The sequence below is a fragment of the Geomonas paludis genome, from assembly GCF_014193585.1.
In the GTDB taxonomy this organism is placed as follows: domain Bacteria; phylum Desulfobacterota; class Desulfuromonadia; order Geobacterales; family Geobacteraceae; genus Geomonas; species Geomonas paludis.
This window is the reverse complement of record NZ_BLXY01000005.1, coordinates 1-57,671: the sequence shown is the minus strand read 5'-3', so window position 1 is coordinate 57,671 and position 57,671 is coordinate 1. Positions and strand designations below refer to the sequence as shown.

Here is a 57,671-nt window from a genome sequence, read left to right as displayed (position 1 = left end):
CGGAGTGAAGCCCTTGGCTGCCAGGGCCGCGGCCAACGCCTTCAGCCCCGAGGCGAACTCGTCGCCGCGCCGGGCCAGGAAGGCGGCGCTCACCGTGCCTGCGTCGATATGGCAGCCGTTGCAGAGCGTGAAGTTCCCAGCGGCGGCCGAGAGGGTGTGCGAGCTGGCCGGCAGGTGGCAGGCGACGCAGGGGCCGGCGCCGGTGCCGCCGATGGCCACATGGTTCACCGCGGCGTTGCCGTAGGAGAGGCCGGGATAGTGGTAACCGGTGGCGCCGTAGAGTTGCCCGCCGGCGGAGAGGTAGTGGGCGTCGACGAAGGGGAGGTTGCGCCAGAAGGCGCTCGAGTAGTTCTTTTGCGCCGTTACCTGGGCAAGCGCCTGGACGGTGGCGCCCGACTTGCGGCCGACGTGGCATCCCAGGCAGATATTGGAGCGGCCGGCATCGGGATAGGCTGTGCTGACCTTCACCCTTCCGGTGGCCGCTCCGGAGTAGCTGTAGTAGCCGGTGCGCGGGGAGACGGCTCGCGGGGCGGCGAAGTCACCGCTTTGGTGACAGGCGTTGCAGGCCAGCGGCTCGCTGTAGCGGTCGGCCGTGGTGGCCAGCGGGGCGATGCTTGTGTAGAGGGCAAACCTGAGGTAGCCGGAGGCGCTGTGGCAGCGTTGGCAGTCGGTCGCCACCCCGGCGCTCTCCTTGGCCGCGGCCCCCGCGGTACCGGCGCTCTTCCAGTTGAAGTAGGCCGAGTTCTTCCATGGGGCAGCGTTGCCGTTGCCGTGTCCCGACGCGGCCCAATCGGTGCGGAACTGCAGCAGTGCCTTGTCCGCGCTCCCCCTGGGGTTGCCGCTTACATGGCAGTCGGCGCAGGCGGTGACCGGGGTGACGTAGGCCGCGGCATAGGAGGGATTGGCGTAGGAGGTGTAGCCGTTGAAATGCGCCGGGGTTACCGCCGCATCAGGAGCAGGGTTGTGTCCGGCGGGGTTGTGGCAGGTCAGGCAGTCGCCTGCGGAAAGGCTGCTTCTCACCTGGTAATGGGTGGAGTTGGCCGCGCCGTGGCAGGAGAAGCAGGCGCTCAAGGCCGCGGAGAAGGTGGTCGCCGGGTTGTGGTTCCGGTAGCTGCCGTGGCACCCCGAGCAGGTCATGCCGATGCTGCGGTGTGTGCTGCCTGGCTGGTGGCAGCTGCCGTTGAGGCAGAAGCTGCCGGCGCCGGAGCGGTAGGCAAAGCTGTTTGCATCAACGGTCGACGAGTTGACCGGTGTCGGCATGGCGCCATCGGTGTGGCAGGTGATGCAGGAGACCCCGGCGGACTCGTGGCGCGACGAGGACCAGCCCGGGAATACGTACGGGGTGGGGAAAACCCCGGTGATGCCGTGGCACCCCATGCAACGCAGGCGCATGTCGTTCACCAGGGAGTCGACCACGGTGACCTGGGTGGTGGCCGCGGCAACGGCAACGCCGGAGACGAACTGGGTGAGCCGGAACTGGTAGGTGCCCGCCGCCGGCGCTACAAAGCTCGGGGTAAGCGTGCCCGCACCGGTCAGGGACACTGTGGCGCCGGAGACCTGGCTCCATGATGGGGTGCCGCCACCGACCAGGGTTCCGGAAAGCTGCACGACAGCGTTCTTCTGGGCCAGTTGGTCGACACCCGCGTTCACGCTGTAGGAGGCGTAGTTGGCGGTCACGGTACGGGGCGTGATGACGTTGCTGGCGGTAATCTTGACCGACCGCGAGTAGGGGAGGGTGACCGGGACACCGCTGAGGTCGGTGACACTCCCCCCGGTCACCGAGGTGAGAAAGCACCCGGCGGCGTTGGGGCTGCTCGTGAAAACTACGCTTCCGCCGTAGCTCACCCTGGCGCTGGCGGGGGTGATGCTTCCCGGCCCGGATACCACGGCGGTCACGGTCACTTGCTGCGCGGTGAACCCTGCCACCAGCGCCTGGGTGGTGCCGCTCTTCTGGAAGGTGGTGACGTAGTGCGAGGTGTAGTTCCCGACGGGGACGGCGGTCCCGTTCCTGGTGAGCGAGGAGATCTTGTAGCCGGTGTTGGCGGTGACGGTCACCGGAACCGGGGCCGAGGTAGTGAAATTGTGGTACGCGGTGATGCCGGCGGTAGTTTGCGGGACCTTGTCCCTTACCTGGAGCACCCCCCCGGCGCTGGCGAGCTTGGTTTGCAACTGCCAGGTGGTGGCACTCCAGCATAACACTGCGACGGAGACAGGCAGCAAAGCGGCAAGCAACAGCAGTGACTTCTTGGCCATACGAACCCTCCCTTTCCGAGATTGCCCGTAACACCTCCTTCATTACAGTCCAGTGCAAATTGCTACGGGTAATTAATAAAGGGACGAAACAGGTTGTCAAGAAGGCTGGTCTGCTGAAAATATTATATTTTTCAAAGGTATAGGGATGTATGGCTGGTGATATCGCGGCTGATGAAAGAGGCGGGCGGGGAGAAGTGGCGCCGTGCGACGCTGCCGCGGGTGCGGCGCGACGGACCGGGGCGCACGAAAAGGGGGCGGAGAACAATCTCCGCCCCCGGGGCATTTTGCTTTGATAAATCGGTTATTTCGCGGCGGGGCCGCTGGAGAAGATGATTTTGTCGAAGGTGCGATTCAGGGTCTTGCTGGAGAAGTTGGTCATGACGTTGCCCGGGTTGAGGGCTACCTCTTCACCGACTTTCACCTCCATGGTCGGAACGGCAACCCAGGTCTTCACGGCGTCCTTCTCGACGCAGATGTAGGTATAACCGCCGGCATTGGCGGTCTCGGTCACCTTGCCGGTGATGGGAGCCGCTGCGGCTGCCGCGGCTGCCGCAGCCGCCTTTTCCATGGCTTTGTCCATCTCGGCTGCATCGATCTTCGGATGGCCGGAGGGGAGCGGTGAGTTGTTGGCGTCAGCGGCCGTGGCCGTGGCGGCGGCAGGCTCAGCCGCGGCGGGCTTCGCCTGCGGCGACGCCGGCGCCTTTGCGCTCTTCTTGGTCACCTCGACACCGCCGGCAAAATAGATGGACCTGAAAGTGCGGTTCAGTGTCTTGCTGCTGAACTCACCCATGGGGGTGCCCGGGGCGAGCTCGACCTCGTCGCCTACCGCGATCTCGGTCCTCGGCACTGCCGCCCAGGACGCTTTCCCGTCTTTTTCGATGCGCAGGTAGATGTAGTTGCTGGCGGTGATGGTCTCGATTACCGTGCCGGCCAGGATGGCTTCTTCAGCCTCAGCAGGGCCGTTGTCGGCAACTGCCGCAGTGCTTGCTGCTGCACCGGCTGCAGGTTTTGCCGGCGCGTTCAGCTGCGAGGGAAGCCCCCCGGAGAAGACGATGTTGTCAAAGGTGCGGCCCAGGGACTTGCTGGTGAAGTTGGGCATGACGGCGCCGGGCAGCAGTTCCAGTTGCTGACCAACGACGACCTTCATCACAGGTGCGGCAACCCAGGTGTTCTGGCCGTCCTTCAGCAGGTTGACGTAGGTGTATCCCCCGCCGTCGAAGGTCTCGACTACCTTTCCGGAGAGAAGTGTCATCCCCTGGGTCGGGGAAGGGGCGGGCTTGGCAGCCTGGCCCGGAAGAAGGGAGCAACCCGCGCAGGCTGCCAGTATGGTCAGTGCCGTTGCGGTGGTAAGCGTCTTCATCTTTTTCATTTACAACTCCTCGTGTCCGGCTCTCCAGCCGGATATCTTGACGTGCCGCCTCGCGCCGGTCGTCGTGGTGCGTCTTACTGCGTGATGACAAGGGTGAGCGTGACCACCGCGCGGCGGTTTTTCTGCCGGCCCTCGTTGGTCTTGTTGCTCGCCCGGGGCTTGCTGAAGCCATACCCCTTGATGCTGACCTTGGCCGGATCCACGCCGTACTTGAGCAGCTCGTTCTTCACGTTCTGCGCCCTTTGTTGCGACAGTTCGATGTTGGACCGGCTGTCGCCCACGTTGTCCGTGTGCCCTTCGATGAGCGCAGTCGACTCGGTGTTGGTCTTCATCAAGGCGGCAAACGCCGCCAGCTGGGCCTGGTAGACCGGACGTATCGCCGGGCTGCTGAACAGGAACTCGATGGTCAGGGTCCTGATCGAACGCTGCGGCTGGCGCGCCGGTTCCTGTTGCTGCGGTGCCGGCTGGGGCGCCACCGGTGCCGGCGGCGGTTGCACGGCCGCAGGCGGCTGTACCGGAGCCGGAGCCGGTGCCGGTGCCGGTGCCGCAGCAACCTCAGGCGCTTTGGGCTTGGGCGGCGCCGGTGCGGGGACCGGTGCAGCCTTCGGCGGTGCCGCTGCCTTGGGCATCTCCTTGAGCGTGGACTTGCGTGCCTTGGCCGGGACCTTGGGCTGGGCCTGGGACGCCGTGCCGGGCTGGAACTGGGGCGGCAGGGTGTTGAGGCCCAAGGCCGCTGCCCCCGTTGCTCCCAGAAGCTGGAGGATGTCCGGCGGCGGCGCAGCGACAACCGGTGCCTGCGCTACTGTGGGCGCGGGTGCCGGTTCTTCCTCGGAGATGGTCGGTATCGCGGCCTGCGGCTTGGGCGGCGCCGGGGGAGGTCCCTTCTTCTTGCGCTCCTTGCCGAAGTAGTAGGTCAGGCCGGTGGTCAGCTCGAAGTCGCTGTTGGTGTTGACGTTGCTGTACACCATGAGCTGGCGCAGGTCTGCCCGGATGGCGAGGTAGTCGTCGAAGTAGTACTTGATCCCGATGCCGAAGTCGAGGAACGGGCTGTTGTCCTTGACCCCTTCGCGGTCGACGAAGATGCCACCGGCGCCAAGCGCCAGGAAGGGAACCCACTTGCTCCTGGGGTCGAACGAGTAGATGGCATCGGTGCGGAACAGGTAGGCGCTTGCCTTCTTGTCCTGGTTTTTGGCGGTGGTGCTGAGGTAGTTGAAGGTGGCCTCGACGCCGATGCTGTCGACGACGCCCTTGCCGATGTGGTCGTAGCTCAGTCTCAGGCCATACGTCGGCGCGGGATCCAGTGATTGGGAGGAGGAAAAGTAATAGCCGCCCACGACAGGGGAAAGGCCGATGGAGGTTATCGGCTTCACTGTCTTTGGTACTGTAGTCACTGCATGTCCGGGGGATGAAAATAACAGGGACAGGCTGAGAACGGTCATCAGGCGGCAAAAGAATTGGGGCAACTTCCCACTCCCATACAAGACGTGTGATTGTCGCATCTTATACCAAGTAAACGCTTACTTCAACCACTAATCCTGCAGTCGCAACAGCAATTCAAACTGTTTACGCCACCTGCTTCCATCATGGTGTCTAGCGCTGCCTGTTCGTTGCCAGCGTAGGCCACCCCTCTGTTCAATCCTTGACCGCCGCCTGTCCCCCGTCCCGCGGGCCTTTCCTGATCAGTCTCAAAATAGCGCCTGTTCAGATGTTCAACACTTGCACAGCTGGTTTTTGAAAAGGGAGTTCAATCTCTTCGGGCGTGCAAGAAATTAACCGTTATATTCCCGTGTGTTGCCGCTTTTTTTTAGCTTTGTTCGCAAATGGTATCCCGCTTGTAATTGGTTAGGTAACGAACCGGGAGGTGGGCCATGAGAACCGAACAAAGCAAAAAAAGCGCGATGCAGAGGATGACCGGGTTGGCATGTGCGGCAGCGATGATCCTGGGCCTGGCCCAGGGTGCTGGTGCTTTCGGGACTGCTGGTTCCAGTTCGAACGGTGAGACCTGCGCCTATACGCTGCTGCTGCAGAACTCGGTGCAGGCACGCAGGGATTACCTGGTCAAGATCGACGAGGTGCGCGGCTCGACCTACGCTGCCGGCGGCGCGGTGGACGACATGTACGGCAACGTGGTTCCCGCTACCTATTCCGACGACCAGCCCACCGGCGGCCTCACCATCATCTTCAAGGCGCTGACCAAAGGGACGACCACGTCCAGGACCAGGACCACTACCAACACTACGGCTACCCTCGACCAGCTGTCGGCGAACTGCCTTAGCTGCCATGACGGTATCGGTGGTTCCCAGATCAACGTCGAACTCAGGGATCGTCCCCTGGACCGCAGGTCGATGGTGAATTCTTTCACCAGTGATCACCCGCTGGGGATGACCTATGACGCCTACGTCGCCGCCGGTCGCGGTTACAAGGACGTCGGCTCCAATACCAAGATGATCTTCGTCAACGGCAAGGTCGGCTGCCTTTCCTGCCACGACCCGCTGAACACCGAGAGGGGGCACCTGGTAATGAGCGACAACGGCAGCGCGCTCTGCAAGACCTGCCACGACAAGTAAGCAGCAAACGCTGTGACCGCATCCTCCCTTAGATCCCGAGCCGGTCCGTCCGGTTCGGGATTCGTTTTTCAGGTCAGATACGGATTGTGGGAAAGATCCCCGGATGTTACTGGTCGACAGGAGGCCGGCAAAAAATGATGCCGGGGGGAGGGGAGTTGTTGGGCCGGCTCAGACGTACTTCTCCACCAGTTCCTCTATGATCTCACCGATGGTGATCCTGCGGTAGGCGGACGCTATCTTCAGTTTGAGGTGCAAATCCTGCCGGATGTTGGCGGTCAGCCGCACGTCCCCTTCCGGCACGAGCCCGGAGACCGCCTTCACGGCTCCTTTGGGGAGGCGACCGCGCTTGCGCCCCTGCGCCGCGGGAGCATGCGCCTTAGGTGCAGGTGGAGCGGCGACGGCTTCCCGGGTCTGCTTGGGACGAGCCTTCGGCTCGGGTTTGGGTGCAGGTGCAGATGCAGATGCAGGCGCAGGCGGAGCTTGTGGCACGGGCGTTTCCACGATCCCCGCCAGTTCGAACAGCCCCATCTGGTTTTCCAAGTCCGACATGCCTCACCCCCGCTGAAAAATGCCAGCGCACTATAGCAACGACGCCTTCTGCGAGGCAACCCTAATTTTGATACAGCCGTTCTACGTTCTACGTTCTACGTTTGCAGCGTCTCCCTCTTCGGGGGCAGGCGGGAGCTTCGGTTTCAGGGATGGGTTGGCCGGGTCCGCGGCGAGCTCGCGGTAGGCGGTCTCGATCCGCTGCAGTATGGCGCCGATGCTGTAGTTGGCTGCCACGAAGGCGGCACCGCTTGCCCCCAGCCGCTCGGCCTGCTCCCGGTCGCGCAAAAGGGTGACTACGGCCCGGGCGAAATCATGCGCCGAGTCGGCGACGAGCAGGTCCACCCCCGGGGCGGCCTCGATCCCCTCGTTGCCGAAGGAGGTGGTGACCACCGGGGTGCCGGCAGCCAAGGCATCCAAGACCTTGACGATGATGCCGCCTCCGGTTAATATCGGCGCCACGAAAACGCTGGCGCTCTTGTAGAACTGGTCGGTGTCGTCCACGAACCCGGTAACGACGGTCGCCTTGTCCCGCTGCGCGAGTTCCAATAGCCGCGGCGGCGGCCCGAAGCCGGCGATGACGAACTCCGCCTCCGGGACCTCGCGACGCACCAGCGGCAGAACTTCGGCGTGGAACCACAGGGCGGCTTCGACGTTGGTGGGGCGGTACTTGTAGGAGGCCAGGAACAGCAGCCGCCCCGGCACCCGCGGGTAGCTGGTCGTGGTGAGATCCATCCCCGCCGGGATGGGGATGGTGGTCACCGGCAGGCCGGGGGCGAGATCGAGCAGGTAGCGCCGGTCGAAGTCGGACATGGTGAAGACACGGTCGAAGCGCGCCATGATGCTCAGTTCCAGCAAGCGCACCACCCGCCAGCGGGCCCACTGTGCCAGGCGCGCCGCACTCCGGCCGCGCAGGTAGGAGCGCCATGCGGGTTTGGTGATGACGTCATGGGCGTCCAGGACCATCGGCATCTTGCCGCGGCGGATCATGAGGGCGGTCTCGACCCATTCCACCTGGACCAGGTCGTAGTCCCCGTGCTGGATCAGCCGGTTGGCAAAGAGGCTGAAGGCAAGGTAGTTCGCTGCCAGGCGCAGCGAAGCGAGGAGGCCGCGCTTGGGGAGGCGGGGATAGCTGAAGGGGTGGATGCTGGCGCAGTAGGGGGCAAGTTCCGCCAAAAGCGGTTCCTCTCCCTGCTCGAACCGGGTGGCGAGGTGGACCTCGTGGTGCTGCGACAGGCGCCGCACCAGCTCGTTTACGTAGCGCCCCCCGGCATGGTAGGCCTTCTGCTGCGGCAGGAAAAGAGAGACGAACAGGATCTTCATGTGGCCGCGCTCGCACTTCAAAGGCGGTGCCAGGCGACCGCCGGGATAACGTTGAATGCGGCACAGGGTACCCCGATTGCGGCGGCGGGTAAAGACAAATCTCCTTGCCGTTTGGCGTCGGAGTTGTTGACACAACGGGCCGGCTCTTTAGAATTACCTAATCGGCCCAACACTCATTCCAGAACGCGGAGCGAACGATGAACCCAGATCTGGCTAGATTGACCCCGGGGCAGAAGTTGATGAAGCAGGCGATCCATGAGATCGACGACTATTTCGGCGAAGGAGTTGCCTTCAAGAACATCGACTTTCTAGGTGAGTACATGCAGACCCTCGCGATCCTGGAACTTAAGGAAACGCTCAGGAACAAGCTTTAGCCGGCGGTTGTGCTTGTGGCGGGCTACTCGATCTTCTTGGGGAGGGAGAACCAGAAGCAGGCCCCTGTGCCCACTCCACCTTCGGCCCAGACCCTGCCGCCATGCCTGAGCACGATGCGCTGCACGATGGCGAGCCCGACGCCGGTCCCCTCGAACTCCTCGTTGGCGTGCAGGCGCTGGAACAGTCCGAACAGCTTGTTGGCGTAGGCCTCGTCGAAACCGACCCCGTTATCCCTGACGTAAATCTCCTGCTCGTTTTCCCGCTCCACCGCGCCGATGGCTATCGTGGCCGTAGCACGGGACCGGGTGAACTTGACGGCGTTGCCGATCAGGTTGATCAGCACCTGGCGCAGCATGGCGGCGTCACCCAGCACCACCGGGAGCGGCCCGATATCCCATTGCACCTCCCTCCCTTGCAAGTCCCCCTGCAGATCGGCCTGGATCTCCCGCACTAAAAGCCCCAGGTCCACCCACCCCCTCATCATTTCGCTGCGCCCCATCCTGGAGAACGCCAGCAGGTCGTCGATGAGCAGCCCCATCTTCTTGGCCGCGCCGCCGATGACCTCGAGGTAGTGGCGGCTCTTTTCGTCCAGTCCCGTCCCCGCCTTCGCGTTGAGAAGGTCCACGAAGCCGATGATGTGCCGCAGCGGCGCACGCAGGTCGTGAGACACGGAATAGCTGAAAGATTCCAGTTCGCGGTTGGTCGCCGCCAGCTGCTCCAGTTGGGTCCTGAGGGCGAGGTTCAGTTCCATGATCTTCGCTTCCCCCTGCTTCTGCAGGGTGATGTCCCGGATCACGGCGAATACCCAGGTCGATTCCTGGGCCTCGATGGGGTTCAACATGATGTCCACGGGGATTTCGGAGCCGTTTTTGTGGCGCCCGTACAACTCCAGGCCAATACCCATTTTCCGGGCCCTGGGATCGCCGAAGTAGTTGCGCAGGTGCTGGCGGTGCCGTTTGTGGAAGCGCTTGGGGATGAGGATCTCGATGCGCTGCCCTACCAATTCCTCGCGCATGTAGCCGAAGATCACCTCGGCCTGCTGATTCACTTTCCGGATCACACCCCCGCCGTCCACTACCACGATGGCGTCGGGTGCTGTTTCGAAGAGACGCTCCAGCATGGTGCGGCTCTTCACCATCGCCTCCTCGGAGGCGCGCCGCTCGGTGTTGTCGTGCAGGATCAGCACGTACCCGGCACGGTCGCCGTCCGGATCGCGCAATTCGTTCAGCGCGATGGAGGCCCAGAAACGGCTGCCGTCCTTGCGCAGACGCCACCCCTGCAACTCGAGGCTCCCCATGGTGTCGGCGATGGAGAGCTCCCGCTGCGGTGCTCCGGAACGGATCTCCTCCTTGGGGTGCAGCACGGAGAAGTGCCTTCCAAGGATCTCGTGGGCGAGATAGCGGGTGATGCGCTCGGCGCCGGTGTTCCAGGACACGATCTCACCCTTGGCGTTGAGCAGGATCAGGGCGTAATCCTTCACCTGCTCCGCCATCAGGCGGAAGTAATGGTCCCGGGCCCGCTGAGCGGGGTCCTGAACGTCGTCGATGGTCTTGTCTTCGTCCCGTTTGTTGGCCATTGCCTGTGCCTATGCCTGTCGCTGCCGTTACCGTGCCTGTTGCGCAACGCCGGCTACCGCGCCGGAATGATGGTCTCGAAATTCTGCATCCAGTTGGTGCCGTCACCAAGGCCGTGGCTGCCGCCGTCGGTGCCGAAGTACTTGTAGGTAATGCGGAGCCGGTCTCCCGCAGCCAGTGGGGCCGGGATCTTGATGCTGAAGTCCGTGCTCTCGTCCAGCCCCAGCTCCGACGGCATGATGAAGGTCATCCCCTGCGCCCGCACCTTGCCCCGGTCATCCAACTGCGCCGCCCAGATCTCCAGGTTGCGCATCCGGAAGTAGCGCACGTTCTTCACCACCCCCTGGACGACGGTGTGCCCGCCGGCAGGAAGCACTTCATAGCCCATCAGGACGTCGAATTGCTTGTAGTGCTGCGGCAGAGCCGCCATCCGTTGCTGCTGCAGGTCGGGATAGGTCGTGCAGGCGCCGACGAGAAGGAAGAGTATTAGAAAGATGGGGTGCAGCAGTCTCATGGGACACCTCCTTGAACCAGCCCTTATTTTACGCCACTGGAGGGTAATGCACAACGCGGCAAGGAATTTGTACAGCAGGAGGGGAAGCCTGGTGAGGAGAAGCTGTTGGAGCAGCTGTCGAGGGAGGAGCAACTCTCAGGGGAGGCGCTGCCGCCCTGCGGCAGCGCCTGTTGCGGTTATCGGTCGTGACGGGGAGACGGGCCCCGGTCCCCGTGGCGCACGTCGCGCATGGCTTTGAACCTGGCGGCCTGCTCCGGTGTCAGCAGGGCGATGAACTGCCTGCTCTGCGCTGCTCGCTGCACCGCGAAGTCAGCCTGCAGTGCCGCCACTCGTGCCGACTGGGCGCGGATGGCGGCTTCGTCGGCGCTGCCGGAGCGTACCAGCGCCTGCAGTTCCTGCCGTTCGTGTCTCAGGGAAGCGAACAGCGGGGCATTCCTGGCGCGGCCTGCCTCGAAGATGGCCCGTGCCTCGCTCTTTTGCCGGTCCGAGAGCCCCAGCTCCTTGGCCATCTTCATGAACATGCCCCGGCGCCCGCCATGTTTTTGCTGCTCGACGCACCCCTTGCCCCCTTCCCCCTGCATGGGGCCGTAGCCGGCGAAGGCGTTGTGACTCCCCAAAACGGCTGACGCGGTGATGCAGGTGAACAGTGCCAGTTGTTTTAGCTGTGTTTTCATGTCAGTTCTCCTTGTTGATCAGGCTTAGTTGCGGCTCTTTCGGCTGTGGTATGAAGATACGGTACCTGCCGATTATGAAGGTAATGTGAAGGAAATGAGGAAATCGTAACCCTGTGCTCTCGAGAGGGTGGCGGATGCTCTGACCGGAATGGATATGACTGTGGAGGTGGGAATTTTACCAGAGCCGTTCTTGCCATCCCGGTCGGTATTGCTAAAATACACTAACAAAGATGGAACTACCCTGAACGGCCATGGAGGAGGGTGCTATGAAGATTCCGGTTGTGTTTGCTGATGAGAGACGCGGGCTGGTAAAGGCAGAGGAACTCCAGGAACTGATAGAGCAGGCAGCCATCGTATCCTTCTTGCGCAGCGACGGTGAGTGCGTGCAGGTCGGCGTCGACAGTGTGAGAGGGATGGGGGGGAGAACCTATCGCGGCCCCGAGCGCAGAGGTAACGTCCTGTTCTGCTGAGCCTGCCCCCGCATGGCAAGAGACAAGGCCGGCCTTCTTCGTTGAGCCGGCCTTTGCTTTTGGTCTCCCCAAATTTCGATATCCCGCCTGTTATACAAATAAGATCCTATTTACAATTTTGCAAAACACGAACGGGCCTTTTGCATTTGTGCGAAAGGGATCCGGCGGCACGGCAGCAGTGATCAACGTGCTGATATCACGCCGCATCAGGCAGGTCCGGCGGTTTTATCAGCGCAGCGACCTTTTGCTGTTGTGCGAAAAGGGGACGTCGGTCTTCGCGCAGGGTAGGTAGGCGGCGACCGTGCAAGTGTCTGTTTTTGCGGGGTTTGTAAAAATATACGAAATTGTAAAACATTGGTATGCGAGTTGCTATGGTCTGTGGCAAGAGCGGTCAATCCCAACATGGAGGTATAAAGGCATGACACAGACAACATCTAACAAGGGCTGGCAGGTAGTTTTCGCCGGAACCGGAATCAACCTGGCGCTCGGGGTGCTGTATGCCTGGAGTATCTTCAAGGGTGCCATCAAGGCGTCCATCGAGTCTCACGCCCCGGACGCCTTCCAGTGGGACAAGGCTTCCATCAACGACCCGTACGCCCTCTGCTGTCTCGCCTTCGCCTTCTCCATGATCCTGGCCGGCAAGTGCCAGGACAAGATCGGCCCGGCGCGTACCGCGCTGATCGGCGGCATCCTGGTGGGCGCCGGTTTCTGCCTCATGGGCTACTCCAACAGCTACGCCGCCTGGGTCACCGGCTTCGGCGTCCTGGCCGGCTCCGGCTTCGGCTTCGGCTACTCCGCCGCCACCCCGCCGGCGCTGAAATGGTTCTCCTCCAAGAAAACCGGCCTCATCGCCGGCATCGTGGTCGCCGGCTTCGGCCTGGCCCCGGTCTACATCGCGCCGCTCTCCAGCTACCTCCTGGGCGCCTACGGCATCCAGCAGTCCATGTACATCCTGGCGGCCGGCTTCGCGGTCATCGTCTGCGGCCTCTCCTTCGCACTGGTTAACCCGCCCAAGGGGTACGTCCCCGCCGAGCCAGCCCTGAAGGGCGACGAGAAAGCGGCCCCGGCCAAGAAGTCCGGCTACGACGCCACCGTGAGCGAGATGCTGAAATCCCCGAAATTCTACATGCTGTGGGCCACCTTCTTCATCGGCGCCGGCGCCGGCCTCATGGTGATCGGCTCGGTCGCAGGCCTGGCCAAGAAGAGCATGGGCCCCATGGCCTTCGTGGCTGTGGCCATCATGGCCATCGGCAACGCCTCCGGCCGCGTGGTAGCCGGCGTGCTCTCCGACAAGATCGGCCGTCGCGCCACCCTGACCATCATGCTCGGCTTCCAGGCCATCCTGATGTTCGCCGCCGTCCCGGTGGTCGGCTCCGGCTCCGCTGCCATGCTGGTACTGCTCGCCTCGCTGATCGGCTTCAACTACGGCTCCAACCTGACCCTGTTCCCCTCCTTCGCCAAGGACTACTGGGGCTTCAAGAACTACGGCCTCAACTACGGCGTGCTGTTCTCGGCCTGGGGCGTCGGCGGTCTGGTCATGGGGCGTGTCTCCGAGATGATGAACGCGCAGCCCGGCGGCCTGAACAAGTCCTTCATCCTGGCAGGTTCCTGCCTGGCCCTGGGCACCGTGATCACCTTCTTCCTGCGTGAGAAGAAGGCGGTCGAGGTCGAGGCCACCGAACTGGCTGGCGAGAAGGCAACCGTCAAGGTTTCCGCTTAAGTGGTCTTGCCGCGAGGTTAAAAAAAATGAAGGGCCATGCGATTCTGCATGGCCCTTTTTTTCGCGATGATGCTATTATGTCGCACCCGTAACAAACACTGCCCTCTCTGGAGATGATCGTGTCCGAAGAAGAGTCCGCCTTCGATACCAGTTACGTCACCATCATGCTGGTCGTCTTCCTGGTGGTGACAGGTCTTGCCATCGACATCGGGTACATGTACGTCAGCGAGGAGGACCTGCAGCACTCCGCGGAGACGGCGGCCCTGACCGCTGCCCAGAACATCAAGCAGCGCTACCTGCTGCAGGCGCAGACCGACCCGGCGCGGTTGCCCGACATCTCCCGTGATGTCGTCCAGGCCCAGGCGCGCGCCGCCGCGGTGGACCTGGTCACCGGCAAGCACGATGCCGCGGCCCTGGTCGGTCTTTTGAACAACAACGGCAACGCCTTGACCGGCGACAACGACATCACGGTCGGCTTCTGGAACATGAGCAGCCGCAGCTACACCCCCGGCGCCACCCCGGTGAACGCCATACAGATCAGGACCAGGCGCACCGCCGAGAGCAGTTCGGTGGGGCTTGGCACCCTGGGGACCTTCATCGCCAAGATCAGCGGCACCGAGGACTTCGGCTCTACGCCGGTTGCGACCGCCGCACTGGTGCCGGGGACCCGCTCCAACATAGCCATCTGCTCCGAGGCGTGCCAGCCCTCCTGCACCTTCCCCCAGATCTGCAGCGTGCCCGAGCGGCGCATGAGCCATGCCGCCTGGGACCCGAAATCCGGGGGCTCGCTCTCCGACCGCTACCTCTACACCTCGCTGCTGCATCCGGTGACCATCACCAACGCCATGTCCGACCTGGTCTGCCAGGAGATGCCGGTCCAGGAAGTCTGCGGCCTCCCCATCTTCGCTGCGGCCAGCAGCAGCGACACCGTTTTGCGCGACATCAAGGCGATGATGTACGATCCCCAGGTGGACCGCTCCAACAAGGAGTACGACAAGGACGGCAGACTGATCGGCTGGTGGGTGATCGTCCCGGCCACGGACTGCTCCGGGTTCCTCCCCGGCGAGAGCTACCAGCAGCATGTGGTGACCAGGTACTCCCTGGTGCGCATCAGCAGGATCTGCACCAGCGGCGCTGCCGGCTGCGGCAAGTCCGCCAGCCAGCCCGACCTGCCGGCCGCCTCCTGCACCCCGGGCGCCGACGGGCTCTACATCGACCGGATCAGCTGCGTGGGATGTGACAGCCAGGCGAGAAAACTCCTGCCGGGACTGCGCCCGGTGCTGGTGGACTAGCGGTGGCCACGCCGGATACGCGGGATACGCGGGATGCCGGAACCTGCCGGCAGGCGCCTCCGCCGGAGCTGCAACAGGCCATCGACGAGTTCAACCTGCGGGAGTGGTTTGCCTGCCACGAGACCCTCGAAGAACTCTGGGTGGGCGAGAAGGGGGAGCTGCGGGATTTCTACCAGGGGCTGTTGCAGGTCGCCGTGGCGCTTTACCACTGGCATAACGGCAACTTCAAGGGGGCCGAGGGGCTGTTGCAGCGGGGACCCGACCTGCTGAGACGGGTCCCCGACACCTGTCTCGGCGTGGACGTCGCGCGCCTGGTGGCGGAGGCGGGGGTGCTGCGCGAGGCGCTGCTCACCCTGGGAGAAGAGCGCATGGCCGAAGTGAACCAGGCCCTGATCCCGAAACTGCACCGGCCGCAAGCCTGAACCGGCAGCATCGCCGCAGAAACTGAAAAAGCCGCCCCCCGGACCGGGAGGCGGCTTTTTTATTGGGGCGCGGCAGGGGCTACTTGAGCAGGGTGACCTTGCCGTCGTCCAGGTCGTACTTGGCGGCGACGATCTTGATCTTGCCTTCCTTCACTTCCTTGGCCAGCATCTTGGACCTCTTGGGCAATTCGGCGGCAACGGCCTTGGCGTTCAACTCGACCGCACACTCCACGATCTCCTCCTTAGCCTTTCCTTTGCAGGTCGCCTTGGCTTTCTTGGCGGCAGGAGCGATCTCCTTCACGATGGCGCCGATGTTCCCTTCCGGCTTGCCCCCGGCGACGGTTGCGGTGACCGCTCCGCAGCGCTCGTGCCCGAGCACCATGATGAGCGGGCTCCCGAGGTGTTCGGCCGCGTACTCCACGCTCCCCAGGACCAGCGGGTCGGCGACGTTGCCGGCCACGCGCACCACGAAGACTTCGCCCAGGGCCTGGTCGAAGATGATCTCCGGGGGGACGCGGGAGTCGGAGCAGGAGAGGATGATGGCGTAGGGGTGCTGGCTCTTGGCCAGTTTGCCGCGGGCTGTGGCGTCGCACAGCGCCGTTGCCGACATCTTGCTCTCCACGTAGCGGCTGTTGCCGTCCACCAGTTTCTGAAGTGCCTGGTCAGCCGTGATCCCGCTCACCGCGCCGGAAGCGAAAGCGAGGCCGACGGTTGCGGTCACGGCTGCTGCCACTGCTGCGATGCTGCGTGCTACCTTGCTGCTCTTCATAGTCCTTCCTCCTTTGATGTGGTCCGGGTGGGCTCCCGAAGCTGGTCCAGCCCCTGGTTCGTGGGGCCATTGCAAAACATGAAATAAAGGGGCGGCCCATTTTACATGAAAACTCACATTACGCCAGTTTAATTTTGCGTCCCGTGAACAGGCGTGGGGAAGGGAAGGTTGACAACCGCCGGCGCTTCAGGCAGATTGGGCAGGCGTAGCGACACGGGAAAAGCGGGGTAAGCGATGTTTGTGTTGAAGCTGTTGGGTATCGGGGTGCTGGTCACGGCGGGGATCGCCATGATCGCCTTTTTGGAAGAAAAGCTGGTGAGCGGGCCGCGCAGGCGCCAGATCGCCGAAAGGGCGCGCCAGAAGCTGGCCGGCAGCGGTGCCAGGGAAGGGGAAGGGGAAAAGCAGTAGTTTCCCGTCACATCCCCTTGCCGAAGTAGATCCCGGCGGCGACGGCACAGAGCACCACCAGGGAGAACAGGGCGAAGTGCCAGTCGCGCTCCTTCACGAAGATCACGGCGGCCGCCGTGACGCGCAGGACCGGGGTGCCGAGCAGCACCAGGAGCCCGGCGGTGATCAGCTTGGGCGCGAGCACGGTCTGCCCCAGCACCATGAGCGCGATCCCGACGGCAAGAAGCGCCGCCGCCACCAGGGACCCTAACCGCAACAGCCTCGCCAGCACCAGCTCGATCGGGTGCTCGGCCTTTTCCTCCGGCTCGATTGCTACCACCACTTCACCCCCTTGTAGATCATCTCAATCGCCGTGTAGGCCAGGATCGGCATGAAGAACAGCCTGATCTTGCTGGCCGGCATGCGCATCATCAGGCGCGCCCCCAGGATGGCCCCGAGCAGCACCCCGAGCACCACCGGCCCCGCCACCAGCGGCTTCACGTCGCCGCGCGCGAAGTACACCACCGCCCCCGAGGCCGCGGTCACCCCGATCATGAAATTGGAGGTGGCGCTGGACGCCTTGAAAGGCATCCCCATCACCTGGTCCATGGCCGGCACCTTGAAGATCCCCGCCCCGATGCCCAACAGCCCGGCAGCCGCCCCCGAGAAGTACATGATGATCAGCCCCGGCAGCGTCCGGGTCACCTGGTACTCCACCCGGCGTCCCAGCGCCTTGTCGTAGTAGGAGCCGCCCAGCCTGAGCTTGCTGGAGATGGCGTCCGGGACCACCTCGGGCCTGGTGTGCTCTTTCCGGGTGCGGAACATGTTGTAGGCGGAATAGGCGAGCAGCAGGCCGAAGAGGACGAACAGGACGCGCTGGTTCACCAGGGCGGCCACCAGGGCTCCGGTCAGCGCCCCCAGCGAGGTCCCCATCTCGAGCCAGATCGCCACGCGGGTGTTGGTGAGACGGTCTCTCAGGAAGGCCACGGCGGCACCGGTCGAGGTGGCGATGATGCAGACCGTCGAGGCTGCCACCGCCGTGCGCATCGACATGCCGAAGCCAAGGGTGAGGGCGGGGACGATGATGATGCCGCCGCCAAGGCCAAGTATCGCCCCGACCACGCCGGCCGCGATTCCTATCGCGAAAATGGTTATGAAGGTAATGACCACGTACGTCCTCCGCCCCGGCGTCTGCCGGATCATTTTGACCGGGACAATCTACCTTTTCTTGACCCGCTTTACAAATAAATAAAGGGTCGCAAACCGGGTATCCCGGCGGCTTGCGCCCGCGGGTGCGCGGCTTCGCCGCGGGTCGTCGAAACGGCAGCGCGAGTTCCTGCCGCTGCACAACTATTAGGCTGCTCTGCCTTTTTCTGGGTCAGGCCCGCTTGGGGGCCTGAACGACCTTTTGGTGTAACCATGTGCACTCCTTGTAGTTTTTGCTGCATGGGGCAATGTGGCATAGCTTCTGCTAATGGGTGGTCAGGTGCCGAAGCACAACGAAGTGCACGGGACCGCAGGCAAGACAGGCAAAGGCGCCTCTCCACGATGGGTGAGAGGCGCCTTTTTTTATGCAATCCAGTGAAAGGGGGAGGTTCAGTCACAAAGGTTGGCAGTTTGGAAGAGATTACGCAGCACCAATATCAGAAGGAAATACATTACAAAGGAGTAAGGACATGAAAAGAACCATCAAAAGCCTCATCTTGGCAACGGCGCTGACCATCGTAACCAGCGGGATCGCAATGGCGACCCCCTCCACCCAGATCTGGATCCCCTCCACCGACGTCCAGGGCTTCAAGAGCCTGCACCTCGGCATCGACAATTACACCCGCACCTCCAACAACTCCAGCGTAGGCAACGTCTATGACCTCGGCGTCACCGCCGGCGTGCTCCCCTTCGAGAAGCTGCAGGCCGAGGTCGGTGTGGACTACATCACCAGCGGCTCGAACGGTTACGACAGCAGGCCGATCTACTTCAACGCCAAGATCGGTACCCCGGAAGGCTCCCTGTTCGAGCTCTCCCCGGCCCTGGCGGTCGGCGGCTACGGTTTCGGGACCAACGGCGACAAGAACAGCGCGTTCCGTACCGACCAGAACATCGTGTACGGCCTGGCCGCCAAGACCCTGCCGGTGATCGGCCGGCTTTCCGCGGGCTACTACTTCGGCAACGACAAGGTGATCGGGCCCAAGGATGACGGCGTGCTTCTCTCCTGGGACCGCACCATGAGCGAGATTTCCGACAAGCTGTGGCTGGCCGCCGATTACCAGGGTGGCAAGAACACCGTCGGCGCCTTCAGCTTCGGCGCTTCCTGGGCCTTCTCCAAGAACGTCTCGGTGATCTTCGGCTACGACATCTACAACGATCAGCAGCTGGCCGGCAAGAACACCTTCACCACCCAGGTCGACATCAACTTCCCCTAAAGTGGCGTAACAGCAGCGCGCACGGGACGGGGGAGGTGCCTCAGGCATCTCCCCCGTTCTCATTCATCAACTAGCGATGATCTTCCGCCACGATGCCCATCCCCCTCTCCCTCTGGGAGAGGGCTGGGGGGAGGGCTGGGGGGAGGGCGCTGCAATAGGCAATGATCCCGCTTCGTGGCACCTCCCTCACCCGCCCTTCGGGCACCCTCTCCCAGAGGGAGAGGGAAATAGCGGAGGATTGTCGCTAATCAGGTTCTCATTTGTCCCGGCCGGTTCACGACGAGCCGGAATTTTTTGGTCCATTCAAACTTTTTCGGAGAAAAGGGTTGACGGCACCGGAAAGGCTGTGGTACAAGTTGGGACTCAATGACGCGGGGTGGAGCAGTCTGGTAGCTCGTCGGGCTCATAACCCGAAGGTCACAGGTTCAAATCCTGTCCCCGCAACCAAAACGACAACAGCCAGTTAGCTTAGACAGCTAGCTGGCTTTTTTGTTATGCAGAATCAGATACTGATGCAGGTACCAGGAGCCCCCGCCAGGCCCGCGCCTGTGGCTTGCGCGTCCCGCGGCGCCCCGCTTGAGGACGCCGCCGAGGTGGAGCAAAAAAAAAACCCGCTTCCGGGCGAGGAAGCGGGGCGAAGTGGGCCACCTCCTGGCGGAGGTGGCCTTTTTTCATGCCGGGGCGTGGCCCGGGTCAGTCGTCGTAGCGCTCCTTGCGCTTGAGCCTCAACTCGCTCAGGGTCGCCTTGCGGTAGATGACGTTGCGGGTGACGGTGCTGCTGTTGCCGGCGGCGTCGGTGGCGGTCACGGTGATCACGTAGGTGCCGTTTTTCAGGAACCTGAGCTGCTGCTTGAAGACGCCGGTGCTGTCGACCCTGGGCTTGTAGGTGCGGCCGCTCATCTTCACCAGGACGGTGGCCTTGCCGACGGTGTCTGCCACGGTGCCGGTGAGGACGATGCTGCTCTTGCTGGTGGTGATGTCCTGCGCCGGATAGGTGACCGCCATGGTGAGGGCGCCGGTCGGGGTGTAGGTCACGGTGCGCTTGGCGCTGGTGACGTTGCCGGCCAGGTCGGCCGCGGTGATGGTGATGGTGTTGACGCCGGCCACCAGGTTCACGGTGGCAGTGAAGGTGTTGCCGCTGATGGAGGCCGAGGTCTGGTTACCGCTGTTGTCGGTCACGGTGACGGTGGAGCTCTCGTCGACGGTCCCGGTCACGGTGATGTAGGACTGGGCGGAGTCGCTGTTGTCGCCGGGGGCGGTGATGGCGAGCACTGGCGCGGTGGGGTCGAAGGTGATGGTGCGGACGTCGCTTTGGGCGTTGCCGGCCTGGTCCACGGCCACCACGGTGATCACGTTGGCGCCGGCCACCAGGGTGACGGCCGCGCTGAAGGAGCCGTCGGCGTTGACGGTGACGGGCTGGCCGTTGATGGTAAGGGACTGCAGCCCGCCGGCGTCGGTCGCGCTGCCGCTGATGTTGAGGGTCACCTTGTTGGTGTAGGAACCGTCGGCCAGGGTCGAGACGACCAGGGTCGGGTTGGTGGTGTCGGCGGCCGGGGCGGGGATGGTCACGGTGACCGATGCGCTCTTGCCGATCGATACGTTGCCCGCCGCGTCCTTGGCGAAGGCGTAGAAGGTGTTGCTCCCCTCGACGGCGTTCACCACTGCCGGGGGCGCCATGCTCCAGCCCATGGCGCCGGCGGAGGGCGCCGCGGAGCTGGTGCTGATCAGGTAGCCGGTGACGGCGACGTTGTCGGTGGCGGTAAAGGCGGAAACCGGCACGGTCAGGGTGGTGGCGGTAGCCGGCAGGGTGAAGCTCCCCACGACGGGCGCGGTGGTGTCGGGGAGGGTGACGGTCACGCTGGCGCTCTTCGCGGCGGAAACGTTGCCGGCGGCGTCTTTGGCCCAGGCGTAGAAGGTGTTAACCCCGGCGACGGCGGTGACGCTGGCCGGTGCGGTGGCGCTCCAACCCGCTGCGGAGGCGGCCGGCGCCGCGGAGCTGGTGCTGATCAGGTAGCCGGTGACGGCGACGTTGTCGGTGGCGGTAAAGGCGGAAACCGGCACGGTCAGGGTGGTGGCGGTAGCCGGCAGGGTGAAGGTCCCCACGACGGGCGCGGTGGTGTCGGGGAGGGTGACGGTCACGCTGGCGCTCTTCGCGGCGGAGACGTTCCCGGCGGCGTCTTTGGCCCAGGCGTAGAAGGTGTTAACCCCGGCGACGGCGGTGACGCTGGCCGGTGCGGTGGCGCTCCAACCTGCTGCGGAGGCGGCCGGTGCCGCGGAGCTGGTGCTGATCAGGTAGCCGGTGACGGCGACGTTGTCGGTGGCGGTGAAGGCGGAGACCGGCACGGTCAGGCTGGTCGCCGTGGCCGGCAGGGTGAAGGTGCCCACGACGGGCGCGGTGGTGTCGGCTGCGGGAGCCGCTGCCACGGTGAAGGAGTTGGTGTTGACCATCTCGTAGCCGTGGTTGGGGTTGTTGGCGTCGGGGACCCAGTTGCCGAATGCGGCGGAAGATGTGTCGTACTGGTTGCCGTACCACCCCACCTGCCAGGTGTAGGTTCCCGCCGTGGCCGGCGCCGGCGCGGTCAGGATGGCCGGAAGGGTGGTGGAGCTCCCCATGCCGCTGGCGGTGCCGCTGGAGATGGCGACCTGGGTGCCGCTTTGGTCGAGCAGCACGGCGCGGACCCAGCCGGTACGGTAGCCGCCGGCTATGGTGACGGACACGGTCTCACCGGGAGCGTAGGAGGTCTTGTTGGTGGTGCCGCTTACGTTGATGGTGTTCTTGGTGCTGGTGGCATGAGTGCCGTGGGCGTGGCAGCCGTTGCAGGTTGAGGTCGTGGTGTGGCAGTTCACGCACCCCATGGTGGTATAGTAGGACGACTGTGCCTGTGCCTCGTTGCGCCAGAGCTGAAAGGACAGCAGGGACAGTGCGAAGACGAACAACACCATTAATCTTCCTTGATTTTTTTGAGTCATGCTTTCTCCTTCGGTTGTAAGAAACCTTTTGTGTTTGTTTGAGATACTGCAGTTTTTCCTCATACAGCTTCGGGACATCCGGAGTGTCTATCTCCTCCTCTAGCATTGCCTGCCGCTACCTGGTGGCGTGGGTACAGGCTGTAACTCCGGAAGCATAAGGACTGCGACTGCGCTGGTACCGGTTTGGTTCGGGCACGAAAAAAGCCGGGCGCGAACATCGTGAAGATATTTCGGCGACCCGGCTGTCTCGGTGAGACCCTGTAGGCTTTCCGTCCCACCCTCGCGGGTGGTTTAGTATTATCGTGTATCGGTTGCTTGGGCTCCGCAGGGGGCTGCGGATATGTCCTGCGTGGACGTTATGACAAGGAAATTCCCTCCGAAAACGCGCGCAAAAAAAGCCGGGCGCGAGTATCGTGAGTGATATTTCGGCGACCCGGCTGTCTCGGTGAGACCCTTAGGCTTTCCGTCCCACCCTCGCGGGTGGTTTAGTATTATCGTGTACCACAAGTTTTATAGATGCTGAATCCGATATATCCCATCACGACAAAAATGGTCAACAAGAAAAAAACAGCAAGAATTAGCTACATGCAAAAATGGGGTTTCTGTCGCAGGGCGAGCGCAGTGTCAGCGGACCTCGTAGCAATGAGCAAAAAAAGGTGGGAAATGAGGGGCTGGCGAGCCGCAGTGCCATTGCCTTAACTTGTGGAATACAATAGCCGGTCGGCTAATGAGAATGGAAGATGTCTGCTGTGAAAGTCTTTTTCAATTTCACACTGTCACGGGTGCCGGTTGTAACAGTATATTTATGAAGTCGCTACGAAAAGGTTACGCCTACATTCTAAAAAAATAATTGCCGGCAGCGGGCTACAGCGGCAGGGAGGTCCTGCTCACCACGGTGCGCAGCGCGAAGGAGGACTGCACCCGCAGCACGCCGGGAAGCCCGGTCAGCTTGTTGTGCAGGCGCAGGTAGTCGTCGGTGTCCTTGACGATCACCCGCAAAAGGTAGTCGACGTCGCCGGACATGAGGTAGCACTCCATCACCTCGGGCACGGTCGTGATCGCCTCCTCGAAGCTCGACAGCTTCTCGCGCTGCTGCCCGTCCAGGGTGACCCGCACGAAGACGTTGCCCGGCTTGCCGATCGCCCCCTGGTCCACCAGCATCACGTAGCGGTCGATGATGCCGTTTTGCTCCAGAAGGCGCACCCGGCGCAGGCAGGCGGATTCGGAGAGGCCGACCAGCTCGGCGAGCTGCACGTTGGAGAGCCTGCCGTCCTTTTGCAGCTCGTTGAGAATGGCCCGATCAATCTTGTCTACGGCTCCTGGCGCAAGATCCTTCATCGCTTCTCCTCTTTCTTGAAATATCCTGCGAAAAAATATCCTCTTTGTCCGTGATTCGCAAGAAAAAACGGGCCCTTTTTTGGTATGCTAGCTACAGGTTTAGAAACTCCGGCCGCGGCACAGCCCTGGCGCCGACCAAAAAGGAAAGGAAACGAAGATGATCGTCGGAATTCTCAAGGAAATCAAGGTAGAGGAAAATCGCGTCAGTATGACCCCGGCGGGGGTGGAGGTCATGGTGGGACACGGGCACACCATGCTGGTGGAGGCCGGCGCCGGCGCCGGCAGCGGCTTCGCCGACGAGGCCTACCAGAAAGCCGGCGCCGAGATCGTGGCAACGCCCGCCGAAATCTACCGCCGCAGCGACATGGTCATTCACGTCAAGGAGCCCCAGCCCAGCGAGTACGACCTGATCCGCGAGGGGCAGATCGTCTTCACCTACTTCCACTTCGCCGCGGCCGAGGGGCTGACCCGCGCCTTCATCAAGAGCCGCGGGGTCGCGGTCGCCTACGAGACCATCACCGGCCCGGGCAACTCGCTGCCGCTGCTGACCCCGATGAGTGAGGTCGCCGGCCGCATGGCGGCCCAGCAGGCGGCCAAGTACGCGGAGCGGGCCCAGGGGGGGCGCGGCATCCTGCTGGGCGGGGTGCCGGGTGTGGCGCCTGCCACCGTGGTGGTCATCGGCGGCGGCGTGGTCGGCACCCACGCGGCGCAGATGGCCTGCGGCATGGGGGCCAAGGTCTACCTCCTGGACATGAGCCTGGAGCGCCTGCGCCACCTCTCCGAGGTGATGCCGAAGAACTGCTTCCCGGTGATGTCGTCTCCGGCCACCATCCGCGAGCTGGTCAAGGAGGCGGACGTGGTGATCGGGGCGGTGCTGGTGCACGGCGCCAAGGCCCCCAAGCTGGTCACCCGCGACATGCTGAAGACCATGAAACCGGGGGCGGTGCTGGTGGACGTGGCCATCGACCAGGGGGGCTGCTTCGAGACCTCGCGCCCGACCACGCACCGCGAGCCGACCTATCTGGAGCAAGGGGTGCTGCACTACTGCGTCGCCAACATGCCCGGCGCGGTGCCGCTCACCTCGACGGCGGCGCTCACCAACGCCACGCTTCCCTACGCGGTGGCGCTGGCGGACCGCGGCTGGCGCGACGTGGCGCGCAGCAACGCCGGCGTCAGGGAAGGGATCAACATCGCCTTGGGGCAGGTCACCTACCGCGGCGTCGCCGAGGCCTTCGGGCTCGAGTACACCCCGGTGGACGAGGTGCTCGGCTAAGCGGGGCACCTTGCCGGCAGTAACAAGAAGAGGCCAGCCGAATCACGGCTGGCCTCTTCTCGTTTGCGGATCACGATGCTAAAGGGGGGACTGGCTCCGCCAGGTGCCTGTCCCCTTGAGGCTTCGGCAAGCCGGCTGGGCGGAAAGGAGCGTTCCGCGAGAGGGACAGGCACCTGACGGAGCCTGTCCCTTCTGCTCCTTCTGCTGCCGCCGCTACGGCATCTTCAGGCGCAGCTTGCGCAGCACGCTTTCGTTCACCTGGAGCCTTGCCTTGCGCGGGTCCAGCACGGGGACCTTGTGGTAGACCCCGTTTCTCAGCAGGGAGAGGGCCAACTCCCCCGCCTGCACCCCGATGTCGTGGGGGTCGATGTCCAGCGAGGCGGCGGCGCCGTTCTTCAAGTACTGGCTGGTGAAGGTGACGGCAGGGATCCCTTCGGTCATGGAAAAAAGGAGCAGCGCCTCCATGTTCACCGTGGTGACCACGGTGCTGTCGGGGAGCAGCCACAACAGGTCCACCTCTCCCTTGAGTTTCTCCAGTTTTCCCTGCAGGTCGCGCGAGTTGCGCACCGGCTCCGTGTTCAGGGTGATCCCGTAATCTGCGGCATCGGCGCCGGCCCGTTTCACGTACGGGCCCGACAGCTTCGGGTCGTAAAGGACCCCGACCCGCTTCACGCCGAGTTGGCCGAAGAGTTCGAGGTAGCGCTCGGGGGGGGCGACCATGGTCACCCCGCCCACGTGGTCGGGCTGGGACTTTTGCGACAGCGCCAGGGCGAGCATGGAGACCACCGGCACCTCCCTGATCTTGCGGCAGGCGCTCAACGCCTTGTCCCCCAGGGCGACCACCAGCCTCGGGCGCTCCTCGCGGACCAGGCGCTGCACGTCCACCTCGGCGTAGTCGGAGAGCACCAGGGGCTGCTCGCCGGTTCTCGCCGCGGCGCGGAAGCCGCGCAGGGCCTCGGAGTAGATCGGGCTGCGGTTGGACTGCAGGATCAGGAGGTCCGAGGCGAGCGCCGGGGCGGCCGAGGCCAACACCAGGAGCAGTATGCACAGGGTGAGGGGGCGCATCAGAAGCGGAACCTCCCCCCGATTTCGAACCAGCGCGGCGCGGCCTGGTGGAAGTCGTACTGGTACAGCTTGGCGTCGAGGATGTTGCGCAGCGAGAAGAACAGTTCCGGCGAGTTCTCCCGGGACGGCGCCAGCTTCTGGTTCACGTGCAGGTCGAAAAAGGTCGCCACCGGGTGGGCGCCCGGGGTGTCGAGCTTCCAGTCGGCGTAGTTGCCGGTCAGCACGCAGGTGAGGCCGGCTGCGGTGTTGTCGTAGCTGAGCGATCCCTTGACGGCGTGGCGGGGGCCGCTTATGCTGCCGTCGAGTTCCGCCCCGGTGCTGCTTTTTCTGGCGTCGGTGAAGGTGTAGGCGCCGGTGAGCGCGAAGCCGTGCCAGGGGGAGGTGCGCAGTTCCAGGTCGACGCCGTGGCGGCGCTGGCGCTGCTTGCGGATCACCCCGGCCTGGTAGTCGTACTCCTGGACGTTCCAGACGTTGTTGTGAAACAGCATCCCCTTGAGCCACAGGTAGGGGACAGCGCCGCTCTCCATCCCCCATTGCACCGTGGTCACCTGCTGCAGTTCGTGCTGCACCTCGCCGTTGGTCGAGCCGAAGAAGCTGATCAGCGGCATGCTGTAGCCGCGCGCGGCATAGCCGCGCATCAGGGTGCTCTCGCCCAGACGCACTGTGGCACCCAGGGTGGCGCTGAACGGGTCGTCGAGCAGGTTCAGGTGGTCGACGCGCACGCCGGGGAGCAGCGACAGGCGCCCCAGGGTGAAGGTGCCGTTGGCGTAGGCGGAGTAACGGGTAAGGGTGAGGTCGGCGTCGCTGCCGGGGGCGTGCCGCACCAGTTCGCGCTGGGTCACCCCGATCCTCTCGAACTCGAGCCCGGTAGTCACCCCCTGCCGGGCGTCGCCCAGGTTGATGGCGGCCGTGTACCCCTGGTGCACTTCGCGCACGTGGGCATTGAAGAAAAGGAAGTCCCGGGACAGGAGACCGCGCTGGTCCGCCATCTCGCGCGTGCCGCCACGGCCGGTGAGGTCGAGGCTCGCGCGCTCGGCGAGCGGCACCTGCAGGGCGAGGGAGCCGTTCAGGTAGCGCACCATGCCGGTCTGGAAGAAGTCGTAGCGGGTCGAGCTCGCGGTGCCGGTGTCGTTGTAGCGGGCGTCGAGGCCCAGGGTGGCCCTGGCGCCGCCCGGGAAATCGTAGGTGATCTTGCCGAAGCCGTGGCTGAAATCGACGTCGTTGCCGGACCTGAGCCCGTCGGAGCGGATGGTCCCCCCGGTCAGGTAATAGCCGAACCCGTCGCTGGTGCCGCTTACTTCGCCTCTCAAGTCGCTGGTCGCCTTCTTGCCGATGGAGGCGGAGGCGAGGCCGGCGGCGCCGCGGTCGGCCACCGGCAACTTGGTGACGATGTTGATGACTCCCCCCAGCGCCGACCCCCAGGCCGCCGAGGCCGCACCCTTGATCACCTCGATGCGCTCGACCATCTGGACCGGGATCATGCCCACGTGGGCCAGGTTCTCCGCGGAGACGAAGTTCTGCGGCACCCCGTCGATCTGCACCAGGATGTGCCGGTTCGGCGAGCCGAGGATGTCGTAGAGCATGATGCCGCCGGGGGTCTGCAACAGGTCCAGTTGCACGCCCGGGACGGTCTGCAGCACGTCGGCCACGGTGTGGGCGTTCAGGCGGGCGATCTCTTCGGCGGTGACTGCGGTGACGTTTTCGGCGATGAGGGATGCGGGGCGGGGCAGGCGCGAGACGCCGCCAGGCTGATCCTCGGAGAGGCCCAGCGAGCGGGTCACCTCGTCCCCCTCCTCTCCCCTGGCGCATAGCGGCGTCAGCGGGATCAGGAGCATCAGCGAGGCGAGCAAAATTTTGCGGAGGAACTTACCTGTCAAATAACCTGCCCGATCGAAAAAAGAACATTGACAGCAGCATCTTTTTCTGGAAAAACTGACACAAAACTGGCCGTATACCTATCAGCTTAAGGGTTTGCTGTCAAAACAATTTCCATTAATAGAATCTAGAGCTGTTTTGTGGTCTGTTGTCCTCAGCTTTGTCGATGCCCGGACCACAAGCTATAGTTTTTTCGTTCCACATACAGTTTGTCATACAGCAAAGCGTCACTCGATCCGGATCACGCACATCTCGTGCAGGCAAGGTGGCCCCGGATCATGCGTCGAACACCACCTCCCCATCGCACCACTTCCCGCCGCGCGGGCAGGGGGCGCTGCCGGGTCCGCCCCGGGAAGGTCTTGCCATGAACAGGTTGTCGTTGCCCCAGCGTTTCTGCACCTTCCGTTCCAGCTTTCAGTTCAAGCTCTTCCTGCGTTTCACGCTCTTCTCCGCGGTGATCGCCGTGGTCTGCGGCACGCTGTTCGTGCTGCACCAGATCCGCCAGAACAAGAGCCACGCCGAGCAGATGCTGCAACTGCAGGCGCACGCCCTGGCCGACGCGGTGCGTCTTCCCCTGTACGCCGAGAGCATGGAACTGCTGGAGGGACACGCCGCCGACACCCTGCGCCTGCCGGAGATCCGCGGCGTGGAGATCGCGAACGCCCGCGGCAAGGTGCTGGTCCGGCTCACCTCCTCCCCGCACGGCGCGTCCGAGGAGTTGATCAGCCAGACCGCCGAGGTGCACGGCCATCCCCTGAGCCTGTCGCCGGAACAGGTCCTGGCCGGGGAGCAGGGGGCGCCCGGGGACCTGGTCGGGGAGGTGCGCCTGTACCGGGGCACCGACGACCTGTGGCGGGAGGGGCGCAGCCTGGCGGCCCTGAGCGTGGTGCTGGCCGCCGCCTGCTGGCTCTTCGTGAGCCTCTCCTGCTACGTGATCCTGAGACGCGTGACCGCTTCCTTCAATACCTTGATGCGCGGCATGGAAAAGGTTCATGGCGGCGACTACGTCTCGCGCATCGAGGTCGTCGCCGACGACGAGCCGGGGCGGGCTTCGGCGTCGCTGAACGAGTTGGCCGAGTCGCTTAGACTGCGCGAGCAGGAGAACCGCCGCCTGCACGCGGAGCTCATGGCGGCCATGGACTTCGAGATCGCCTCCAAGGAGCAGCTGGTTTCCATCAACCTGGACCTGGAAAAGGAGATCGAGCAGAGGACCCAGGCACGCCAGGAGCTGAAGAACCTGGTGCAGCAGCTCCCGCTGGGCATCGTCTGGTCCGACGAGCGCGGCGAGATCGAGTACCTCAACTCCTTCATGCTGGACACCTTCGGCTACAGCGCGGAGCAGGCGCCCGACCTGGAGGTGCTCTTCGCCCTGATCTGCCCGGACCGGGACTACCGCGAGGAGGTGCTCGAGCGGCGGCGCGCGGCCATCGCGGCGTGGGAGCAGGGGAACCTGGTCACCTTCTACGAGGTGCGCGCCCTGTGCCGGGACGGCTCCACGCGCCACCTCAACTGCAGCAACCAGCGCTCCGGCACCAGGATCGTCGACATCATGATCGACATGACCGAGCGCGAGCTTTTGCAGCAGCAGATCGTCCGCAACCAGAAACTGGAATCGATCGGGGTGCTGGCCGGCGGCATCGCCCACAACTTCAACAACGCCCTGACCGGCGTGCTGGGCTACATCTCCTTCGCCAAGAAGTTCCTCGACCCCGGCCACGGCTCCCACGAACTGCTGCTGCAGGCGGAAAAGGCCACCATGCGCGCCGCCGGCTTCGCCAACCAGCTCCTCTCCTTCGCCCGCGGCGGGGCGCCCCTGCGCAAGGGGGTGCCGGTGGCGGCGCTGGTCGAGGAGTCGGTGCAGTTCTCCACCAAGGGGAGCAACGTCCGCGCCAGCATCGAACTCCCCCCGGAGCTCCCGCCGGTGTACGTGGACGACGGGCAGATGCGCCAGGCCTTCAACTGCATCTGCATCAACGCGGTGCAGGCCATGCCGGAAGGGGGGACCCTCACCATAACCGGGAGAGCGGTTTCCAGCGAGCGGGAGCGGCTGCCGGCGCCGTTGTGCGGCTGTTACGTGGAACTTTGCTTCCGCGACGAGGGGTGCGGTATCCGCGACGAGCACAAGTCGAGCATCTTCACCCCCTACTTCACCACCAAGGCGCAGCTGGGGACGGGGCTTGGGCTTGCCACGGTGCACTCCATCGTCACCAGGCACGGCGGCGTGATCAGCTTCGACAGCCAGTGGGGGAGGGGGACCACCTTCACCCTGTACCTGCCGGTGTTCAGCGTCGAGCCGGTCGCGGCGCCGGTCATCGACGAGCGCCCGGAGCGGGAGGCGGTCCCCGGCAACGCGGTGCTGGTCATGGACGACGACGAGATGATCAGAGAGGTCGCCGAGGGGACCCTCTCCGAGCAGGGCTACCGCGTCACCGTCTGCGGCACCGGCCAGGAGGCGGTGGAGTTGTACCACCAGGCGCTCGACAGCGGCGCCCCCTTCCTGGCCGTGGTCCTCGACCTGACCGTCCCCGGGGGCATGGGGGGGAAGGAGGCGGCCCAGAAGATCCTGGCACGGGATCCCGCCGCCCGCCTGATCGTCTCCAGCGGCTACAGCGACGACGTGGTCATGCAGGACTTCCGTGCCTACGGCTTCTGCGCCGCCACGGTGAAGCCCTACGACCCGGACCAGCTGTGCCGGCTGCTGGACGGCTTGCGCTCCGCATAAAAAAGCAGCCAGGCCGGGAGAGAGTCGGCGCTGGCTGCACAATGTATAACAGGTATGGTGATAGGGGCTTTTCTCCCCTGCGCTGTCGTTACACCCTGGTGATCTTCGCCTTGCTCTTCAGCTCGTCCACGAAGCTCATCACCGCTTTTCTTACCTTCTCCGCCTTCAGGAACTCGACGATCTTCTGCTTCGCCTCCTCGTAACTTACCTTGCCCGCCTCGTGCTTTTCGGCCAGCTTGATGATATGGAAGCCGAACTGGCTCTCCACCACGGAACTGATTTCCCCCGGCTTCAGGTCGAAGACCGCCTTCTCGAAAGGGGCGACCATCTGGCCCCGGCCGAAGGTCCCCAGGTCGCCGCCCGCCGTTGCGCTGGGACAGCCCGATTCGGACTCGGCCACCGCCGCGAAGTCCTCGCCCTCCTTCACCCGAGTCAAAAGCGCCTCCGCCTTCTCCCTGGCCTTTTGCTTCTCCTCCGGCTTCATCTTTTCGTCCACCTTCACCAGGATGTGGCTCGCCCGGGCATTTTCCATGCGAATGAAGTACTTGTCCTGATTCTCCTGGTAGAAGCTCCGCGCCTCTGCATCACTCACTTCGACCTTGGAGGTGAAGCGTTGGTCAATGAAGGTGTTGATCACGATGCTCTTGCGTGCGTTCCTAACCATCTCTCCGAAGGTAAGTCCGCTCGCTTTTAGGGCATGCTCGAACGCGTCGGGACCCGGGTAGAGCGCCCTGGTCTCTGCCACCTTTTTTTCCACCTGCAGATCCAGGTCTTTGATTTCGATCTTGGCTGCCTCCTGGTAGAGGAGTTCGGCCACGGTGAGCTGGTCAAGGGCTGCCAAATTCGACCTCTGCATCGTTTCGGGTGAAATTTGCTCGAAGCTCCCTGCTTGTGAGAGGAGCAGTCGGCTAACGCGGTGTACCTCGGCCCGGCTGATGGCTACTCCATTGACCAACTGGACGGTGTCCTGTGCTTCAGTGGCAGCATGAGCAAGCTGCACCGATACGGGAGCGGCGCTTCCCTTCACGCCGGTGCAGGCAGCAAGGCAGAGCAGCACGGCCGTGGTTGAGACGATACCCTTTGTGGCTCTATTCATTTTACAGGCTCCTCCATTGGCGCCTCTCCCAGGCGTACGCTTTGAAACGTTTAGCAATTCCCGGGCCATGTTACTGCGGTGCTTAAATGCCTGAATGTAAACGGTTGGAGTGGCAGTGCCGTAAGTCCGGTGCGGGAAACACCGCAGCCCTGACAGCACGGGGAGTCAAGAGTGGGGCAAATGACCCACTCTGCTTTTGAAGTTGACTTTCGAGAGCCGATGCGTTACACGCGTATCGAAATATTGAAATAATTAAATGCAAGCTGAAGCCGCGATAGCGGTCGGGGGTGCGTGGGGGATTTAACCCAGCCACAGGCTGCTGCATGGAATCTCTCACGTCCTGTTGCACGATGGTTGATCAGGCGCCTTCAGAATTGTCGAGGAGAGGTTAGACCGTTTGAAGGTTGGGTATGGCTCTTGCTGTGCGATGCGGGTTCTCGTTACGCTTTCAATCGACCATAGGAGGAAATCTATGCAGTTCCCGAAGCTACGTACCATCGCCGCCGTTATATTCTTTGCCGTCTTGACGGGCTGCGCCAATGCGCCCAAGCTCTCGCAGGAGGTGCCAGTGATAGTCAACGGCGCCCCCATCACAAGAGCCGAGGTGGAACGGGCGGCGAAAGCCCTTATTGCCAAAAGCAATACAGCACAGCCCGTAACGCCGGAGATCATGAAGCAGGTCACCGAGACTGCCGTAAATCAACTGGTTGCTGCGGAACTGCTCTACCAAGCTGCAAGCAGGCTCGAGGTTAAGGACCTGGACCGCAAGGTTTCCGAAAGAATGGCACAGAGCAGGGCCCGTTATCCATCACAGGCCGCTTATGAGCAGGCACAGAAATCGGTGAACATGACCGAAAAGGAGATCAGGATCGCGGTGGGTAAGGACATTGTCATTGACTCGATGATCGAGGGCGTTTTCCTGCCCAAGGCGGTTGTCTCGGATGTGGAGATCCAAAACTTTTATCAGGACAACAAGGAAAGGTTGTTCCGTGGCGCCGGTTTTGAAGAGGTTAAGGGGCAGGTGGCGGAATTCCTCAAGCAGGCAAAGGTGAGAAAGGCGGTTGCTGATTTCGTTGAACAGTTACGGGGTAAGGCCAAGATAGAAAAGGTGTAGCTTCCCGGGATGTGGTTGTGGGAATCAGTAAGTCCTGGGATCCCACCCTGTCCCTGAGTTGTCGAACCACCAAAAGGGCAAGTCTATGATCAGGTATCTCGTTGTCGCGGCATTGGTGGCACTCCCTGCCACGGAACTCTTTGGAGCTGAAGGGTGTCTTACTTCCGGTTGCCACCCAAAAATCACCTCCGTTAAAAGCATGCACCAGCCTGTCGCCGATGGTGACTGCCTTTCCTGCCATCGACAGGAAAGAAAAGAGCACCCCGTTACGGGGGGGAAGAGCTTCGTGCTGAGCGCGAAAGGAGGCGCCCTTTGCGTGAGCTGCCACGAGCTGATGGGCAAGAAGAAGGTGGTGCACCCGCCGGTCAAGGAAGGGGAATGTCTGTCCTGCCATGCGCCTCACGGGAGTGCAAAGCCCAAGTTGCTTGCCGAGTCGGAGAGCCTAAGCGAGCTATGCTTCACCTGTCACGACCAAGCCGCCTTCCAAAAAAAGAACCTTCATGGACCCGTTGCGGAAGGGAGTTGCGATGCCTGCCATGATCCGCACGAAACGGACGCGAGAAAGCTGCTGAAGAAGGGTGAACGTGAGCTGTGCCTAGGCTGCCACCAAGACTTCGCGATCAAGATGGGGAAAGCCTCCGTGGTGCATCCTCCGGTCAGGAAGGAGCCATGCACCTCTTGCCACGATCCGCACGGCTCCGACTCCGCGAGCCTATTGAAGCGCCCGATGCCCGAGTTGTGCGTCAGTTGTCACAAAGAGGTCGGCAAAAAGATCAAGGGAGCCAAGGTGCCGCATAAGCCGGTTGTGCAGGGAAGACTCTGCAGCAACTGTCATTCAAGCCATTTCTCCAACGGCCCCGGGTTGCTGTCATTTCCTGACGAGAAAACCTCTTGTCTTTCCTGTCACGCAACCGAAGGTCTTGGCTCCCCCCCCCTTAGGAACATGCAGAAGGAACTGGCCGGCAAAACGAATTTGCATGGCCCGGTTCAGAAAGGGCGTTGCACTGGGTGTCACGACCCGCATGGCTCGGACTTCCCGCGCATCCTCGCAGCGAAATACTCGCTCGACTTCTATGTTCCCTTTCAGGGTGATAGCTACAACTTATGCTTTAAATGCCATGACAGGAAAATGGTTGGGTTCGCTGAAACAACCATTTATACCAAGTTTCGTGACGGCAGTAGAAACCTGCACTACCTCCACGTTAACAGCAGCAAGGGGCGCAGTTGCAGCGCCTGCCATGAACCGCACGCATCTACGGGCAAAATGCTTATCGGTGTGGAGGGGAGCAAGTTTGGCGACTGGCGGGTGCGCAGCCGCTTCAAGCAGACAACCAATGGCGGCAGCTGCGCCCCCGGGTGTCACAGGCGCTACAACTATGATCGCACCGCATTCAAAAAGGGTGCGGCGACATCATTTAAATAGTAAAGCTGCTACACTCCTCAGCTGATTTCCCGACCCTGCCTGCCCTGGCAGGGTTTTTTTTGTCTGGAAGAAGTTTGTGTGGGGGAAATGACCCACACGCGAGGTGTTGTTGGGGCAAGTCGCCCCCGCAGTATGGAGACCGCCGGCCGCGGTGCTTGAAGCGGGTGAGGTGAATTCTTATTGATACCAGTGATTTGGATCACATGTGAGGCACCCGCTAAGATTGGCACTGCATTTGCTGTAAGTGTCCCAAATGTTTTTGCAAGGGAGCAGGTGCCTTTGGGGGAAGTCCCTGTTTCCGAAAGATTGCAGTGTAGCTAAGAGAGCCGACACTCAATTACGAAATCTCACCAGGAGGAAGTACCCATGAAAAAGCAATTCGTTGCCGTTATCGCTCTTGCTGGCCTCGCAGCCGGCGCAACACTCGCACACGCTGCCAGCGGCTCCAAAGGTGGCGGTATCGTCGGCTCCAAGCACGACATGAACGTCTTCATCGCCGCCAACGGCGGAAAGGCTGACACTGAACTCCGCGTCTGCGCCTTCTGCCACACCCCGCACCATGCGAAGGATACGCAGTTGCAGCAAACTACTGTCATCACGGATCCGGCTACTGGTGTTGGGACTACCGTCAATTACACCACCTACCTGCCGCTTTGGAGCCGCGATGTACCGGCTGGTGGCTATAGCCAGTACAATACCTCCACCTTCGATCCGGGTGCCGATGGCAAGTTCTACGACCCTATGGCCGGTCCTTCCCGTCTCTGCATGACCTGCCACGACGGCAACATCGCGGTTGACTCCTACTACGGCCAGACCGGTGCCGCCACCAAGAAGGGTGACGACCAGATCAACATGTTCGCCAGCGGCAGCCACTTCGCCATCGCTGACAAGAACGGCTCCGGCCTTACCAACGACCATCCGGTAGGTTTCGTCTATGATGAGATGGTTTCCAACCCCACCTATGAACTGCGTGCTTCTTCCGAAGGCTTCATTGGCAACGCTACCAGGACCATCGACTCCGTTCTTACCTATGTCGATGGGGCACAAGGCAGGGTCATGACCTGCGCTTCCTGCCACGATGTGCACAACGGCCCGGCCGTAGGCAACACCGCACCGGCATCCGGCAACGGCTACTTCCTGTACGCTACTCAGGAAGGTTCCAAACTTTGCCTCTCCTGCCACGACAAGAACAGGTAAGTCATAGAGACATCCGTTTTACATGAGGGCCGTCACATTGGCGGCCCTTTTCCCTTTCCTTTTTCGTGATTTCTGGATATAAGGAAGTATTGATTTTGGGTGGATGGAACACCTGTACCAGGAGGGGAGGAACTATGAGGAAACGGAAGACTCATAGCCATGTAACGATAGCGGCGATGATGAAGCTGCTAGCAATGGTGATGCTTTGTGTGAGCCTGACAGCGTGTACCGGGCCTTCAAGCAAAAAGCACGTGTTCTGGCCCCCTGCCCCGAATTTGCCCCGCGTCCAATTCCTCAAAGCAATCAAAGACTCAAACGATGTGGTCGAGACCAAGAAACTCTCTCTGTTCGATATGGGTGAGAAGCCGGAGGAGTTCGTTGGTTTGGTGAAGCCGTACGGTATTGCCGTGAGAGATGGGAAGATCTACGTATGTGATTCGGTGGGCGGGCAAGTTGTCATCATAGACCTGCCCAACAAGAAAATGTACCGCCTGGCAGGCAACGTGAACGCTGGGCGCTTGAAAAAGCCGATCAACGTTGCCGTGGATGCCAAAGGGAATCTGTACGTTTCTGACATTTCGCGGCAGGAGGTGCTCCAGTATGGCCCTGATGGCACTTTCCTGCGCAGCTATGGCCGGGAACTGAACCTCACCCCTGTGGATGTGCGTGTGGAGGAAAACTTCCTCTATGTGCTGGACAAAAGCAGCAGCCTGGTGAAGGTCTTCGATATCACGAGCGGCGACTTGCTGAAGTCCATAGGGCAGAACTCGGACCCGAAGAACTCGCTGTCGCTGCCGACCAATATGGCGTCCGACGGCAAGGGCGCCATCTACATCTCCAACTTTGGCAACGCCCGAATCATCAAGCTGGATCGCGACGGCAACTTCCTCATGGGGCATGGCAAGATGGGGGTTGATTTCGGCACCTTCGGCCGCCCCCGGGGGATTGCGGTGGACGAACAGGGGCTTGTTTATGTGGTAGACGCGGCAGCGCAGCTCGTGCAGATTTTTGACGACAAGATGCGGCTTTTGATGTACTTCGGTGCGCCTGGAACTGCCGGGTCGTTGAACATACCGGCAGGCATCGCCGTCAGCAGCGAGAACTTGGATTACTTTCAAAGTCTCGCCGAGCCGGGTTTCAAGCTGGAAAAGGTGGTCTTCGTGGTGAGCCAGGTGGGCGAGCACCTCGTGAATATATACGGGTTGGGGAAAAAAGAAGGAGCCGATTACGACGCTGATGTCAAAAAGACGCTGCTGGAGATAGAGAAGAAGGCTATAGAGGTGGAAAAGAAGCGCAAGGTTGAGGAGGCGGAGAAGGAAAAAAACGAGAAGGGAGCAACTTCCGTCCCAGGTGCAGCCTCCTCGACGCCGCAGGAGCGCTAGGCTGCGAAGCCGATCGAGATGAGGTTTGATGTGCTTTTTCATTCTGGCGTGCGCAGAGCGCTGCCCTTTCTATTGACGCTCGTCCTTTGCGGCTGCGACCCGGTTACGAGGCACCAGGTCCTGGTGTCGGTGCTTGATGGCTATCCTACTCTTCCTCCTGTCGAGGACCTCTGCCGGGACAGCGCTGCGCAGGCGGTAGAGGCGGCCCTGAAAAAGCAGGAGGTGGTTGCGGCTGCGGCGGGGCAGGCCCCAGTACGTTCTACGCACCTGCCCTATCTGGAGAAGCGCTGCAATGATTGCCACAAGGCGGATAAATCGGCCTCCGATGCCGGCGACGAAGGCGGCCTGCTCAAATCGCCCGAGGAACTCTGTTTCATGTGCCACAAGGGGCTTCTGAACAAGCCCTTCCACCATGGCCCCGCCGCTGTGGGCGAATGCTTGGCCTGTCATCTTCCCCATGATTCTGAAAATGCGGCCCTGCTGGTTCTGGGCAAGGATGGCCTCTGCAAAAAGTGCCATACCGAAGCTAGGGCGGCTGCGCGCATGCACGCGCAGTTCAGCGATAAGAATATGCCCTGCATCAACTGCCACGATCCCCACTCGGGAGACACACGTTTCTTTTTGAAATAGCCCTGCCGGGCTTGCAGGAGTTTGATCGTTTCATGATGCTGATGACGTACGGCCCCAAGAACAGGCGGTATCAACTCCCATTGCCGTCGCCGTTGGCACGCTTTATCTGCTGTTCTCTCACTGTGATAGCTTGGGGCGCACAAGGCGAGGCTCAGGCCGCCCAGTTCAACCTGCTCGGGGTGTCAAGCCTCCGCCAGTATGCGGGTTTCGCCTACCACTACCAGGGTAGTATGAACAGCTACGAGTCCGGGAAGAGCACCTCTACCCAGCACGGCTTTGCCGAAACCTACTCTCTGGGCGCCGGCTACTACATCCTGCATCCAAGGATCATCTTCGGTGATGCCGAGGCCTCCTTGACCGCCGACCAGGAATTCAACAAACGCACCAGCCAGGCCCAGCACTGGACTCAAGACAATGGTGTCGCCTACAAGGTAAACGGCACGATACTGGACCGTAGCCCGGTTCCTCTCCACTTCAACCTGAACTCGTCCCTGCTGACCGTCAGCCCCCCCTTTGGCAGGACCTATACCGTTGATTCCAAACACGAGAACCTCTTCCTCATCATCAAGAACGACCTGCTCCCCGCGAATATTTCCCTCACCAACGGACACAGCAAGACTTCCGGCCTGGAAACGAACACTGAGACTTCCTCGTGCACCTTCCATGCGGGGGTGGAGCATCAGGGTGGGACGGTGAGCCAGACCGAGGCCTCCCTCGATTTGAGTTCGACCCGTCAGGATATTGAAAGTGGGACGTCGGAAGAGAACAGGGATGCCACCATCAGCATCCACAACGCGCTCACCTGGAAAAACGAAAGGGATCTGACCCGCAGGATCGACACCAGGTACACCTTCCGTGACAAAGGCGGACGGTTCGAAGGGATGCAGGAGGGACTCGGTTCGAACCTGGATTGGAAGATCGGCAAAGCTTTGGACGGCCGTTTAAGCTACAACCGGAACAGAAACGAGGATGTCAATGCCAAAAGCGATCTGCAGAGCATCTCGGGAACTCTGACGCAGAACTTTCTGCGGGCTATCGGGGTCAACTTGGCCGGAAACATCACCAAGGGTAGTTATAACGATGGCAAAGACGACTCGAAGTCGGCGAGCGCCGGGATAAGGTATACTAACCGCCTGCCAAGGGAAAGCAGTCTCACCGCGAACTACAACTGCAGTTACAATGTCATGGAGCGCATGAGGACGGATGTGGTGATCGACGTACGGGACAGCATCAGCCTGAGCGGGGTCTTTCCGCAGTTCCACACCATCCCCAGGGGAGACGTCGTAGCCGGGAGCGTGCGGCTCTACCTGGATGAGGCCCACACCGCCCCCTACACCGATTTCACCGTGCTCCCCTCTGGCACGCAGACCAGGGTGTTGCTAAACACAGATCCCGGGACCGGCCGACTCTACCTGAGTTACTCCTATAGTCAAAGTCCACAGGTGAAATACTCCACCCTGGCCCAAGGCGTTGGCAGCTACCTTTCTTTTTTGGGAAATCGCTATGCGCTAAATGCCAGCTACGCCTGGGCCGACCAGACCGTCCTTTCGGGAACCGACCTGAGCTCCACCATCGGGGACAGGACCTCCTTGAAGCTCGGAGCCGAGTGGAACTTCTACCCGCATTACGCTTCTCTCGGGTATTCTGACGAGCAGGCCCCGAAGAGCCGGGTGAAGGCCGTTGAGGCTAACTGGAACCATACGATGTCCGGACGCAGGGGCGCGACCTTGGTTACGCGGGTACAGGACCTCTATTCCCGGTCCTCATACAGCGGTGAGGCGGGGGGCACTTCCTGGGACAACACGCTGATGGTTTCATCCACCTATACGCGGTTGATGGTGCTCAATACCAAGGGGAAGCTTACCCTCAGCTATTACAACCTGCTCACCGAAGCTGCCCGAAGCAACAAACTGGGAGCCCAGTTCGCCCTGGAGGGGGGCTACGGCAAGACCACCTTTACCCTCGATAGTGCAGTCAACTACAGCTTCTCCACGAGCGGACGGTCACTCAATCAGTCGCTGGCGTTCAACATAAGGAGATCCTTCTGATGCGATGTTCCACGCCTGCCCACCGCGACTTAGTGTACATTTTTGCCGTTGTCATAGTAGCGGCGTTGTTGCTGCTTTCGGGGTGCAGTGTCGTGCCGAAAGGGCAGGTGCAGGCACTGGACAGCATCGTCTGGCCTCCCCCTCCTCAAGAGCCACGCGTGGCGTGGGTTCGCTCCATTTCCAGTTCAAGGGACGCAAACATCCAAAAAGGGGTACTGTCAAGGGTTCGTGACCTGTTGCTCGGCGAGGAGGTGGTGAAGATAGCTCGCCCCTACGGCGTCTACGCCGACAGCAAAAAACGGACCTTCATCGCCGATCCAGGCGCCAGGAGCGTGCACGTTATAGATCCCCTCGAGGGGCGCTACCTTGTGGTGGTGGGGGAGGGGGAGCAATCCTTCGCCTCTCCCATAGGGATCGCGCAGGATGCTGATGAGATGGTGTACGTTACCGACTCAGCAAAGGGGGCCATCTACCGTTTCGCGCTCGACGACCTAAAGGTCCAGCCTTTCGTGACCAAGGGGCTTTTGCGCCCGACCGGCATCGCTTACAGCCCGGGCCGGCGCCTCCTTTACGTAAGCGATACCTTGGCGGGGCAGGTCGTCGGTTTCGACCGTGCCGGTAAGGAGGTACTCCGTTTCGGGGCGTCCGGAGAGGCGGCCGGCAGTTTCAACCGCCCCACCGACTTGGCCGTGGGCACAGACGGGAGTATCGTGGTCACCGACTCCCTGAACGGACGCATGCAGATCTTTTCCAGCACCGGTGCCTATCTCAGAGGGTTCGGTGAGCGCGGCGACGTGTCCGGCACCTTCGCCAAGCCCAAGGGGGTTGCCATCGACAGCAAAGGCCATCTGCACGTGTGCGACACGCTTTTCGACACGGTGCAGGTATTCAACAAGAAAGGGGAGTTGCTGCTGAGCTATGGCACCAGGGGGAGCGGCAACGGCCAGCTCTGGATGCCTTCCGGTCTTTTCATCGATGCGAACGACACCATCTACGTGGCCGATACCTACAACAACAGAATCCAGGTCTTCCAACTGCTCCCCGACCATTCAGAAGAATAAGAAGCGGCTTTAGCATCGAGGAGAAAAGCGATGATTATAATCCCACGCGTAGCCTTGACGATGGCCGTTTCTTTCGCGATCGTCCAGCCGGCCCTGGCCACCGGGATACTGAACAGCAGCCACAACCTTTCCATCTCCGGACCGGGGCAGATACGTGCCACAACCGAAGAGAGGGTCTGTATTTTCTGTCATACCCCGCACCATGCCAATCCCTCGACACCTCTTTGGAGTCGCCCTACCAGCACGACGGTCTACGATCTGTACCAATCGACCACTCTGATAGCGAAGCCGGGCCAACCCAGCGGCTCGGCCCGGCTCTGCCTGAGTTGCCATGACGGCACCATCGCGCTTGGAGCCCTATACAGCACCGACCCCAACAGGAACACCATCGAAATGGCCGGTGGCATTGTAAAGCTTCCTGTGGAGCGGGCCTCCAACCTTGGTGGGAGCAGCGGCAAGAACCTCTCCAACGACCATCCCATCTCCTTTGCCTACACAGAAGAACTGGCGCGCCTAAACGGGCAACTTGCCCTGCCGGGGACCCTTCCGGCGAAGGTCAGGCTTGAGGACGGAACCATTCTTCAGTGCACCGCCTGCCATAATCCGCACACCAACCCCTACGGCAAATTCCTGGTCATGGACAACTCAAAAGGCGGGCTCTGCGTCACCTGCCACACCATATCCGGCTACAGCACGTCCTTGCATGGTAGCGCAACGGGCATGTCCGCCCGGTGCAACCTGTGCCACACGAGCCACAACGCCGGAGGGAGCATGCGCCTCATGATCCGTGCCGCGGAGGAGGATAACTGCTACAGCTGCCACTCCAGCTCGGGCGGAGCGCGGGATGTGAAAAGCGTGGCGACAAAGTTTTACAATCACCCCATGGCGGCCACCACCGGTATCCACGACCCTAAGGAAGACCCCCTCTCCGCTCAGAAGCATGTCGAGTGCCAGGACTGCCACAACCCCCACAAGGTGCTGGCTGCCCCTGCCGCCCCGCCTGTCTCTAGCGGCGCCCTCTACGGCGTCAAGGGCGTTTCCAGTGCCGGGGAACTGATGCCGGGTGACGCGGTGAACCAGTACGAGGTCTGCTACCGCTGCCATGCCGAGAACAATTTCTTCGGAACACAGAACGTGGTGCGGCAGATTCACGAACTGAACGTAAGGCTTGATTTTGACCAGCAAAATCCCTCTTACCATCCGGTGGTGTCAATTGGCAAGGGGAGCAGCGTGCCGAGCCTGCGCACCCAGTACAGCACCAGCAGCATGATTTACTGCACCGACTGCCACTCCAACAACGACAGCAGCCAGGCCAAGGGGCCACATGGCTCGAGTTTCATGCACATCCTCGCTGCCCGTTACGAGACCGACACCTACCCCCTCGACTACAGTGAGTCGAATTACGCACTATGCTTTCGCTGCCACGATCAACTCGTGCTCCTGGATCCCGCCAGGTCGGCGTTCCCCCAGCACCAGTGGCATGTGATCACCAAGAAGGTGCCCTGTTCGGTCTGCCATGACCCCCATGGGGTCCCCAAAATCCGCGGCGGCAACACGAACGCCAATGCCCACCTGATCAACTTCGACCTCCGTTTCGTCACCAGTGGTGCGGTTTACGACTCCGTCGGTAAAAGCTGCAGCGTCAGCTGCCACGCCAGCAACCCGCACCTGTATCAGTAGGTCCATTCAGCCCCACCCACCCGAGAGTGTCCGTGGGCGGGGCTGGGTAAAATACCCCAGCTATTCGGGATGGCCTGGGTGATTTACCCCGTAGTGGTTGGCTCCCCCACCCTGTATCGTCCTCTCCTTCTTCCAACCTCATGTTTAAATTAGCTCATAGAGCCGCGCCCATCGGGCTCTTTACTGAATTGGTGAATCCTAAATCCAGTGGGTGGCATGCTACGTGCTCTAGCAGTGGCAACGGCTCTCTTGCATAGCCTGCCTCATTGTCGTCTCACCTTCATAACCCACCCCCATGGGCGAAGGCACAGCGGCAAAAGAACTGTGAGAAGATCACTACTACAAAAGGAGATCACGGATGAGCAAGCGTTTCCAGAAAAAAGCTCCCCTCGTGGCAGCAGTGGCTGTCATCGGGGTGGCTGCCGGATCCGCATTCGCGGCAACGCACGACAATATCGTGCTGCGCGACCGGAACAAGGTAGCCATCAAGAGCACCGACACTAAGAATGCCTTCAGTATGCAGGGTACCTGCGGCTACTGCCACAACGGTACCGCTACCAATGATGCAGGCCAGGCCAATGGCAAGACGCTTCTTAGCTACAACGAGATCGAGCGCCACAACTACCACGCCTCGCTGGGCCAGAACGAGTTCAGGGGCTTCAACCCCTACAACCCGGATTCCACCGATGCATGGCGTGTCGGCGCCGCTGCCCCCGGCAAGAGCTGGGTACAGAGCCCCGGCCACGTAGGAAGTTGGTGACCGCCCTCCGCTCGCCAGTTGGCGAGAGTGTACCAGGACGGTGGCGCACCGACCTATGACGCAGCTGCAGCAAAATCGACTGACCCGGTTTACACCAGCTACACCCCGTTCTCCTTCGGCACCATCGGCACCGGCTTGGCCGCGACCGACACGAGCCTGCAGAACTTCATGAAAAAGGCTGACAACTCCGTTGCCGGCGAGATGCGCGACTGCGGTGAGTGCCACGTAGGCGGCGGCTTCATGCAGTACTACATCTCCTCCGCGGACGCCTCCAAGAAGTTCCAGTACAACCCGGACAACCGTACCGACTACCGCGACGCAACCTTCACCACCGTCAACGCCTTCAATACCTACATCGACATCTTCGGCCTGGACGGGCTGGGTTATGAGCCGACCGACCACAACGGCGTCGCCCGCACTGCGGCCCAGGAGCCGACTTACGACGCCAAGATCAACGACTTCGCCGAGACCGGCGTTCTCGAAATGGACTGCCTCTCCTGCCACCTCGACGGCTACGATTGGGCTGCTCGCCGCGACCAGGTGCGCAAAGGCAACTTCGACTCTTCCCGCGTCGCAGGCGCAGGGTTCGGCACCGCCGTTTCCGGTACCAACGTAACCTACGATCCGACCAAAGTCGTTGCCGTGACCGACGAAACAACCGGCGATGTGACCTACAAGCTCTCCGCCAACGCCGGCGCCAAGATCCTTGGCACCCCGACCTCCACCAACTGTGCCTCCTGTCACATGGCCGAGCACCAGGTCGACTGGAAAAAGCGTGGCGAGATGTGGAAGGAAGGCAACGACGTCCACTACGGCGTGGGCTGCATGGCCTGCCACGAGCGCAAGCCTGGCACCGCCGTGGGCAAGACGGGTCTCGTCACCGAAGTCGCCCTTGGCCAGTGCGACCCCGCCAAGGGTAACAAGTCGCCGTACGACGCCCTGTGGAACCCCCTTGACGGTGCGGCCTTCAAAACCTGCGAAGATTGCCATACCCCGGCAGCCACCCCGACCTGGAACACCTACGGCGCAGCCCAGGCCAACCAGGCTCACCAGAAAGCCGGCCTCACCGCAATCCTGCTCCAGGCAGCAGGTGAGAAGGGTGGCGTGGCCACCAAGAGCCACATCGACATGATCGACTGCACCGCCTGCCACACCAAGAACAAGGACGGCATCACCGGCGGCGCCTTCGTCGACGGCACCGGTACCGACCTCGAAGGTCGCGTGGCGCTGCACGATGAGAACCAGGTTTCCAAGAATATGAACAACGGCCTCGCGCTGCACTGGCTGGGCGGGAAGCTCTACTCCGCCAACCTGCTGACCTCCTTCTTCTGGCGCGACATGAACGACTTCGGCTACGATGCCAACCTGGACGGCCGCGCAGGCGGGATGGACGCCCTGCTCCCCTCACACGTTGCCAAGATCAACAAGATCAATGGTGTTGAGGCCCTCTCCGTGGACGGCATTGACGCCGCCGAGATCACGGCTCGCCAGACCATGCTGACCAACGGGCTCGAGGCTTTGACTGGAGTAGCATTCCCGCTGAAAGCCGATGGTGTAACGAAGAACTTCACCCCGCGTATTTCCATGCTGACCGTGCCGTTCAAGGCGACCCACAACGTCGCTCCGGCCGCAGAGGCCTGGGGCAAGACCTCCGTCGACCCGACCACCGGTGCGCTCACCTACGGCTGCAACCAGTGCCACGCCGACAACGGCGGGTTCTACAACGGTGCCTACCCGGTCAACGGCAACATCAGCTGGACCTTCGGCCCCAACCAGCTTGCCACCTTCACCAAGGTCAACGGTAAAATGGACCCGAGCGAAGGCCACCCGAACATCATGGACAAGCATGGCAAGCGTACTGTTGCCTTCCAGCTCTTCGACCCGGCCACCTCCACGAGCCTGACCGACATCGACCGTTCCGCTGTGATCTACGAGGCTACTTTCAAGGCCCCCGCAGCGGCCCTCACCACTTGGAGTGAGGCGGCGATCGTCGCCGGGGCGGTCCCGACTGGCTGCACCAACTCCAGCGCGGACGGCGGTGTCTCCACCAAAGGCCACATCCTGAAGATCGACGTTCAAAAGAACACGGGCACCGCTGAGGCTCCGGTATGGGTAGACCAGCCGAGCCGCACCTGGGCCGTCAACGGTGAGTACACTTCCATCGACGCGCTCATCGACGGCGTAGCTGGTGACGCGACTAAGCCTGGCATGGGCGTGTTCGCAAGCAACGCCAACAGCTTCGGCTTCACCATCACCAATGCTGGCGGCAAGCTCTCCATCAACCCGGCCTCCGGCTACCGCGTGAAGATCAACTCCCGTGACACCGACTTCGGACCGTTCGGCTTCGGCGGCAATGCCTTCGCCGCTACCAAGCAGGGCACCGTCATCAAGGGTAAGATCACCAACAACGAAGCCGCAGGCAGGGTTGAGTGGGTCGGCTACCTTAACCAGATCACCGCCACCGACTCCGGCATCGGTATCGACCCGGCAGCAAGCATCACCACCGTCATCGCAGACGTCGACCCGGTCGCACCGGGCACCCAGGTATTCACCACCGACAGCCTCGTCCTCAATGCAGCAGACGCGCAGGGCGGAAAAGGCTTCTCCACCTACACCTGGACCGCCGTAGGAGGCACCGCCACCCAGGATGCAACCGATCCGAAGAAGGCTACCGTCACCTTCACCGGCGCCGGCAGCAAGAGCGTAACCCTGGTCGTGAAGGACGAGGAAGGCAAGTCCACCTCCACCACCAAGTCCTTCGAAGCCGTCGTTCCGCAGCCCAGCGTAATTTCCTGGAACGACAACGCCGGCAACCTCGGCGGGACCCTCACCCTGACCGGCCTCCCGGCTAACACCCAGGTGAAGGTGATGTGGGGCGACGCGAAGTACAACATCTATCTGACCTCTGGCGCGACCACCATCAGCAAGACCCACACCTATCTGGCTGCGGGCACCAAGCTGATCCAGGTGTACGTGTACAACGGGACCGCTCAGGTTGGCTACTTCTACAAGAACATCACCGTAGATGGCGCGAACTAAGACCTGATCGCTGACTGCAATGCAATAAGCCCCGGGAGGACACCCCCGGGGCTTATTTTGTTGGTTTTGTTTGACAGCTGTAGCCTGCTACCGCCAGCTGTCCATGTCGACCAGGCCTACTCTGGCTGCGTACTTCACGAGTTCCATTTTGCTGTGGACGTCGAGTTTCTTCATAAGGTTGGTGCGATGGTTCTCGACGGTCTTTGGGCTCAACTTCATACTGTCTGCTATCTTCCGGGTACTGACCCCCTCGGCGACAAGTCTCAGCACCTGCTGCTCCCGCGGGGTAAGCAGAGCGTACCGTTCTTCCTGTATTGTTGGCACTTCCCTGGTCGGTGCCGCGGAAAGTTTGGCAACCAGGTCTTGTGAAACCTGGCCATCGACGAAAAATTCGCCGCGGCATAAGGCGTCGAATCCCTGAATCAGACGGGCGCTGGTTGTCTCCTTGACCACATATCCCTTTGCCCCCGCCTTAAAAGCTTCCGAGACATAATCGAACTTCGGGTACATGCTCAGCATGAGGACCTTGGCTTCCGGAATCACCTTTAGCATGGCCCGCACCACCTCTATGCCATTCATATCCGGTAGCGATACGTCCATCGTTACCAGGTCTGGTTTCAGTTCGGCTGCAAGGGTTAAGGCTTCCTTACCCGAACCAGCCTCTCCGACAGTGCGGTAGTTGGCGCTGCGCTCTACAAGGCTTTTCAGTCCTTCCCTGAAGAGGGGGTGGTCGTCGACGATCAGCACGCATTTTTTGTCCATGGGATCCCTCGTATATCTACTGACATGATTTCTGCTCGCCGCAGGTAATCTCCACAACGATACGCGTTCCCAGCCCCGGGCGTGAGGTCACGTCGAAACGGCCTCCCATCAGTTCCACCCGTTCCGCCATGCTTACCAGGCCCAAGCCGATCTTGCGCTGTTTGCCGCGGGCGGAGGGGAGCGTGTCGAACCCTTTTCCGTTATCCTCGATGCGCATTCGTATCATCGGATGTGAGGCCACCAGCGTTACGGATGCTCTTGTGGCCCCGGAGTGTTTTACCACGTTGTTGAGTGACTCCTGGAAAATACGGTACAGGTTGATCTCCGTATGGTGGTCCAGTTTTATCTTATTCATGCCGGAGCATTTGACGTCGATCTTGACGCCGTGGACGGCGGCCAACTGGGTGCAGTCGCTGTTGATCGCCCTGACCAACCCGTGGCGCTCAAGTGTAACCGGACGCAAACCGGAGCAGAGGTTGCGTACCGAGTCAATGGATGACTGCAGTATGCTGGAGAGGTAGCTTATCCGCGACTGTGTTTCCGGACTTTGGGCTGCGAGGTCGTCTGCCAGGGTGTCGACACCAATCTTAACCGCGTTCAGTCGTTGCCCGAGGTCGTCATGGAGTTCTCTCGATAGGTGCTTTTTCTCGTCCTCTTGGGCTGTCAGGAGCCGGTGAGACAGGGCCCGGATCTTTTCTTCTGCATCCTTTCTCACTGTTATGTCGCGGGCGACCGCCAGTTTGGTGGGGGCGTTGATCCCCGGCATCCGAACTGCCAGTTCGATTACCGAATACCAGCGCTGGGCCCGGTGATTGAAGAACTCTTTATATGAGGGGCGCCCGGTGCTGAACACTTCTTCGGACGAGCAGTCTGTGCAACGCTCGTCGAGTCCGCGGCAGACCTTGTAGCACGGGTCATCTTTGATGTCTCCGTTTACTCCCTCCATCATCTTTCTATTGGCATAGACGATGCGGTACTCGTCGGTCACGACATAGACCCGGTCCTCCATTGCATCCAGGAGCATGTGCAGGGTGGCCTGGGATGCGTGCATGGCCTGGCCGAGGAGCTTGCAGTCGGTATGATCCAGGAAAAGACCCAAAATGGCCGGTTTCCCGCCTACCTCGATGGGTCTGGCTTCCACCTCGATCCAGAAAGGGGTGCCGTCGGCCTTGCTGCACGGTTGACCCCAGGAGGTGGGCTGCATGCTGCCCGTCAGCACCTGCTCGTTCACAGAGCGGAACAGTTCGGCGCTGTAAGGGTCCGGGTAAACGGAACTGTACATGTCCTCCCCAATGAGACCGCCTATGGATTGGTACCCGAAGATTTCACCCAACCGGTCATTAAGGAAGATGGCACGGCCATCCTGAATGACGTAGATGCCATTCGAGAGGCTGCCGACTATGCTGGCGAAAAGATCATCATTTGGGAAGGAGGGCATAGGCATGAGGGATTTCTTGGCGTCCTGTATCACGTTGTGCTCCGTGATGGCGGAATGAGGTCGTAGGGGCCACTCATTAGACAACGTCTGCATTCAAAATGCAATATATTCTTTTACATGATTGAGCATAGAGGGTGGGGTATTTCGCCAGTGGAGGGGGAGATGACCCACACTCCAGGCTGCGGGTTTAAGGACAAACCTCAACTGCTGGGGTGCCTTTACCTGGTTTTTGGGTACTTCTCCTTAGGCGTCTGTTGCGTTGTTCGAGGAGTGTTCTGTTTTTCGCACGGTCAGTAATAAATTATAAATATCAGTTACCTACACCGTGGTCGTCTTGCTGGGGTATGGTTGTATTCAGAAAATCGAATAAAAATATACTTTGCAGTCCCAAAAAGAGCCTTATTGGTCTTGGTCTTGCTAAAAACGAGGCAGGCTCTCGTTGTACCCTGGTGACGTACCCCCATACGCACCAACAGCAGGACATGGCATAGGCGGCGTACTGCCGCCAGCGATGAAATCCCAACAAAGGAGACTGACTTCATGAAAAAACAGAAAGTCAAGGGCGGCTTGGCTGCAGCCAGTGCGGCTGCCAGCTTGGTCCTCGTGGCGGGCGTATCATTCGCCGCGCACCCACCGGTCACCCTCTACACGTTTGAGGAAATCGGCTATCAGATGAACAATGGGCAGAAAGTGCCGGTTCAGGTTGATGCCACCGGCAAGGGTATGCCGTACAGCCCGAAGCAGACCTGCGGTACCTCCGGGTGCCACACCAGCAAAAACGGCATAGACCTCAGCTACGACCACATTTCGGACCACTCTTTCCACTCGGCCCAGGGGCGCAACGAATTCCCCGATACCGCGAACGGCAAGTTTGACCCGACCAAGAACAAGCCCTGGACCCAAGCGACCGCAATGGTCGGCAAGTGGTGAAGCCCCTCTCTTCGCCAGGTGGCGAACTACATGAAGGACTCCAGCGGTAAATACGTCAGCTATGGCCCGTTTGCTTTTGGTGCTGATGGCAAGCCGACCTCTGAAACGGTCAGCAGCCTCGCCACGATGCTCATGGGTACCCCCAGCTTCAGCACCGTCCCGGGAGAAAACCCGCTGCTCACCAAGGTCGACTACTCTGCCTGGGACCTGTCCCAGACCTGCGGCTCCTGCCATCCGGGTGGCGGCTTCGTTGAGAAAGACCGTACCGGCAAGCGCTTCAGCATGATGAGCCCCTTCGTCGATGGCATCACGCCCTACACCATGACCATCTTTGAGCGCTATGACGCCATGACCGGCCTGCCCGCCCACACCGTGGAGCCGGCTCCCTGGTCCTACCCCATCTGGAACGGCACCACCCCTGTGACCGCTCCGGGCGGGTGGGGCCAGCCGATGGAAATGACTATGCCGGACGGCTCCAAGATGCCTGTGGTCGCTGGGCAGGTAATGATGCCTAACGTCAAGGAGATGGACTGCCTCATGTGTCACTTCGAGGGCTACAGCAACCTGATGTCCTCGGTGATGACCTACAGCGGTGCGCATAATGCGACCCCGTCCTTCGGCGCCGGTTTCATGAACATGTTCACCCAGGCCTACGACTTCGCTACCGGCCTGATCCAGAAGGACAAGGACACCGGTGTGGTGTCCCTCTCCAGCCTGGGCCTTTCCAAGCTGAAGTACGATCCCCCCAGCCAGAACTGCCGCAACTGCCACACCCCGTCGAACCTTAAGGATCTGCCGGACATGATGAGGGACTTCCTCTCTTCCGCTCCGATGATCTACACCGGCCAGTTCACCCAGTCCTTCACCGGATTGGCTATGCCGGCCTTCGACTTCAACGCGCCGATGACCATGGACGGGCAGACTGCCTTCACCTGGGACTGGAAAGGCCCTTATGCTGCATCTCCGACCCTGTACATGACCCAGGCGGGCATTGGCATCAATCAGCCCTCCAACCCGATGATTCCGGCAGGCTGGCCGGCTGCCATGGGCATGACCGAATTCAACAAGGCCACTGCCATGGCGACCCCGGGCTTCCTGGGTGGCGCCAACCCCGCGGGTTCCGGCCCGATCTACTACCAGGCCACCCTTGCCGACGGAATGCATCAGGACCAGAACGTGCTTAAGAAGAGTACCGTTCCGTTCCCGCGTGCAGAGTGGTTCAAGCGTGGCGATCTCTGGGCCGAAGGGTATGACGTACACATCACCCTCAACTGCTCCGGTTGCCACATGAATACCAACACCACCAAGGTGGATACCGTCGACGCGCAGGGTAAGGTTAACTTTGACGGCAAGAGCGCCTGCGACCCGGGTCGTGGTTATGACAGCGCCGGCGGCGTAGAGGCCAACCCGGCGAAAGTTGCCACCGTTAACAGCCAGAACACCGTCAAGACCTGTGACGGTTGCCACGTCACCGGCAAGAACCGCGACGGTCTCAGCATCGAAACCTTCGGGGCGCCGAACCCGACCATTGCCCACCAGAACGCAGGCCTGCTGGCCAACGTAACCAAGGCTGTCGGCCTCAACCCCGCCAACGGTGCTGAGCAGGACGTGACCGGTAACCACCTCGACGTGATGGACTGCACCGTCTGCCACCTGGCACGCGAGCAGATGGTAGTGCGTCTTCTCGACTGCACCTCCGGGAATCGCTATCCCAACATGCTTGGCTTCAAAAAGGAGCGCGGCATGATGGGGATGTTCTCTGACCCGATGGGCCAGGGAGCTCCGGTCGGCAACAACCTCGAGAAATGGTTCCCGCTGTACACCTGGCAGAAATACGGCAACGACTTCAAGACCACCTCGGCCGGTGTCAACCCGAACTGGCGCCGTAAGATCTACGCGGTCAACCTGATCACCGCTGCTATCTGGAACAACGTCGACGGCTCCGTCGACGCCAACGGCGACGGCGTCCCGGGACGTCAACCGAGTGTCCATGGCTCGATTGAGGTCACCCCGAGCACCAACTACGACCCGTGGCTGTCCCGCGACATGAAGGCTGGCATGAACTATGGCCCCTCCGGCTTTGCCCCGATCCCGGTCGGCTTCGGCTCTGGGAGCTTCCAGAGCGCCTACGCACCGAACGGCACCTTCACCGGCGCATTCAAGTATGTCGGCGTTTACGGCGGCAACGCAATGTTCTCCACCCCGGAAGAAATCACTGCCTACAAAGATTGGCGCAACTCCATCAAGGACAGCGTTGACGGCAAGTCCTGGAGCGGCACCCAGCTTGGGTTGGTTGCCGGCCCCTACAAGCTGACCCACGGCATCCGCCCGACCGCCAAGTTCGTCCTGGGCAAGAAAACCGAGGCCGGCTTCGGCTGTGCCGACTGCCATGCTCCGGCTGCCAGTGCCAAGGCACCGATTTTCGACGGCAGCATCAATATGGTTGGCACTGCAATCAGGGCAACCGCAGGCGGCAACTTCATGCAGTCTCCCGCCGAAATGATGGAAATTGTTGGTAACTCTGAGGATATCGAGACCGCCGCAGAGGTAGCCACCAAGGCTGGCGGCGCTGTAGAGGTTAAGTTCGAAGAACTCGGCGCATGGGAAAATGGCACCTTCACCGCTGGCGCCGCCACCACCCACAAGCGCGTCACCGAGCTTGATCGTGCCGAGGCACTGTACCCGAGCGCGTCGGGCGTCAACTTCATCGACGTGAAAGGTGTGGATCACGGCAGCCGGGATAACTTCAAGGCTTACCTGACCAGCATCAATGCAACCGATTCCGGCATCGGCATCGACCCGACCGCCAGCATCACCACCGTCATTGCTGACGTCGACCCGGTCGCACCGGGCACCCAGGTCTTCACCACCGACAGCCTCGCCCTCAATGCAGCAGACGCGCAGGGCGGCAAAGGCTTCTCCACCTACACCTGGAGCGCAGTAGGCGGCACCGTCGCCCAGGATGCAACCGATCCGAAGAAGGCGACCGTCACCTTCACCGGCGCTGGCAGCAAGAGCGTAACCCTGGTCGTGAAGGACGAGGAAGGGAAGTCCACCTCCACCACCAAGTCCTTCGAAGCCGTGGTTCCGCAGCCTAGCGTCATCTCCTGGAACGACGCCACCGGCAACCTCGGCGGGACCCTCACCCTGACCGGCCTTCCGGCCAACACCCAGGTGAAGGTGATGTGGGGCGATGCAAAGTACAACATCTACCTGACCTCCGGCGCTACCACCATCAGCAAGACCCACACCTACCTGGCTGCGGGCACCAAGCTGATTCAGGTGTATGTGTACAACGGGTCCGCCCAGGTGGGGTACTTCTACAAGAACATCACCGTGAACGGCAGCAACTAACAAAGCATGCTAGTTTGATGCCTATTAAAAATGCCCGGAGGGGAAACCCTCCGGGCTTTTTTAGGTGACATAGAAACACAATTGGGACGAGAGCGGACGAAACGATGAAGTCTTTACTTGCCGGCGTTCGCCTTCCGGCAGACGCCATCGAAGATGTTCTTCTCCAAGCCGACCGGGATTGGCAGCCATCCGGTCTTCTCCTGGTCCTTCATGGTTGCTGCTTCATTATCGTAGGTCATACCAGTGAGGATGCGCTTTTTCTGTCCAGCACAGTCATACTCCTCGTAGTAAACATGCGTTTTTTTTCCTTTGATCTTTTCAGGTGGGATGCTTTCCTTCACAGTTTTTGCCACATCAACGTTAAACTCTCTCTTCGTCCAAGTGCTTACCGTGCCGTCTTTGCCGATGGAGAAGGTCTTCGGATTGATGAAGTAATAAGTTGACTCATCATAAGTCCCGAGTTGCTGCCACTGCTGAGCCAAAGACGGTGTTGCGGACATGACTAGAAATGCGGCTAACAGGTAATGCTTCTTACTCATCTTCATCCTCCTCTGCAAGCTAGTAAAGATCATATTGTCTTGATGTAACACAAAAAACAGTATATAACAATTGCATTATTTTCATTTCTGATTCTATGTCTAACAGATTGATGCCAACCTCAGCTGGCGATATGCGTCGGCGAGGAACAAACAACTGGAGGAAACCCTAATGCATTATCACCGCTTAGCACCGAATTCACTGCTGGCTTTATGTCTCGTCGCAGCACTTTCCGGATGTGCGGGGATGAATACGAGTACTGAAAAGTCTGCCGCACCGACTGCTGCAGTCACCCCGACGCCGCCTGCAGGCGCCTCCGAGATTGCGCCGGTCGACAATGGGCGGGACGTCGTCGCCCGTGTAAACGGCAGCGCAATAACTCGCAACGAGCTCGAGCGTAGCAAGAAGATTCTTTTGGCCGGTGGCGTTCAGGTTGCCCCTTATATGCAAAAGGAGTTCGAGAAGCAGGCCCTCGACCAGCTTATCAGCGCAGAACTCTTGTACCAGGGAGGGAAGGGGCTGGAGGTAAAGGACCTTGATAAACAGGCAGATGCAAAGCTAGCGCAGATTAAATCTGGCTTTAAGGATCCGAAAGCGTTTGAAAAGGAGCTTGAGAACATCAAGATGACGGAGAGCATGCTGCGTGAATATTCGCGACGTGATCTGGTCATTGCCAATTTTGTAAGCACTAAGGTTGCCCCGGATGTTAAGGTGTCGGAAGAGGAAATCAAAAAATTCTATGATGACAATCCCGACAAGTTCCTGCAGCAGGAACAGGTTCGTGTTAGTCATATCCTGATCGGTGCTGACGCGAAGGCTACCCCTGAGGAGAAGAAAAAAGCACGTGAGAAAGCAGATGAACTGCAGAAAAAAATTGCTGCAGGCGCAGACTTTGCGGCGGCCGCCAAGGATAATTCTACCTGCCCGAGCAGCAACGCCGGTGGCGATCTGGGCTACTTTGGTAAAGGAAAGATGGTCCCCGCCTTTGAGCAGGCCGCCTTTGCCCTGCAGCCGGGCGAGGTAAGTGGCGTGGTGGAGACAGAGTACGGGTATCATATAATTAAACAGACTGATCGTATTAAGGCGGACAAAGTGTCCCTATCTGTCGCCAAGGAAAAGATTGAGGGTTACCTCAAAGCACAGAAGATTAACCAGGCTATGGCCCAGTACGTTGGTAAAGCCCGTCAGGATGCGAAGATTGATTTTCTCCTCAAGTAGCACTTACTTGGCAGGTTGAGGTTGAGAAATGTTCTCAGCCTCAACCCTCCGCCTGCCCCTTTGTTTTAGTTTCCCCCCTTCGTTACATATCGGCTTGTACATTTATAGGCAGTTCCTTCTGGAAAGGATTCTTGCTAATATCCGAAAAATTGGATATGCTGCCGTGCATGGAAAAACTCGCTATCCTGTTCCAATCCCTGGATGACCATACCCGGTTGCGCCTTTTGGCTTTGCTGCTTGAAGCCGGCGAGCTCTGCGTCTGCGACCTGGTGACCGTCCTGAGGCTGCCCCAATCCACGGTCTCCCGGCAGCTCGCCATCCTGAAGAACGCAGGCTGGCTGCAGGGGCGCCGGGTGGGGGCGTGGAACCACTACTCGGTGGCGACCGCGCTGGAACCGGTGCAGCAGTTCCTGGTCCCGGTCTTGCGCAACTTCCTGCTGACCACCGAGACCGCGCGGGAGGACCTGGGGCGGCTGCGGGACCGCCGCGATCCCGCCTGCTGTCCCGACCACGGTAAATCCAAAAAAACGGATATCGCGGGGCACGGCCCCGGGGAGGATGAACCATGAGCCAAGAGATCAGGATGCGCAGCTTCAAGAAGATCGAGGTGAAGCAGGCCTCTCCCTCCTCCTGCGCGCCGGAAGCCGGCGCGAACCCCGATGCGCCTCCCTGTTGAGGCCCTCCCACCTCCGCCGGCGGCGGAGAAATCACCGATAAAGTTCCCGGCTTTTTGCGCTGGGTTGCGGCGGGAAGCGGCCGGGCGCCCCAGATCGGCGGCACCCTGACCCTTGCCGACCACCTGGGCGCCTGCCTGGCGCGCTGGGGCATCAACAGGATGACCTTCATGGTCCCTCCCGGCCTCTACGCCATCGGCGCACCCGACAGCGAGGCGCCGGTCGTGGTGACGGCGAACTACAAGATGAGCTACGACATCGTGCGCCGGGCCCTTTGCGGCAGGAACGTGTGGCTCCTGGTCCTGGAGACCTACGGTATCAACGTCTGGTGCGCGGCGGGGAAGGGGACCTTCGGCACCGGCGAATTGGTGCGCCGCATCGAGAACACCGGCCTCGCCCAGGTGGTGAGCCACCGGCGCCTGATCCTCCCCATCCTGGGGGCAGCCGGGGTCTCGGCGCACCGGGTGAAACAAAGATGCGGCTTCGAGGTCGCCTACGCCACCGTGCGCGCGGCCGATCTTCCCGCCTACCTCGACCAGGGCGCGGCCACGCCCGCCATGCGCGAGCTGCGCTTCAACTGGTACGACCGCCTGGTGCTGGTCCCGGTGGAACTGGTGCTGGCCGCGAAGCCCGTGCTCCCGGTGACGGCGCTCGTCTACCTCGTGGCGCGTCTTTTCTGGAGTGCCGACGTCGCGGCCGCCGCGGCGCTTGCCCTTCTGGGCGCCGTCTTTACCGGCATCGCCGTCGGCCCGCTTTTGCTGCCGCTGCTCCCCGGGCGGAGCTTCGCGGTCAAGGGGGCCTTGGCGGGAGTGGTCTACTGCGCGCTCCTCTATGCGCTGGCCGGCGGGGCAGGGTGGGGTGTGGCGGCGACGCTGGGCTGTTTCCTGGCGCTGCCCGCCGTCTCCTCCTTCTACACCCTCAACTTCACCGGCTGCACCACCTACACGTCCAAGTCCGGGGTGAAGAAGGAGATGCGCCTGGGACTTCCCGTCATGGCGGCTGCCCTGGGCGCCGCGCTCTTCATCGTCGTAGCCGGACGTCTGTTGGTCTGAGGGGGAAGCTATGAAAGGATTCAGGTATCTGGAAGGGGTGGCCACGCTGGAGCTTGACACTGCGCGCTGCATCGGCTGCGGCAGGTGCGTCGAGGTCTGTCCGCACCAGGTCTTTCGCGTCGAGGGGAAAAAGGCCGTCGTCGTCGATCGCGACGCCTGCATGGAGTGCGGCGCCTGCGCGCTCAACTGCCCGCCAGCGGCCCTCAAGGTGGACGCCGGGGTAGGGTGCGCCAGCGGCATGATCCACGAGTGGCTCCGGGAGAAGAAGCTTCCCGGCTTCAGCGGCGGGGGGTGTTGCGGGTAGGACCTTGCCTGCTTGACTATCAAGGCCGTTCTGTTAAAACCTCCTAATGCGCGAAGGGGGCCGCCTAAAAGGAGGCAAAACATGGAAGAGAAGCAGATGGTCAAGATCAACTCCTGCAACGTTACGCAGTGCGCCTATAACAAGCACAACTCCTGCCACACGCTCGCCATCACGGTAGGCGGCCCCGGCGACCTCTGCCCCGAGTGCGATACCTACATGCAGGGCAGCCAGAGGGGGGGGATCATCGACGTCCAAGGCGGCATCGGCGCCTGCAAGGTGGAGAACTGCAGCTACAACCAGTCCCTGGAGTGCACGGCTCCCGCCGTCGACGTCGGCATGCACGAGTCGCATCCCGACTGCTTCACCTACAAGCCGAAATAGCCGTCGCCGTTCACCATTCCCCACCAACCGCAGCCCCCTTCGCAGCGCCGCAACTCTCTCCCGCCCCTGCCCCGGACGGGTGACATTTGCCGATCTTCGTGTATCTTTAACCCGTTTCCACCTTCTATTGGGAGGGAGTGCAGATGCCGAGCCAGGTGTACGTCGACCAGCAGGTCTGCATAGGGTGTGGGCTTTGCGTGAGCATCCTCCCCGACATGTTCCGGCTCAACGGCGACGGTGTCTCCGAGGTGCACGGACCGGGGGGCGCAGACAGGGAGAAGATCCAACAGGCCATAGACAGCTGCCCGGTCAACTGCATCGCGTGGCGCTGAGGCCGGGCGCCGGGGAGGGACCATGACATCCGGACTGAAAGACGAACGGCTGCAGGAGCTTGCCGAGAGCAACTACGTGATGCTGAAAGAGGTCTACTGCCTGTCGCAGCAGTTGAAGGGGCTGGTGGACCGGCTGCACCTGAGCTACCTGAAGCAGGGGATCGTCCAGGAGATGGACATGGTCATGGCGATCAAGCTGACCTCCGACCGTCTCTACGAGGGGTTGGAGCGCTACCTCCGTCCCGAGTGCGACCCCGACAGTGCCTACGACCCCGCCAAGCCCGAGACCGAATAAGAACCGAGAACCATTGGCCACGGAGAAAATCTGAGAACTTCTGAGAAAACCGGAAATCCTTCCATGTTTAACCACAAGCCTTTAACCCGTCTTCTGATTTTGACTTCTCAGATTTCCTCAGATTTTCTCCGTGGCCAATGGTTTTGATCTTAAAAAAGAAAGCCCGCCGTTGCCGGCGGGCTTCTTCGTTTCTTCACGCAGACGGTGCTAGAGTTCCTGCCTGTTGCCGAACTCGCTCCAGGCCAGGAAGGTTTTCGGCGTCTCCACGAAAGAGTAGATGTTGGTCACCTTTTGCAGGTGGCGCCGTTCTTCCTGAGCCAGCATGAGCAGACCTTTGCGCGTGGTCTCGTCCTCCTCCGCCGCCGCCAGTTCCTCGTAGAAGCGGATGTCCTGCTCCTCGTTGGCCACCGCGAAGCGGTACAGGTTCGGGTCGCGTCCCGTTTCCTCAAGGAGTTCTCTCTGGCTGAGCAGCGGTCTGAACCTGCAGACATTGCCGGTCAGTCCGTCAAGCTTGGCCCCAGCCATTCTCTTTCTGAGCCTTCTCAGTTTCCTTTGGTGTTCCTCTTCGGAAGCGGCAAGCATCGAGAAGAGTACCTTCATCTCGGGCTCCATCGCTTCGGCTTCCAGACCTTGATAGTATGCCTTGGTTTCTTCCTCTATCTTTATGGCGCAATCGAAAATGTTCATGGTGTTCCCCCTTGCTCTCAGACAAAGCGTGACAGGCACCTCTTGTGCCGATAATTAATTATAACAAAATGCCCGTTGCAAAAGATACTTCCGCATTCTCTCAAGCCTCAACGCAAAGCCGCAAAGCCGCGGAGGCGCAAAGAGAAACGGCAAGCCTTCACCCGTTCATGCCTTTGCAGCTGCTGTTGTATGCTGTCTTTGCGTCCTTGCGCCTTGTATGTTTACGATCAAGCAGCTAGATTTTCTGTTCCGGGACATGGCAGTTTGTTCGCGTCTTGGGTTCGAGCCCGTCGCAAAGCGTAAAACGCCATGTCCTCTTCTTCACAGCCCGAACGGTTGCCTGGGCCTGAGCCCGCATC

The 57,671-nt window shown here is 61.3% G+C and carries 49 protein-coding genes, 1 tRNA gene and 2 riboswitches (1 of these 52 running past the window's edge); of the genes, 30 read left to right on the top strand and 20 right to left on the bottom strand.

What is annotated here, in order from left to right:
• The 3 genes from H7687_RS13535 to H7687_RS13525 form a co-directional block, all read right to left on the bottom strand.
• Positions 1–2,253 carry the 5' portion of a cytochrome c3 family protein gene (locus tag H7687_RS13535; protein WP_183348232.1) on the bottom strand. Its footprint begins 1,953 nt before the window's first position, so the window shows 2,253 of its 4,206 coding nt (coding positions 1–2,253); it begins with the start codon at positions 2,251–2,253; its stop codon lies beyond the left edge, outside the window.
• Between the two features lie 301 nt (positions 2,254–2,554).
• Positions 2,555–3,622 carry a hypothetical protein gene (locus tag H7687_RS13530; protein ID WP_183348231.1) on the bottom strand — a complete coding sequence of 356 codons (1,068 nt, stop codon included), beginning with the start codon at positions 3,620–3,622 and terminating at the stop codon, positions 2,555–2,557.
• Between the two features lie 74 nt (positions 3,623–3,696).
• Positions 3,697–5,013: an OmpA family protein gene (locus tag H7687_RS13525; RefSeq protein ID WP_183348229.1), complete on the bottom strand. Its 1,317-nt coding sequence runs from the start codon at positions 5,011–5,013 to the stop codon at positions 3,697–3,699.
• A 477-nt stretch (positions 5,014–5,490) separates the two neighbouring features.
• On the opposite strand from H7687_RS13525, the gene H7687_RS13520 reads away from it, so the two are divergent.
• Positions 5,491–6,189, top strand: coding sequence for a cytochrome c3 family protein (locus H7687_RS13520; RefSeq protein WP_183348227.1), 699 nt, complete (start codon positions 5,491–5,493; stop codon positions 6,187–6,189).
• 168 nt (positions 6,190–6,357) lie between these two features.
• Here the strand turns inward: H7687_RS13520 and H7687_RS13515 are convergent, their stop codons facing one another.
• Together H7687_RS13515 and H7687_RS13510 are read right to left on the bottom strand one after the other, a co-directional pair.
• Entirely contained in the window at positions 6,358–6,738 is a 381-nt protein-coding gene (locus tag H7687_RS13515; protein ID WP_183348225.1) for a hypothetical protein, read from the bottom strand.
• Positions 6,739–6,819: 81 nt separating this feature from the next.
• Positions 6,820–8,058 carry a glycosyltransferase family 4 protein gene (locus tag H7687_RS13510; RefSeq protein WP_183348223.1) on the bottom strand — a complete coding sequence of 413 codons (1,239 nt, stop codon included), beginning with the start codon at positions 8,056–8,058 and terminating at the stop codon, positions 6,820–6,822.
• A 197-nt stretch (positions 8,059–8,255) separates the two neighbouring features.
• Here H7687_RS13510 and H7687_RS13505 point away from each other — a divergent pair, with 197 nt between their 5' ends.
• On the top strand, positions 8,256–8,432 hold the full coding sequence (locus H7687_RS13505) for a hypothetical protein (RefSeq protein WP_183348221.1): 177 nt from the start codon (positions 8,256–8,258) through the stop codon (positions 8,430–8,432).
• A 23-nt stretch (positions 8,433–8,455) separates the two neighbouring features.
• Here H7687_RS13505 and H7687_RS13500 read toward each other — a convergent pair whose 3' ends face one another.
• The 3 genes from H7687_RS13500 to H7687_RS13490 form a co-directional block, all read right to left on the bottom strand.
• Positions 8,456–10,009, bottom strand: coding sequence for a sensor histidine kinase (locus H7687_RS13500; RefSeq protein ID WP_183348219.1), 1,554 nt, complete (start codon positions 10,007–10,009; stop codon positions 8,456–8,458).
• Between the two features lie 53 nt (positions 10,010–10,062).
• The gene (locus H7687_RS13495) at positions 10,063–10,521 is read right to left on the bottom strand and encodes a hypothetical protein (RefSeq protein WP_183348217.1); all 459 of its coding nucleotides are present in this window, start codon (positions 10,519–10,521) and stop codon (positions 10,063–10,065) included.
• A gap of 176 nt (positions 10,522–10,697) precedes the next feature.
• Positions 10,698–11,195, bottom strand: coding sequence for a Spy/CpxP family protein refolding chaperone (locus H7687_RS13490; RefSeq protein WP_183348215.1), 498 nt, complete (start codon positions 11,193–11,195; stop codon positions 10,698–10,700).
• A 266-nt stretch (positions 11,196–11,461) separates the two neighbouring features.
• Here H7687_RS13490 and H7687_RS13485 point away from each other — a divergent pair, with 266 nt between their 5' ends.
• The 4 genes from H7687_RS13485 to H7687_RS13470 all read left to right on the top strand — a co-directional run bounded on the left by H7687_RS13485 (position 11,462) and on the right by H7687_RS13470 (position 15,099).
• On the top strand, positions 11,462–11,665 hold the full coding sequence (locus H7687_RS13485) for a GSU3473 family protein (protein ID WP_183348214.1): 204 nt from the start codon (positions 11,462–11,464) through the stop codon (positions 11,663–11,665).
• A 418-nt stretch (positions 11,666–12,083) separates the two neighbouring features.
• On the top strand, positions 12,084–13,385 hold the full coding sequence (locus H7687_RS13480) for an L-lactate MFS transporter (RefSeq protein ID WP_183348212.1): 1,302 nt from the start codon (positions 12,084–12,086) through the stop codon (positions 13,383–13,385).
• 113 nt (positions 13,386–13,498) lie between these two features.
• Positions 13,499–14,677: a pilus assembly protein TadG-related protein gene (locus H7687_RS13475; RefSeq protein ID WP_183348210.1), complete on the top strand. Its 1,179-nt coding sequence runs from the start codon at positions 13,499–13,501 to the stop codon at positions 14,675–14,677.
• Positions 14,678–14,679: 2 nt separating this feature from the next.
• Positions 14,680–15,099, top strand: a complete 420-nt coding sequence (locus H7687_RS13470) for a DUF309 domain-containing protein (RefSeq protein WP_183348208.1) — start codon at positions 14,680–14,682, stop codon at positions 15,097–15,099.
• Between the two features lie 79 nt (positions 15,100–15,178).
• Here the strand turns inward: H7687_RS13470 and H7687_RS13465 are convergent, their stop codons facing one another.
• A complete protein-coding gene (locus tag H7687_RS13465) occupies positions 15,179–15,868 on the bottom strand; it encodes a carbonic anhydrase (RefSeq protein WP_183348207.1) in 690 nt (229 codons plus the stop codon).
• A gap of 234 nt (positions 15,869–16,102) precedes the next feature.
• Here H7687_RS13465 and H7687_RS13460 point away from each other — a divergent pair, with 234 nt between their 5' ends.
• Positions 16,103–16,276, top strand: a complete 174-nt coding sequence (locus H7687_RS13460) for a hypothetical protein (RefSeq protein WP_183348205.1) — start codon at positions 16,103–16,105, stop codon at positions 16,274–16,276.
• Between the two features lie 7 nt (positions 16,277–16,283).
• On the opposite strand, the gene H7687_RS13455 is transcribed toward H7687_RS13460, so the two are convergent.
• Both H7687_RS13455 and H7687_RS13450 read right to left on the bottom strand, forming a co-directional pair.
• Positions 16,284–16,598, bottom strand: coding sequence for a DUF1634 domain-containing protein (locus H7687_RS13455; RefSeq protein ID WP_183348203.1), 315 nt, complete (start codon positions 16,596–16,598; stop codon positions 16,284–16,286).
• Positions 16,589–17,425, bottom strand: coding sequence for a sulfite exporter TauE/SafE family protein (locus H7687_RS13450; protein WP_183348201.1), 837 nt, complete (start codon positions 17,423–17,425; stop codon positions 16,589–16,591). Before H7687_RS13450 ends, H7687_RS13455 begins: the two co-directional genes overlap by 10 nt.
• 506 nt (positions 17,426–17,931) lie before the next feature.
• On the opposite strand from H7687_RS13450, the gene H7687_RS13445 reads away from it, so the two are divergent.
• Positions 17,932–18,675: a hypothetical protein gene (locus H7687_RS13445; protein ID WP_183348199.1), complete on the top strand. Its 744-nt coding sequence runs from the start codon at positions 17,932–17,934 to the stop codon at positions 18,673–18,675.
• Positions 18,676–19,045: 370 nt separating this feature from the next.
• Positions 19,046–19,122, top strand: a tRNA-Met gene (locus tag H7687_RS13440).
• A gap of 246 nt (positions 19,123–19,368) precedes the next feature.
• Here the strand turns inward: H7687_RS13440 and H7687_RS13435 are convergent.
• Both H7687_RS13435 and H7687_RS13430 read right to left on the bottom strand, forming a co-directional pair.
• Positions 19,369–21,618, bottom strand: coding sequence for an Ig-like domain-containing protein (locus H7687_RS13435; protein ID WP_246404873.1), 2,250 nt, complete (start codon positions 21,616–21,618; stop codon positions 19,369–19,371).
• Between the two features lie 256 nt (positions 21,619–21,874).
• A riboswitch (cyclic di-GMP riboswitch) is annotated at positions 21,875–21,951 on the bottom strand.
• Between the two features lie 118 nt (positions 21,952–22,069).
• A riboswitch (cyclic di-GMP riboswitch) is annotated at positions 22,070–22,145 on the bottom strand.
• Between the two features lie 364 nt (positions 22,146–22,509).
• Complete coding sequence (locus H7687_RS13430) at positions 22,510–22,983, bottom strand: Lrp/AsnC family transcriptional regulator (protein ID WP_183348195.1); 474 nt, start codon at positions 22,981–22,983, stop codon at positions 22,510–22,512.
• 157 nt (positions 22,984–23,140) lie between these two features.
• Here H7687_RS13430 and ald point away from each other — a divergent pair, with 157 nt between their 5' ends.
• Positions 23,141–24,256, top strand: a complete 1,116-nt coding sequence (gene ald / locus H7687_RS13425; RefSeq protein WP_183348193.1) for an alanine dehydrogenase — start codon at positions 23,141–23,143, stop codon at positions 24,254–24,256.
• A 213-nt stretch (positions 24,257–24,469) separates the two neighbouring features.
• Here the strand turns inward: ald and H7687_RS13420 are convergent, their stop codons facing one another.
• Both H7687_RS13420 and H7687_RS13415 read right to left on the bottom strand, forming a co-directional pair.
• A complete protein-coding gene (locus tag H7687_RS13420) occupies positions 24,470–25,321 on the bottom strand; it encodes an ABC transporter substrate-binding protein (protein WP_183348191.1) in 852 nt (283 codons plus the stop codon).
• Positions 25,321–27,198, bottom strand: a complete 1,878-nt coding sequence (locus tag H7687_RS13415; RefSeq protein ID WP_246404870.1) for a TonB-dependent receptor plug domain-containing protein — start codon at positions 27,196–27,198, stop codon at positions 25,321–25,323. Before H7687_RS13415 ends, H7687_RS13420 begins: the two co-directional genes overlap by 1 nt.
• Positions 27,199–27,560: 362 nt before the next feature.
• On the opposite strand from H7687_RS13415, the gene H7687_RS13410 reads away from it, so the two are divergent.
• Positions 27,561–29,918, top strand: a complete 2,358-nt coding sequence (locus tag H7687_RS13410) for a hybrid sensor histidine kinase/response regulator (protein WP_183348189.1) — start codon at positions 27,561–27,563, stop codon at positions 29,916–29,918.
• Between the two features lie 88 nt (positions 29,919–30,006).
• On the opposite strand, the gene H7687_RS13405 is transcribed toward H7687_RS13410, so the two are convergent.
• The gene (locus H7687_RS13405) at positions 30,007–31,014 is read right to left on the bottom strand and encodes a peptidylprolyl isomerase (protein ID WP_183348187.1); all 1,008 of its coding nucleotides are present in this window, start codon (positions 31,012–31,014) and stop codon (positions 30,007–30,009) included.
• Between the two features lie 472 nt (positions 31,015–31,486).
• Here H7687_RS13405 and H7687_RS13400 point away from each other — a divergent pair, with 472 nt between their 5' ends.
• The 10 genes from H7687_RS13400 to H7687_RS13355 all read left to right on the top strand — a co-directional run bounded on the left by H7687_RS13400 (position 31,487) and on the right by H7687_RS13355 (position 45,348).
• A complete protein-coding gene (locus H7687_RS13400; RefSeq protein WP_183348184.1) occupies positions 31,487–32,128 on the top strand; it encodes a SurA N-terminal domain-containing protein in 642 nt (213 codons plus the stop codon).
• Positions 32,129–32,213: 85 nt separating this feature from the next.
• A complete protein-coding gene (locus H7687_RS13395) occupies positions 32,214–33,551 on the top strand; it encodes a cytochrome c3 family protein (protein ID WP_183348182.1) in 1,338 nt (445 codons plus the stop codon).
• A 366-nt stretch (positions 33,552–33,917) separates the two neighbouring features.
• Positions 33,918–34,748 (top strand): cytochrome c3 family protein, encoded by an 831-nt coding sequence (locus tag H7687_RS13390; RefSeq protein WP_183348180.1) that lies wholly within the window; start codon positions 33,918–33,920, stop codon positions 34,746–34,748.
• A gap of 134 nt (positions 34,749–34,882) precedes the next feature.
• On the top strand, positions 34,883–36,130 hold the full coding sequence (locus H7687_RS13385) for an NHL repeat-containing protein (RefSeq protein WP_183348178.1): 1,248 nt from the start codon (positions 34,883–34,885) through the stop codon (positions 36,128–36,130).
• Positions 36,131–36,253: 123 nt separating this feature from the next.
• Complete coding sequence (locus H7687_RS13380; RefSeq protein WP_183348177.1) at positions 36,254–36,760, top strand: cytochrome c3 family protein; 507 nt, start codon at positions 36,254–36,256, stop codon at positions 36,758–36,760.
• Positions 36,761–36,990: 230 nt separating this feature from the next.
• Positions 36,991–38,808: a hypothetical protein gene (locus tag H7687_RS13375; RefSeq protein WP_183348175.1), complete on the top strand. Its 1,818-nt coding sequence runs from the start codon at positions 36,991–36,993 to the stop codon at positions 38,806–38,808.
• 254 nt (positions 38,809–39,062) lie between these two features.
• A complete protein-coding gene (locus H7687_RS13370) occupies positions 39,063–39,869 on the top strand; it encodes an NHL repeat-containing protein (RefSeq protein ID WP_246404868.1) in 807 nt (268 codons plus the stop codon).
• Positions 39,870–39,899: 30 nt separating this feature from the next.
• Complete coding sequence (locus H7687_RS13365; protein ID WP_183348171.1) at positions 39,900–41,549, top strand: cytochrome c3 family protein; 1,650 nt, start codon at positions 39,900–39,902, stop codon at positions 41,547–41,549.
• A gap of 358 nt (positions 41,550–41,907) precedes the next feature.
• Complete coding sequence (locus H7687_RS13360; RefSeq protein WP_183348170.1) at positions 41,908–42,309, top strand: cytochrome C; 402 nt, start codon at positions 41,908–41,910, stop codon at positions 42,307–42,309.
• Between the two features lie 27 nt (positions 42,310–42,336).
• Positions 42,337–45,348, top strand: a complete 3,012-nt coding sequence (locus H7687_RS13355; protein ID WP_183348168.1) for a cytochrome c3 family protein — start codon at positions 42,337–42,339, stop codon at positions 45,346–45,348.
• Positions 45,349–45,435: 87 nt separating this feature from the next.
• Here H7687_RS13355 and H7687_RS13350 read toward each other — a convergent pair whose 3' ends face one another.
• Together H7687_RS13350 and H7687_RS13345 are read right to left on the bottom strand one after the other, a co-directional pair.
• Positions 45,436–46,110 (bottom strand): response regulator, encoded by a 675-nt coding sequence (locus H7687_RS13350; RefSeq protein ID WP_183348166.1) that lies wholly within the window; start codon positions 46,108–46,110, stop codon positions 45,436–45,438.
• Between the two features lie 16 nt (positions 46,111–46,126).
• The gene (locus tag H7687_RS13345) at positions 46,127–47,548 is read right to left on the bottom strand and encodes a PAS domain-containing sensor histidine kinase (protein WP_246404898.1); all 1,422 of its coding nucleotides are present in this window, start codon (positions 47,546–47,548) and stop codon (positions 46,127–46,129) included.
• Between the two features lie 540 nt (positions 47,549–48,088).
• Between H7687_RS13345 and H7687_RS13340 the strand changes: the two genes are divergently transcribed.
• Both H7687_RS13340 and H7687_RS13335 read left to right on the top strand, forming a co-directional pair.
• Positions 48,089–48,478 carry a cytochrome C gene (locus H7687_RS13340; protein WP_183348164.1) on the top strand — a complete coding sequence of 130 codons (390 nt, stop codon included), beginning with the start codon at positions 48,089–48,091 and terminating at the stop codon, positions 48,476–48,478.
• A gap of 30 nt (positions 48,479–48,508) precedes the next feature.
• Positions 48,509–51,832: a cytochrome C gene (locus tag H7687_RS13335; protein WP_183348162.1), complete on the top strand. Its 3,324-nt coding sequence runs from the start codon at positions 48,509–48,511 to the stop codon at positions 51,830–51,832.
• A 113-nt stretch (positions 51,833–51,945) separates the two neighbouring features.
• On the opposite strand, the gene H7687_RS13330 is transcribed toward H7687_RS13335, so the two are convergent.
• A complete protein-coding gene (locus H7687_RS13330; RefSeq protein WP_183348160.1) occupies positions 51,946–52,371 on the bottom strand; it encodes a hypothetical protein in 426 nt (141 codons plus the stop codon).
• 169 nt (positions 52,372–52,540) lie between these two features.
• Between H7687_RS13330 and H7687_RS13325 the strand changes: the two genes are divergently transcribed.
• The 7 genes from H7687_RS13325 to H7687_RS13295 all read left to right on the top strand — a co-directional run bounded on the left by H7687_RS13325 (position 52,541) and on the right by H7687_RS13295 (position 56,625).
• Positions 52,541–53,587: a peptidylprolyl isomerase gene (locus H7687_RS13325; RefSeq protein ID WP_183348158.1), complete on the top strand. Its 1,047-nt coding sequence runs from the start codon at positions 52,541–52,543 to the stop codon at positions 53,585–53,587.
• Between the two features lie 167 nt (positions 53,588–53,754).
• Positions 53,755–54,156: a metalloregulator ArsR/SmtB family transcription factor gene (locus H7687_RS13320; protein WP_183348156.1), complete on the top strand. Its 402-nt coding sequence runs from the start codon at positions 53,755–53,757 to the stop codon at positions 54,154–54,156.
• Positions 54,153–55,313, top strand: coding sequence for a mercury methylation corrinoid protein HgcA (gene hgcA, locus H7687_RS13315; RefSeq protein WP_281376709.1), 1,161 nt, complete (start codon positions 54,153–54,155; stop codon positions 55,311–55,313). Before H7687_RS13320 ends, hgcA begins: the two co-directional genes overlap by 4 nt.
• Positions 55,314–55,323: 10 nt before the next feature.
• Positions 55,324–55,617 carry a mercury methylation ferredoxin HgcB gene (gene hgcB, locus H7687_RS13310; protein ID WP_183348154.1) on the top strand — a complete coding sequence of 98 codons (294 nt, stop codon included), beginning with the start codon at positions 55,324–55,326 and terminating at the stop codon, positions 55,615–55,617.
• Positions 55,618–55,698: 81 nt separating this feature from the next.
• On the top strand, positions 55,699–55,998 hold the full coding sequence (locus H7687_RS13305; protein ID WP_183348152.1) for a DUF1540 domain-containing protein: 300 nt from the start codon (positions 55,699–55,701) through the stop codon (positions 55,996–55,998).
• 143 nt (positions 55,999–56,141) lie between these two features.
• Positions 56,142–56,330 (top strand): ferredoxin, encoded by a 189-nt coding sequence (locus H7687_RS13300; protein ID WP_183348150.1) that lies wholly within the window; start codon positions 56,142–56,144, stop codon positions 56,328–56,330.
• 22 nt (positions 56,331–56,352) lie between these two features.
• Complete coding sequence (locus tag H7687_RS13295) at positions 56,353–56,625, top strand: hypothetical protein (protein WP_183348148.1); 273 nt, start codon at positions 56,353–56,355, stop codon at positions 56,623–56,625.
• Between the two features lie 207 nt (positions 56,626–56,832).
• Here H7687_RS13295 and H7687_RS13290 read toward each other — a convergent pair whose 3' ends face one another.
• A complete protein-coding gene (locus H7687_RS13290; protein WP_183348146.1) occupies positions 56,833–57,312 on the bottom strand; it encodes a ferritin-like domain-containing protein in 480 nt (159 codons plus the stop codon).
• Positions 57,313–57,671: the final 359 nt, after the last annotated feature.

Coding starts and splice junctions, on each gene's coding strand:
- H7687_RS13530 (WP_183348231.1), bottom strand. CDS start 3,622: ATGAAAAAGATGAAGACGCTTACCACCGCAACGGCACTGACCATACTG.
- H7687_RS13520 (WP_183348227.1), top strand. CDS start 5,491: ATGAGAACCGAACAAAGCAAAAAAAGCGCGATGCAGAGGATGACCGGG.
- H7687_RS13515 (WP_183348225.1), bottom strand. CDS start 6,738: ATGTCGGACTTGGAAAACCAGATGGGGCTGTTCGAACTGGCGGGGATC.
- H7687_RS13510 (WP_183348223.1), bottom strand. CDS start 8,058: ATGAAGATCCTGTTCGTCTCTCTTTTCCTGCCGCAGCAGAAGGCCTAC.
- H7687_RS13505 (WP_183348221.1), top strand. CDS start 8,256: ATGAACCCAGATCTGGCTAGATTGACCCCGGGGCAGAAGTTGATGAAG.
- H7687_RS13500 (WP_183348219.1), bottom strand. CDS start 10,009: ATGGCCAACAAACGGGACGAAGACAAGACCATCGACGACGTTCAGGAC.
- H7687_RS13495 (WP_183348217.1), bottom strand. CDS start 10,521: ATGAGACTGCTGCACCCCATCTTTCTAATACTCTTCCTTCTCGTCGGC.
- H7687_RS13490 (WP_183348215.1), bottom strand. CDS start 11,195: ATGAAAACACAGCTAAAACAACTGGCACTGTTCACCTGCATCACCGCG.
- H7687_RS13485 (WP_183348214.1), top strand. CDS start 11,462: ATGAAGATTCCGGTTGTGTTTGCTGATGAGAGACGCGGGCTGGTAAAG.
- H7687_RS13480 (WP_183348212.1), top strand. CDS start 12,084: ATGACACAGACAACATCTAACAAGGGCTGGCAGGTAGTTTTCGCCGGA.
- H7687_RS13475 (WP_183348210.1), top strand. CDS start 13,499: ATGATCGTGTCCGAAGAAGAGTCCGCCTTCGATACCAGTTACGTCACC.
- H7687_RS13465 (WP_183348207.1), bottom strand. CDS start 15,868: ATGAAGAGCAGCAAGGTAGCACGCAGCATCGCAGCAGTGGCAGCAGCC.
- H7687_RS13460 (WP_183348205.1), top strand. CDS start 16,103: ATGTTTGTGTTGAAGCTGTTGGGTATCGGGGTGCTGGTCACGGCGGGG.
- H7687_RS13445 (WP_183348199.1), top strand. CDS start 17,932: ATGAAAAGAACCATCAAAAGCCTCATCTTGGCAACGGCGCTGACCATC.
- H7687_RS13435 (WP_246404873.1), bottom strand. CDS start 21,618: ATGGTGTTGTTCGTCTTCGCACTGTCCCTGCTGTCCTTTCAGCTCTGG.
- H7687_RS13430 (WP_183348195.1), bottom strand. CDS start 22,983: ATGAAGGATCTTGCGCCAGGAGCCGTAGACAAGATTGATCGGGCCATT.
- ald (WP_183348193.1), top strand. CDS start 23,141: ATGATCGTCGGAATTCTCAAGGAAATCAAGGTAGAGGAAAATCGCGTC.
- H7687_RS13420 (WP_183348191.1), bottom strand. CDS start 25,321: ATGCGCCCCCTCACCCTGTGCATACTGCTCCTGGTGTTGGCCTCGGCC.
- H7687_RS13410 (WP_183348189.1), top strand. CDS start 27,561: ATGAACAGGTTGTCGTTGCCCCAGCGTTTCTGCACCTTCCGTTCCAGC.
- H7687_RS13405 (WP_183348187.1), bottom strand. CDS start 31,014: ATGAATAGAGCCACAAAGGGTATCGTCTCAACCACGGCCGTGCTGCTC.
- H7687_RS13400 (WP_183348184.1), top strand. CDS start 31,487: ATGCAGTTCCCGAAGCTACGTACCATCGCCGCCGTTATATTCTTTGCC.
- H7687_RS13395 (WP_183348182.1), top strand. CDS start 32,214: ATGATCAGGTATCTCGTTGTCGCGGCATTGGTGGCACTCCCTGCCACG.
- H7687_RS13390 (WP_183348180.1), top strand. CDS start 33,918: ATGAAAAAGCAATTCGTTGCCGTTATCGCTCTTGCTGGCCTCGCAGCC.
- H7687_RS13385 (WP_183348178.1), top strand. CDS start 34,883: ATGAGGAAACGGAAGACTCATAGCCATGTAACGATAGCGGCGATGATG.
- H7687_RS13375 (WP_183348175.1), top strand. CDS start 36,991: ATGAACAGCTACGAGTCCGGGAAGAGCACCTCTACCCAGCACGGCTTT.
- H7687_RS13365 (WP_183348171.1), top strand. CDS start 39,900: ATGATTATAATCCCACGCGTAGCCTTGACGATGGCCGTTTCTTTCGCG.
- H7687_RS13360 (WP_183348170.1), top strand. CDS start 41,908: ATGAGCAAGCGTTTCCAGAAAAAAGCTCCCCTCGTGGCAGCAGTGGCT.
- H7687_RS13350 (WP_183348166.1), bottom strand. CDS start 46,110: ATGGACAAAAAATGCGTGCTGATCGTCGACGACCACCCCCTCTTCAGG.
- H7687_RS13345 (WP_246404898.1), bottom strand. CDS start 47,548: ATGCCCTCCTTCCCAAATGATGATCTTTTCGCCAGCATAGTCGGCAGC.
- H7687_RS13340 (WP_183348164.1), top strand. CDS start 48,089: ATGAAAAAACAGAAAGTCAAGGGCGGCTTGGCTGCAGCCAGTGCGGCT.
- H7687_RS13335 (WP_183348162.1), top strand. CDS start 48,509: ATGAAGGACTCCAGCGGTAAATACGTCAGCTATGGCCCGTTTGCTTTT.
- H7687_RS13330 (WP_183348160.1), bottom strand. CDS start 52,371: ATGAGTAAGAAGCATTACCTGTTAGCCGCATTTCTAGTCATGTCCGCA.
- H7687_RS13325 (WP_183348158.1), top strand. CDS start 52,541: ATGCATTATCACCGCTTAGCACCGAATTCACTGCTGGCTTTATGTCTC.
- H7687_RS13320 (WP_183348156.1), top strand. CDS start 53,755: ATGGAAAAACTCGCTATCCTGTTCCAATCCCTGGATGACCATACCCGG.
- hgcB (WP_183348154.1), top strand. CDS start 55,324: ATGAAAGGATTCAGGTATCTGGAAGGGGTGGCCACGCTGGAGCTTGAC.
- H7687_RS13305 (WP_183348152.1), top strand. CDS start 55,699: ATGGAAGAGAAGCAGATGGTCAAGATCAACTCCTGCAACGTTACGCAG.
- H7687_RS13300 (WP_183348150.1), top strand. CDS start 56,142: ATGCCGAGCCAGGTGTACGTCGACCAGCAGGTCTGCATAGGGTGTGGG.
- H7687_RS13295 (WP_183348148.1), top strand. CDS start 56,353: ATGACATCCGGACTGAAAGACGAACGGCTGCAGGAGCTTGCCGAGAGC.
- H7687_RS13290 (WP_183348146.1), bottom strand. CDS start 57,312: ATGAACATTTTCGATTGCGCCATAAAGATAGAGGAAGAAACCAAGGCA.